82 protein-coding genes and 2 tRNA genes (2 of these 84 cut by a window edge) are annotated in these 49755 nt (G+C 71.5%); 75 read left to right on the forward strand and 9 right to left on the reverse strand.

What is annotated here, in order from left to right:
• The 15 genes from ABZ562_RS07350 to ABZ562_RS07420 form a co-directional block, all read left to right on the forward strand.
• Nucleotides 1-61 carry the final stretch of a hypothetical protein gene (locus tag ABZ562_RS07350; protein WP_361475164.1) on the forward strand. The gene continues 254 nt to the left of window position 1, outside the view, so the window shows 61 of its 315 coding nt (coding positions 255-315); its start codon lies off the left edge, out of view; it ends in the stop codon at nt 59-61.
• The gene (locus ABZ562_RS07355) at nt 51-224 is read left to right on the forward strand and encodes a hypothetical protein (protein WP_361475166.1); all 174 of its coding nucleotides are present in this window, start codon (nt 51-53) and stop codon (nt 222-224) included. Before ABZ562_RS07350 ends, ABZ562_RS07355 begins: the two co-directional genes overlap by 11 nt.
• Nucleotides 221-631, forward strand: coding sequence for a DUF6205 family protein (locus ABZ562_RS07360; RefSeq protein ID WP_361475168.1), 411 nt, complete (start codon nt 221-223; stop codon nt 629-631). The genes ABZ562_RS07355 and ABZ562_RS07360 overlap by 4 nt, the downstream gene beginning before the upstream one ends.
• Nucleotides 624-986 (forward strand): hypothetical protein, encoded by a 363-nt coding sequence (locus ABZ562_RS07365; RefSeq protein WP_361475170.1) that lies wholly within the window; start codon nt 624-626, stop codon nt 984-986. The genes ABZ562_RS07360 and ABZ562_RS07365 overlap by 8 nt, the downstream gene beginning before the upstream one ends.
• On the forward strand, nt 983-1489 hold the full coding sequence (locus tag ABZ562_RS07370) for a hypothetical protein (protein ID WP_361475172.1): 507 nt from the start codon (nt 983-985) through the stop codon (nt 1487-1489). The genes ABZ562_RS07365 and ABZ562_RS07370 overlap by 4 nt, the downstream gene beginning before the upstream one ends.
• Entirely contained in the window at nt 1486-1851 is a 366-nt protein-coding gene (locus ABZ562_RS07375; protein WP_361475174.1) for a hypothetical protein, read from the forward strand. Before ABZ562_RS07370 ends, ABZ562_RS07375 begins: the two co-directional genes overlap by 4 nt.
• Nucleotides 1848-2291 (forward strand): hypothetical protein, encoded by a 444-nt coding sequence (locus ABZ562_RS07380; protein WP_361475176.1) that lies wholly within the window; start codon nt 1848-1850, stop codon nt 2289-2291. The genes ABZ562_RS07375 and ABZ562_RS07380 overlap by 4 nt, the downstream gene beginning before the upstream one ends.
• Nucleotides 2288-2596 (forward strand): WhiB family transcriptional regulator, encoded by a 309-nt coding sequence (locus ABZ562_RS07385; protein WP_361475178.1) that lies wholly within the window; start codon nt 2288-2290, stop codon nt 2594-2596. The genes ABZ562_RS07380 and ABZ562_RS07385 overlap by 4 nt, the downstream gene beginning before the upstream one ends.
• Nucleotides 2593-2799: a hypothetical protein gene (locus tag ABZ562_RS07390; protein WP_361475180.1), complete on the forward strand. Its 207-nt coding sequence runs from the start codon at nt 2593-2595 to the stop codon at nt 2797-2799. The genes ABZ562_RS07385 and ABZ562_RS07390 overlap by 4 nt, the downstream gene beginning before the upstream one ends.
• Complete coding sequence (locus ABZ562_RS07395; RefSeq protein ID WP_361475182.1) at nt 2796-3023, forward strand: hypothetical protein; 228 nt, start codon at nt 2796-2798, stop codon at nt 3021-3023. The genes ABZ562_RS07390 and ABZ562_RS07395 overlap by 4 nt, the downstream gene beginning before the upstream one ends.
• Nucleotides 3020-3403: a hypothetical protein gene (locus ABZ562_RS07400; protein ID WP_361475184.1), complete on the forward strand. Its 384-nt coding sequence runs from the start codon at nt 3020-3022 to the stop codon at nt 3401-3403. The genes ABZ562_RS07395 and ABZ562_RS07400 overlap by 4 nt, the downstream gene beginning before the upstream one ends.
• Complete coding sequence (locus tag ABZ562_RS07405) at nt 3400-3906, forward strand: hypothetical protein (RefSeq protein WP_361475186.1); 507 nt, start codon at nt 3400-3402, stop codon at nt 3904-3906. Before ABZ562_RS07400 ends, ABZ562_RS07405 begins: the two co-directional genes overlap by 4 nt.
• Before the next feature lie 67 nt (nt 3907-3973).
• Nucleotides 3974-4552 carry a hypothetical protein gene (locus tag ABZ562_RS07410; RefSeq protein ID WP_361475188.1) on the forward strand — a complete coding sequence of 193 codons (579 nt, stop codon included), beginning with the start codon at nt 3974-3976 and terminating at the stop codon, nt 4550-4552.
• Complete coding sequence (locus ABZ562_RS07415) at nt 4549-5193, forward strand: hypothetical protein (protein WP_361475190.1); 645 nt, start codon at nt 4549-4551, stop codon at nt 5191-5193. Before ABZ562_RS07410 ends, ABZ562_RS07415 begins: the two co-directional genes overlap by 4 nt.
• Nucleotides 5190-5501, forward strand: coding sequence for a hypothetical protein (locus tag ABZ562_RS07420; RefSeq protein WP_361475192.1), 312 nt, complete (start codon nt 5190-5192; stop codon nt 5499-5501). The genes ABZ562_RS07415 and ABZ562_RS07420 overlap by 4 nt, the downstream gene beginning before the upstream one ends.
• Before the next feature lie 5 nt (nt 5502-5506).
• Here the strand turns inward: ABZ562_RS07420 and ABZ562_RS07425 are convergent, their stop codons facing one another.
• Nucleotides 5507-5770 (reverse strand): hypothetical protein, encoded by a 264-nt coding sequence (locus ABZ562_RS07425; protein WP_361475194.1) that lies wholly within the window; start codon nt 5768-5770, stop codon nt 5507-5509.
• 178 nt (nt 5771-5948) lie between these two features.
• On the opposite strand from ABZ562_RS07425, the gene ABZ562_RS07430 reads away from it, so the two are divergent.
• The 23 genes from ABZ562_RS07430 (at nt 5949) to ABZ562_RS07540 (ending at nt 16857) form a co-directional block, all read left to right on the forward strand.
• Nucleotides 5949-7016, forward strand: coding sequence for a hypothetical protein (locus ABZ562_RS07430; RefSeq protein ID WP_361475196.1), 1068 nt, complete (start codon nt 5949-5951; stop codon nt 7014-7016).
• A gap of 6 nt (nt 7017-7022) precedes the next feature.
• Complete coding sequence (locus ABZ562_RS07435; protein WP_361475198.1) at nt 7023-7757, forward strand: hypothetical protein; 735 nt, start codon at nt 7023-7025, stop codon at nt 7755-7757.
• On the forward strand, nt 7754-7945 hold the full coding sequence (locus ABZ562_RS07440) for a hypothetical protein (RefSeq protein ID WP_361475200.1): 192 nt from the start codon (nt 7754-7756) through the stop codon (nt 7943-7945). Before ABZ562_RS07435 ends, ABZ562_RS07440 begins: the two co-directional genes overlap by 4 nt.
• A complete protein-coding gene (locus ABZ562_RS07445; protein ID WP_361475202.1) occupies nt 7942-8319 on the forward strand; it encodes a hypothetical protein in 378 nt (125 codons plus the stop codon). Before ABZ562_RS07440 ends, ABZ562_RS07445 begins: the two co-directional genes overlap by 4 nt.
• A complete protein-coding gene (locus ABZ562_RS07450) occupies nt 8307-8459 on the forward strand; it encodes a hypothetical protein (protein WP_361475204.1) in 153 nt (50 codons plus the stop codon). The genes ABZ562_RS07445 and ABZ562_RS07450 overlap by 13 nt, the downstream gene beginning before the upstream one ends.
• Nucleotides 8456-8935 (forward strand): hypothetical protein, encoded by a 480-nt coding sequence (locus ABZ562_RS07455; protein WP_361475206.1) that lies wholly within the window; start codon nt 8456-8458, stop codon nt 8933-8935. The genes ABZ562_RS07450 and ABZ562_RS07455 overlap by 4 nt, the downstream gene beginning before the upstream one ends.
• Entirely contained in the window at nt 8932-9324 is a 393-nt protein-coding gene (locus ABZ562_RS07460) for a hypothetical protein (protein ID WP_361475208.1), read from the forward strand. Before ABZ562_RS07455 ends, ABZ562_RS07460 begins: the two co-directional genes overlap by 4 nt.
• On the forward strand, nt 9321-9644 hold the full coding sequence (locus tag ABZ562_RS07465; protein WP_361475210.1) for a hypothetical protein: 324 nt from the start codon (nt 9321-9323) through the stop codon (nt 9642-9644). Before ABZ562_RS07460 ends, ABZ562_RS07465 begins: the two co-directional genes overlap by 4 nt.
• Before the next feature lie 77 nt (nt 9645-9721).
• The gene (locus ABZ562_RS07470) at nt 9722-10993 is read left to right on the forward strand and encodes a hypothetical protein (RefSeq protein ID WP_361475212.1); all 1272 of its coding nucleotides are present in this window, start codon (nt 9722-9724) and stop codon (nt 10991-10993) included.
• Nucleotides 10990-11538 (forward strand): histone-like nucleoid-structuring protein Lsr2, encoded by a 549-nt coding sequence (locus tag ABZ562_RS07475; protein WP_361475214.1) that lies wholly within the window; start codon nt 10990-10992, stop codon nt 11536-11538. The genes ABZ562_RS07470 and ABZ562_RS07475 overlap by 4 nt, the downstream gene beginning before the upstream one ends.
• Nucleotides 11539-11601: 63 nt before the next feature.
• Complete coding sequence (locus ABZ562_RS07480) at nt 11602-12288, forward strand: hypothetical protein (RefSeq protein ID WP_361475216.1); 687 nt, start codon at nt 11602-11604, stop codon at nt 12286-12288.
• A complete protein-coding gene (locus ABZ562_RS07485; RefSeq protein WP_361475218.1) occupies nt 12288-12698 on the forward strand; it encodes a hypothetical protein in 411 nt (136 codons plus the stop codon). Before ABZ562_RS07480 ends, ABZ562_RS07485 begins: the two co-directional genes overlap by 1 nt.
• The gene (locus ABZ562_RS07490; protein ID WP_361475220.1) at nt 12698-12964 is read left to right on the forward strand and encodes a hypothetical protein; all 267 of its coding nucleotides are present in this window, start codon (nt 12698-12700) and stop codon (nt 12962-12964) included. The genes ABZ562_RS07485 and ABZ562_RS07490 overlap by 1 nt, the downstream gene beginning before the upstream one ends.
• On the forward strand, nt 12961-13131 hold the full coding sequence (locus ABZ562_RS07495) for a hypothetical protein (RefSeq protein WP_361475222.1): 171 nt from the start codon (nt 12961-12963) through the stop codon (nt 13129-13131). The genes ABZ562_RS07490 and ABZ562_RS07495 overlap by 4 nt, the downstream gene beginning before the upstream one ends.
• Nucleotides 13128-13406, forward strand: coding sequence for a hypothetical protein (locus tag ABZ562_RS07500; RefSeq protein WP_361475224.1), 279 nt, complete (start codon nt 13128-13130; stop codon nt 13404-13406). The genes ABZ562_RS07495 and ABZ562_RS07500 overlap by 4 nt, the downstream gene beginning before the upstream one ends.
• Nucleotides 13407-13447: 41 nt before the next feature.
• Nucleotides 13448-13529, forward strand: a tRNA-Leu gene (locus ABZ562_RS07505).
• Between the two features lie 33 nt (nt 13530-13562).
• Nucleotides 13563-13970 (forward strand): hypothetical protein, encoded by a 408-nt coding sequence (locus ABZ562_RS07510; protein WP_361475226.1) that lies wholly within the window; start codon nt 13563-13565, stop codon nt 13968-13970.
• Entirely contained in the window at nt 13970-14170 is a 201-nt protein-coding gene (locus tag ABZ562_RS07515) for a hypothetical protein (protein ID WP_361475228.1), read from the forward strand. Before ABZ562_RS07510 ends, ABZ562_RS07515 begins: the two co-directional genes overlap by 1 nt.
• Complete coding sequence (locus ABZ562_RS07520) at nt 14167-14481, forward strand: hypothetical protein (RefSeq protein ID WP_361475230.1); 315 nt, start codon at nt 14167-14169, stop codon at nt 14479-14481. Before ABZ562_RS07515 ends, ABZ562_RS07520 begins: the two co-directional genes overlap by 4 nt.
• Nucleotides 14478-14699 carry a hypothetical protein gene (locus tag ABZ562_RS07525; protein ID WP_361475232.1) on the forward strand — a complete coding sequence of 74 codons (222 nt, stop codon included), beginning with the start codon at nt 14478-14480 and terminating at the stop codon, nt 14697-14699. Before ABZ562_RS07520 ends, ABZ562_RS07525 begins: the two co-directional genes overlap by 4 nt.
• Nucleotides 14699-16330, forward strand: a complete 1632-nt coding sequence (locus ABZ562_RS07530) for a hypothetical protein (protein ID WP_361475234.1) — start codon at nt 14699-14701, stop codon at nt 16328-16330. Before ABZ562_RS07525 ends, ABZ562_RS07530 begins: the two co-directional genes overlap by 1 nt.
• A 3-nt stretch (nt 16331-16333) precedes the next feature.
• A complete protein-coding gene (locus tag ABZ562_RS07535) occupies nt 16334-16696 on the forward strand; it encodes a hypothetical protein (RefSeq protein ID WP_361475236.1) in 363 nt (120 codons plus the stop codon).
• 2 nt (nt 16697-16698) lie between these two features.
• A complete protein-coding gene (locus ABZ562_RS07540; RefSeq protein ID WP_361475238.1) occupies nt 16699-16857 on the forward strand; it encodes a hypothetical protein in 159 nt (52 codons plus the stop codon).
• Between the two features lie 49 nt (nt 16858-16906).
• Here ABZ562_RS07540 and ABZ562_RS07545 read toward each other — a convergent pair whose 3' ends face one another.
• From ABZ562_RS07545 to ABZ562_RS07555, 3 genes are read right to left on the reverse strand one after another with little or no spacing between them, the layout of a single operon-like run.
• Entirely contained in the window at nt 16907-17194 is a 288-nt protein-coding gene (locus ABZ562_RS07545) for a hypothetical protein (protein WP_361475240.1), read from the reverse strand.
• Nucleotides 17191-17364, reverse strand: a complete 174-nt coding sequence (locus ABZ562_RS07550) for a hypothetical protein (protein ID WP_361475242.1) — start codon at nt 17362-17364, stop codon at nt 17191-17193. Before ABZ562_RS07550 ends, ABZ562_RS07545 begins: the two co-directional genes overlap by 4 nt.
• Nucleotides 17361-17603 carry a hypothetical protein gene (locus ABZ562_RS07555; protein ID WP_361475244.1) on the reverse strand — a complete coding sequence of 81 codons (243 nt, stop codon included), beginning with the start codon at nt 17601-17603 and terminating at the stop codon, nt 17361-17363. Before ABZ562_RS07555 ends, ABZ562_RS07550 begins: the two co-directional genes overlap by 4 nt.
• 131 nt (nt 17604-17734) lie before the next feature.
• Between ABZ562_RS07555 and ABZ562_RS07560 the strand changes: the two genes are divergently transcribed.
• The 5 genes from ABZ562_RS07560 to ABZ562_RS07580 all read left to right on the forward strand — a co-directional run bounded on the left by ABZ562_RS07560 (nt 17735) and on the right by ABZ562_RS07580 (nt 20995).
• Nucleotides 17735-18073 carry a hypothetical protein gene (locus tag ABZ562_RS07560; protein WP_361475246.1) on the forward strand — a complete coding sequence of 113 codons (339 nt, stop codon included), beginning with the start codon at nt 17735-17737 and terminating at the stop codon, nt 18071-18073.
• A gap of 44 nt (nt 18074-18117) precedes the next feature.
• Complete coding sequence (locus ABZ562_RS07565; RefSeq protein ID WP_361475248.1) at nt 18118-18498, forward strand: hypothetical protein; 381 nt, start codon at nt 18118-18120, stop codon at nt 18496-18498.
• 103 nt (nt 18499-18601) lie between these two features.
• Nucleotides 18602-19045 (forward strand): hypothetical protein, encoded by a 444-nt coding sequence (locus ABZ562_RS07570; protein WP_361475250.1) that lies wholly within the window; start codon nt 18602-18604, stop codon nt 19043-19045.
• 45 nt (nt 19046-19090) lie between these two features.
• Nucleotides 19091-19561: a hypothetical protein gene (locus ABZ562_RS07575; RefSeq protein ID WP_361475252.1), complete on the forward strand. Its 471-nt coding sequence runs from the start codon at nt 19091-19093 to the stop codon at nt 19559-19561.
• Nucleotides 19562-19708: 147 nt separating this feature from the next.
• Nucleotides 19709-20995 carry a glycosyltransferase gene (locus ABZ562_RS07580; RefSeq protein WP_361475254.1) on the forward strand — a complete coding sequence of 429 codons (1287 nt, stop codon included), beginning with the start codon at nt 19709-19711 and terminating at the stop codon, nt 20993-20995.
• 229 nt (nt 20996-21224) lie between these two features.
• On the opposite strand, the gene ABZ562_RS07585 is transcribed toward ABZ562_RS07580, so the two are convergent.
• On the reverse strand, nt 21225-22592 hold the full coding sequence (locus ABZ562_RS07585) for a transcriptional regulator (RefSeq protein WP_361475256.1): 1368 nt from the start codon (nt 22590-22592) through the stop codon (nt 21225-21227).
• 207 nt (nt 22593-22799) lie between these two features.
• On the opposite strand from ABZ562_RS07585, the gene ABZ562_RS07590 reads away from it, so the two are divergent.
• The 4 genes from ABZ562_RS07590 (at nt 22800) to ABZ562_RS07605 (ending at nt 28246) form a co-directional block, all read left to right on the forward strand.
• Nucleotides 22800-24092 carry an aminotransferase class III-fold pyridoxal phosphate-dependent enzyme gene (locus ABZ562_RS07590; protein WP_361475258.1) on the forward strand — a complete coding sequence of 431 codons (1293 nt, stop codon included), beginning with the start codon at nt 22800-22802 and terminating at the stop codon, nt 24090-24092.
• A gap of 64 nt (nt 24093-24156) precedes the next feature.
• Nucleotides 24157-25401: a hypothetical protein gene (locus ABZ562_RS07595; RefSeq protein WP_361475260.1), complete on the forward strand. Its 1245-nt coding sequence runs from the start codon at nt 24157-24159 to the stop codon at nt 25399-25401.
• Between the two features lie 69 nt (nt 25402-25470).
• Nucleotides 25471-26793, forward strand: coding sequence for a UDP-glucose/GDP-mannose dehydrogenase family protein (locus tag ABZ562_RS07600; RefSeq protein ID WP_361475262.1), 1323 nt, complete (start codon nt 25471-25473; stop codon nt 26791-26793).
• Nucleotides 26794-27106: 313 nt separating this feature from the next.
• The gene (locus ABZ562_RS07605) at nt 27107-28246 is read left to right on the forward strand and encodes a methyltransferase domain-containing protein (protein ID WP_361475264.1); all 1140 of its coding nucleotides are present in this window, start codon (nt 27107-27109) and stop codon (nt 28244-28246) included.
• A gap of 3 nt (nt 28247-28249) precedes the next feature.
• Here ABZ562_RS07605 and ABZ562_RS07610 read toward each other — a convergent pair whose 3' ends face one another.
• On the reverse strand, nt 28250-28432 hold the full coding sequence (locus ABZ562_RS07610) for a hypothetical protein (RefSeq protein ID WP_361475265.1): 183 nt from the start codon (nt 28430-28432) through the stop codon (nt 28250-28252).
• Between the two features lie 60 nt (nt 28433-28492).
• Here ABZ562_RS07610 and ABZ562_RS07615 point away from each other — a divergent pair.
• Nucleotides 28493-28568: transfer RNA gene (locus tag ABZ562_RS07615), tRNA-Arg, on the forward strand.
• A gap of 64 nt (nt 28569-28632) precedes the next feature.
• Here ABZ562_RS07615 and ABZ562_RS07620 read toward each other — a convergent pair.
• Together ABZ562_RS07620 and ABZ562_RS07625 are read right to left on the reverse strand one after the other, a co-directional pair.
• Entirely contained in the window at nt 28633-29109 is a 477-nt protein-coding gene (locus tag ABZ562_RS07620) for a DUF6221 family protein (protein WP_361475267.1), read from the reverse strand.
• A 5-nt stretch (nt 29110-29114) separates the two neighbouring features.
• Entirely contained in the window at nt 29115-29546 is a 432-nt protein-coding gene (locus ABZ562_RS07625; protein WP_361475269.1) for a helix-turn-helix domain-containing protein, read from the reverse strand.
• Between the two features lie 177 nt (nt 29547-29723).
• Here ABZ562_RS07625 and ABZ562_RS07630 point away from each other — a divergent pair, with 177 nt between their 5' ends.
• The 14 genes from ABZ562_RS07630 to ABZ562_RS07695 all read left to right on the forward strand — a co-directional run bounded on the left by ABZ562_RS07630 (nt 29724) and on the right by ABZ562_RS07695 (nt 36005).
• Nucleotides 29724-30008, forward strand: a complete 285-nt coding sequence (locus ABZ562_RS07630) for a hypothetical protein (RefSeq protein WP_361475271.1) — start codon at nt 29724-29726, stop codon at nt 30006-30008.
• On the forward strand, nt 30005-30460 hold the full coding sequence (locus tag ABZ562_RS07635; protein WP_361475273.1) for a hypothetical protein: 456 nt from the start codon (nt 30005-30007) through the stop codon (nt 30458-30460). Before ABZ562_RS07630 ends, ABZ562_RS07635 begins: the two co-directional genes overlap by 4 nt.
• On the forward strand, nt 30457-30663 hold the full coding sequence (locus ABZ562_RS07640; RefSeq protein ID WP_361475275.1) for a hypothetical protein: 207 nt from the start codon (nt 30457-30459) through the stop codon (nt 30661-30663). The genes ABZ562_RS07635 and ABZ562_RS07640 overlap by 4 nt, the downstream gene beginning before the upstream one ends.
• Nucleotides 30664-30731: 68 nt before the next feature.
• Nucleotides 30732-30968: a hypothetical protein gene (locus ABZ562_RS07645; RefSeq protein ID WP_361475277.1), complete on the forward strand. Its 237-nt coding sequence runs from the start codon at nt 30732-30734 to the stop codon at nt 30966-30968.
• Nucleotides 30969-31015: 47 nt separating this feature from the next.
• Nucleotides 31016-32011 carry a hypothetical protein gene (locus ABZ562_RS07650; RefSeq protein ID WP_361475279.1) on the forward strand — a complete coding sequence of 332 codons (996 nt, stop codon included), beginning with the start codon at nt 31016-31018 and terminating at the stop codon, nt 32009-32011.
• Entirely contained in the window at nt 32008-32181 is a 174-nt protein-coding gene (locus ABZ562_RS07655; protein WP_361475281.1) for a hypothetical protein, read from the forward strand. The genes ABZ562_RS07650 and ABZ562_RS07655 overlap by 4 nt, the downstream gene beginning before the upstream one ends.
• Before the next feature lie 8 nt (nt 32182-32189).
• The gene (locus ABZ562_RS07660; RefSeq protein ID WP_361475283.1) at nt 32190-33014 is read left to right on the forward strand and encodes a hypothetical protein; all 825 of its coding nucleotides are present in this window, start codon (nt 32190-32192) and stop codon (nt 33012-33014) included.
• Nucleotides 33015-33028: 14 nt separating this feature from the next.
• A complete protein-coding gene (locus tag ABZ562_RS07665) occupies nt 33029-33496 on the forward strand; it encodes a hypothetical protein (RefSeq protein WP_361475285.1) in 468 nt (155 codons plus the stop codon).
• A complete protein-coding gene (locus ABZ562_RS07670) occupies nt 33496-34494 on the forward strand; it encodes a hypothetical protein (protein WP_361475287.1) in 999 nt (332 codons plus the stop codon). The genes ABZ562_RS07665 and ABZ562_RS07670 overlap by 1 nt, the downstream gene beginning before the upstream one ends.
• 118 nt (nt 34495-34612) lie before the next feature.
• Nucleotides 34613-34846 carry a hypothetical protein gene (locus ABZ562_RS07675; protein ID WP_361475289.1) on the forward strand — a complete coding sequence of 78 codons (234 nt, stop codon included), beginning with the start codon at nt 34613-34615 and terminating at the stop codon, nt 34844-34846.
• 84 nt (nt 34847-34930) lie between these two features.
• Nucleotides 34931-35125 carry a hypothetical protein gene (locus ABZ562_RS07680; protein ID WP_361475291.1) on the forward strand — a complete coding sequence of 65 codons (195 nt, stop codon included), beginning with the start codon at nt 34931-34933 and terminating at the stop codon, nt 35123-35125.
• 13 nt (nt 35126-35138) lie between these two features.
• Nucleotides 35139-35408 carry a hypothetical protein gene (locus tag ABZ562_RS07685; protein ID WP_361475293.1) on the forward strand — a complete coding sequence of 90 codons (270 nt, stop codon included), beginning with the start codon at nt 35139-35141 and terminating at the stop codon, nt 35406-35408.
• A 77-nt stretch (nt 35409-35485) separates the two neighbouring features.
• Nucleotides 35486-35677 carry a hypothetical protein gene (locus ABZ562_RS07690; protein ID WP_361475295.1) on the forward strand — a complete coding sequence of 64 codons (192 nt, stop codon included), beginning with the start codon at nt 35486-35488 and terminating at the stop codon, nt 35675-35677.
• 7 nt (nt 35678-35684) lie between these two features.
• Nucleotides 35685-36005, forward strand: a complete 321-nt coding sequence (locus ABZ562_RS07695) for a hypothetical protein (protein ID WP_361475297.1) — start codon at nt 35685-35687, stop codon at nt 36003-36005.
• Between the two features lie 237 nt (nt 36006-36242).
• On the opposite strand, the gene ABZ562_RS07700 is transcribed toward ABZ562_RS07695, so the two are convergent.
• On the reverse strand, nt 36243-36428 hold the full coding sequence (locus tag ABZ562_RS07700) for a hypothetical protein (RefSeq protein ID WP_361475298.1): 186 nt from the start codon (nt 36426-36428) through the stop codon (nt 36243-36245).
• A 90-nt stretch (nt 36429-36518) separates the two neighbouring features.
• Here ABZ562_RS07700 and ABZ562_RS07705 point away from each other — a divergent pair, with 90 nt between their 5' ends.
• The 13 genes from ABZ562_RS07705 to ABZ562_RS07765 all read left to right on the forward strand — a co-directional run.
• A complete protein-coding gene (locus tag ABZ562_RS07705; RefSeq protein ID WP_361475300.1) occupies nt 36519-37013 on the forward strand; it encodes a hypothetical protein in 495 nt (164 codons plus the stop codon).
• 162 nt (nt 37014-37175) lie between these two features.
• On the forward strand, nt 37176-37415 hold the full coding sequence (locus ABZ562_RS07710; protein ID WP_361475302.1) for a hypothetical protein: 240 nt from the start codon (nt 37176-37178) through the stop codon (nt 37413-37415).
• A gap of 63 nt (nt 37416-37478) precedes the next feature.
• Nucleotides 37479-38192, forward strand: a complete 714-nt coding sequence (locus ABZ562_RS07715) for a hypothetical protein (protein ID WP_361475304.1) — start codon at nt 37479-37481, stop codon at nt 38190-38192.
• Nucleotides 38193-38287: 95 nt separating this feature from the next.
• Nucleotides 38288-38506, forward strand: a complete 219-nt coding sequence (locus tag ABZ562_RS07720; protein WP_361475306.1) for a MerR family transcriptional regulator — start codon at nt 38288-38290, stop codon at nt 38504-38506.
• A gap of 365 nt (nt 38507-38871) precedes the next feature.
• On the forward strand, nt 38872-39090 hold the full coding sequence (locus ABZ562_RS07725; RefSeq protein WP_361475308.1) for a hypothetical protein: 219 nt from the start codon (nt 38872-38874) through the stop codon (nt 39088-39090).
• On the forward strand, nt 39091-39729 hold the full coding sequence (locus ABZ562_RS07730; RefSeq protein ID WP_361475310.1) for a hypothetical protein: 639 nt from the start codon (nt 39091-39093) through the stop codon (nt 39727-39729).
• Nucleotides 39730-39773: 44 nt separating this feature from the next.
• Nucleotides 39774-42254, forward strand: coding sequence for a hypothetical protein (locus tag ABZ562_RS07735; RefSeq protein ID WP_361475312.1), 2481 nt, complete (start codon nt 39774-39776; stop codon nt 42252-42254).
• A complete protein-coding gene (locus tag ABZ562_RS07740) occupies nt 42251-42574 on the forward strand; it encodes a hypothetical protein (RefSeq protein ID WP_361475314.1) in 324 nt (107 codons plus the stop codon). The genes ABZ562_RS07735 and ABZ562_RS07740 overlap by 4 nt, the downstream gene beginning before the upstream one ends.
• 11 nt (nt 42575-42585) lie before the next feature.
• Nucleotides 42586-43020, forward strand: a complete 435-nt coding sequence (locus ABZ562_RS07745; RefSeq protein WP_361475316.1) for a hypothetical protein — start codon at nt 42586-42588, stop codon at nt 43018-43020.
• 25 nt (nt 43021-43045) lie between these two features.
• Nucleotides 43046-43765, forward strand: coding sequence for a hypothetical protein (locus tag ABZ562_RS07750; RefSeq protein ID WP_361475318.1), 720 nt, complete (start codon nt 43046-43048; stop codon nt 43763-43765).
• A gap of 18 nt (nt 43766-43783) precedes the next feature.
• Nucleotides 43784-45259 (forward strand): hypothetical protein, encoded by a 1476-nt coding sequence (locus tag ABZ562_RS07755; RefSeq protein WP_361475320.1) that lies wholly within the window; start codon nt 43784-43786, stop codon nt 45257-45259.
• Nucleotides 45260-45276: 17 nt separating this feature from the next.
• Entirely contained in the window at nt 45277-48021 is a 2745-nt protein-coding gene (locus ABZ562_RS07760; protein ID WP_361475322.1) for a phage portal protein, read from the forward strand.
• Nucleotides 48022-48045: 24 nt separating this feature from the next.
• Nucleotides 48046-49755, forward strand: the 5' portion of a protein-coding gene (locus ABZ562_RS07765; protein ID WP_361475324.1) for a hypothetical protein. It continues 45 nt past the right edge of the window; the window shows 1710 of its 1755 coding nt (coding positions 1-1710); its start codon is at nt 48046-48048; its stop codon lies beyond the right edge, outside the window.

The raw sequence follows: 49755 nt of genomic DNA on the forward strand, positions 1-49755 counted from the left end.
CCGCCGCTGCTGGACGTGCGGATGCGAGACGCCCGCTGAGGAGGCCGCTGATGGCCGCTAAGGGATTCGGGGCGCTGTGCACGGCCCGCGAGATCACTGCCGAGGAGCACGCGGACGCCGTCGCGATGGTGCAGCGCCGCGCCGTCTCGCCCGAGGACGAGCAGCAGCTGCTCGACGCCCTCGGCCTCACCACCACCGACACCACCCTGGGGGACCCGGCATGAGCTACACCACCCGCGTCACCGGCGAGTTCACCATTGCGCCACCGCTGACCTGGAACGAAATCAAGAACAGCCCGTTCGAGCCGATCGGCCGTGGGACGTACGGCGCCGTCGACATCGACCTGACGTTGCGCATCGATGAGTCCTCCGTCGACACCGATGAGGGAACCCTCGTCCGCCGCACCGGCACCGCGCTAGTCATGCGACAGATCGACGAATACCGCGCCCGAGGTCTCGTCGAACAGGTACAGCGCTGCCTCGACCTGTTCCCCGGCCACACCTTCACCGGCCGCCTGGAGTGCGAGGGCGAGGAGAACACGGACCTGTGGCGCGTCGTGATCCGCGACGGGCGCGCCGTCCGCGTCGAGCCCCGCATCGTCTGGCCGGACGAGGAGGGCCACGATGCCTGAACTGACCGAGGCCCAGCTTGACCAGCTCATCGAGGACATCGGCCTCAAGGCCCCGCGCCGTACTCGGCCCCTCGCCCCCTGCGGAACGCTGGCCGCCTACCAGCGGCACATGCGCAAGCACGAGCCCATCGACGACGCCTGCCGCCAGGCCAACACCAACGCCAAGCGGACGCAGTCCGGAGCCGGGAAGACGCTGGCGCCGATCACCAATCACGGCACGACCGGCGGCTACAAGCGGCACCTGTACCGCGGTGAGGCGGCCTGCGCGGACTGCCTGCGTGCTGAGCGCGAGTACTCGCAGCGCGCGAACAAGATCCGGCGGTCGCGGGCACGGCGGAACGGCGGCGCATCGTGACCGCCCCGACCCTGCCCGGCTTCACGCCCGCGCGTCCCGTCCCGGCTCCGGCCGGGGCGGGCCCCGCCCCTCGCACCTACACCGTCACCCTCAAGACCGGGCTCAAGCTCCTCAACGCCAACCAGCGCCCGCACTACCGGCAGCGAGCCGAACGCACAGCCGCCATCCGCGCCGCAGCCATGGAAGCCGTCAGCGAGTCCTCGACCCTGATGGACGCCCTCGCCGAGGCCAAGCCGGACGCGCTGTTCCAGCGGGCTCACGTCCTCGGCGTGCTCCACCCGCCCACGAATGGCCGCCGCGACCCCGCCAACTGGTACCCCTCCTTCAAGGCCGCCGTGGACGGGCTCGTGGACGCCGGGTTGCTGGAGGACGACGACCACACCCGGCTCCTCGGCCCCGACATGCGTCTCGGCCACGTCGTCAAGGGCGGCCAGCTCGTGCTGCACATCCGGGAACTGGCGCCCGGCGAGCAGTGGCCCGACCTCGGGGCGGTGACCCGATGAGCATCCCCGAGAGCACAGGCCGCGCCATGGCAGGCCGCGGTTGCCGCTGGTGCGGGCCCAGCGTCGAGACCGTCATCTGCGAAGTCCGCGACCCCGAGACCGGCAGCCACGGCGACGAAGTCATGTGCTGCACCTGCGGCAAGCAGCAGTGGCGGTGGCTGGTCGCCGCGGAGTACTGGGAGGGCAAGGAGAAGTGGCTCCGCGAGTTCCATCAGGAGGTCATGCGGCACGTTGCGGTCACCGCGTGGATCGCCGCACGCCTCATCCAGCTTGCGGAAGAGAGGGCACCGAAGCCCCAACCCGCTCCACACGGTGAGGACGGCGCTCAGCTCGACCTCTTCGGCCAGGCGGTGGCCCCATGAAGATCCGCGCCGACATCGCCGCACTCCTCCACCAGGACCTGCCCGACCACGCCATCGTCCAGCAGCTCCACGTCAGCAGCCGCACCGTCGCCCGTACGCGCGCCGCCCTCCGCCTGCCCAAGGCCAAGCCCGGCACGAAGGCTGCCGCCACCCTGGAGGCCGCCTTCCGCGCCCGCACCGAACCGGTCGCCGGCGGGCACCTCCGCTGGACCGGCCACTGGACGAAGAACAACGTCCCCGGACTCCGCTACGGCGGGCACTTCCACACGGCCCACCGCGTCGCGTTCCGCATCCGCACCGGCCGCGACGCCGAGGGCAACGCCCGGCCGGAGTGCGACTACGAGGGCTGCGTCGACCCGGCACACGTCCAGGACGCCCGCGAGAGGGAGCAGGCGCGCGCCACGTACACCGCCATCTTCGGCAAGGAGACGAACGCATGACCACCCTATGGATCACCGGACTCCACACCGAGGACAACGACCGCTGGCAGATCCACGGGGCCTGCGCGGATGAGGAGGACCCCGAGCTGTTCTTCCCCATCGGCAACACCGGCCCGGCGCTCCTGCAGATCGAGGAGGCCAAGGCCGTGTGTCGCCGCTGCCCGGTCCTGGAGATCTGCGGGCAATGGGCCATTGAGCAGCGGATCGATCACGGTGTGTGGGGCGGCTGGAGCGAGGACGAGCGCCGCGAAATCCTCCGCCGTCGCGGCCGGGGCACCGGCCCCGGCCGGAAGAAGACGGCATGACCGGCTCGGCGCCGCTCCTCAACTGGCGGTCCTCGGCTCACTGGGCGGCCAGGCCCAAGCCGTGCCGCTACTGCGGCGCCGACACCAACCTCCGCGACTCGAAGCGATCCCCGGCGCACAAGGTCTGCGCCGAGCAGGCCATCGCCATCCAGGCCGCTGAGGCGGCCGACGCCTACGACCAGAACGGACACCTCACCACATGAGCCCTCAGCCCGACAACGCCGAGGCCACCATGACCGCGATCGACGGCCGCGACGCCCTCGCCTTCGTCATCATCCGCCCCGGCCAGACCGAAGGCGGCGTCTCCATCGAGGCCGCCGCGAGCGGCCTGAGCAAGCAGGCCGCGGCCTACGTGCTGCGACACGTCGCCCAGCAGTGGGAGGACGAGGCCGCAGGCGCCTCCGCCAGGAAGGACACCACCGCGTGAACTCCTGGCACCACGCCCAATCCTCCGCCCGCAAATGGGGCGGCGAGGCCGAGCTGTACCTCCCGATCCACGAGTTCATCGACAGCTCCAAGCGCATCATCGGCGACGTCCGGCACCGCTCCCTCTACCACCACACCGAGGGCATCTGGCTGTGCCAGCGCATCTTCGGCGTCACCCTCGACGTCCCGAAGGCGCGCACGACTGTCAAGGTCCCGGTCCGGCTCATCGCCGAGCAGCACGTCCTCGAAGACCTCGGCTGGCTGCCGTCCCCGACGGACTACATCGGCGGCATGCCCATCAAGCCGTGGATGTCCGGCAGCCAGCGCAAGACCGTACCGCTCTCTCACCTGCTCATGACCACGCCCGGAGGCGACCAGTGACCACTACCCGCTCTTTCCTCGGTATCCCTGTCGAGGGCGAGATCACTCAAGGCGAGGACCGCAAGAAGCAGCGCCCGCTCGAAGAGCTTCAGCCGATCCTTCAGGCCGTCCTCGACGACCCGACCATTCTCGAATTCGGCTGGCGCCAGTACACCCCGTACTTCAACGACGGCGACCCCTGCACCTTCAACGTGCACGGCGTGTGGATCCGCACGGACGCTGACCGCGATGTCGAGGACACGTACGAGCTGGAGCCGTTCACGCATCCCAGCATCGGCAAGGTGACGGGCGGCGAGTGGGTGGAGGACGCCGACGGCCCCCGCAAGAGGGTCGGCGCACGGTACGAGGGCCCGGACCAGGCCCGTTTCGAGCGCTGCAAGGCCCTCGAAGCGGCCGTCGAGGGTGGCGAGTTCTACGACGTGCTCCTCGACGCGTTCGGCGACCACGCCCGCGTGACCGTCCGCCGCGACGGCATCGAGATCGAGTTCTACGACCACGACTGACCCCGCCGACCGGCCCGGGGTGGGCCACCCACGCCACCGCCCCGGGCCCCAGCACCAGGAGCTCCGGATGCCCGTCGCCCTCCTACCACCCATCACCGGCAGCCACGGCCCCACCGACGCCGAACCCCTCACCGAGGGCCCCCGGTTCGTCCGCACCCGCGCCATGACCCGCTGGCACCGCGTCCGCTCCGGCATCCGCTACACCAACGGCCGCCTCGTCTACAACCTGTGGTGCACCGGCCACGTGCAGGGCGCCACCTTCCTCTCCTGCGACACCCCGCCCGCCAGTGAGCCCGTATGCGGCCTGTGCGACGGCAAGGCCGTAGGCGCCGGCCAAGAACCAGACGGGCCGCCCGGGCGCCAGCTCCTGTTCAGCCCCCGCCACATCAACCCGCCGAAGAACTGCCCCGGGTCCCGCACCGACATGACCGAAGAACTGCCCGGCGGCAGGGCCGGCCGCTGCCTCGCCTGCTCCGACACCCTCCCCCTGCGCGCCATGGGCGGCCCCTACAACCCGCGCTGGGCCATCGTCCAGCACCCGCCCGGCCCCGGCCTCGTCCCGCCGTGCCCCTTCCACCGCTGGCGGCAACTCACCGCCCGCGCGGGGACCGTCGTGTGCTCATGCGGGAGGGACCTCACCTCATGACCCGCGCCCTCCCCACCCCGCCGCCGCGCATCGCCCGCCTGCCCCGGAACCGGTCCGGCTATCCGGTGCCCTGGTTCGTCGCATGGATCGACGGCACCCCCGACTTCCGAGTCATCGGCACCGGCAAGCTCGACGACGCCGTGCGCTTCCGGCTGTGCTGGCTCTGCGGCGGCCACCTCGGCGCCAACGCCGCGTTCGTCATCGGCCCCATGTGTGCGGTCAACCGCGTCTCCCCGGAACCGCCCTCGCACCGCGACTGCGCCACGTACGCCGTCCGGGCCTGCCCGTTCCTCACGACGCCGGGCATGCGGCGCCGCGACAGCCACCTCCCGGAGGGGACCACCGACCCCGACGGCATCATGATCTGCCGCAACCCCGGTGTCGCCCTGGTCTGGGTCAGCCGCACCTGGCGCATGCAGCCCCACCTTCGGCTCTTCGACGTCGGCGATCCCACTGAGACCCTCTGGTACGCCGAGAGTCGCCCGGCCGCCCGGGACGAGGCCCTGGCTGGGATCGACTCCGGCATGCCGCTGCTGCGCGCCGAGGCGGAGAAGGACCCGCGGCCGCGGGCGGCCCTGGTCGAACTGGAGTTGCAGTACGAGCGGGCGCTGACGCTGCTGCCGGACGCGGGGGCCCGGTGAGCAGGGCGGCCGCCACGGGAGCGGAGCACCGGCGGTGTGACCGGTGCTCGGCCGCCGTGCTGCGCCAGACGGCTGGCCTGCCCTACACGGTGATCGCGGACGCTCTGCGGCTCACCGCGGCGAAGGCGGCCGCGCTCACGACGCCGAACCGGCTCGCCTGGTGCTTGCGGGAGACGGCGGCCGGGGTGCGGCTGGTGGAGGTGCTGCCGTCCGTCCACGGTTCTGGGTGCCCGACGCCGCACGTGATCGAGCACGTCTGCCAGCCGGAAGCGCCACGGGGGCGCCGGCCGGAAGGGGGCTCGCGATGACGCGATCAGGACTCGCGGGGCTCGGCCGCCTGGTCCGTCGACTTGCTGCGGACGATGCGGATCTTCCGCGTCTTGGCAGGATCGGGGGCGATCTTCGCCACCCACTCACGCGTGAACCCGGTCAACTTCGCCATGTGCGACGGGCCCTTGCCCACAGCTCGGGCCTCGACCAGCAGCTCACGCAGGTCCGCGTCCGCCCTGTTGAAGGCGGCTTCGGCCCGCGAGCGCTTCTTCGCCGCGGCCACGATCCGCGCGTCGAGGTCATCCATGAACAACAGGATGGCATGCGCGAACGGCGTACGCATACCTCGTGTCGCATCTCTTCGCGATCGGCCATCGCGAATATCGACCGCGAACGCTATTCTCATTACAGGGTTGATCGAAAGCCGCCTTGAACTGGGGGTTTCTTCCGCATGCCCTGATCCCCGCTCCACGAAAGAAGTCTCGGTGTCCTGGTTCAAGATCGATGATGGGTTCCACTGCCACCCCAAGGTGTTCGCAGCCGGGACCCCAGCGGTCGGCCTCTACGTCCGATGCGGGTCGTGGGCTGCGCAGCAGGTGACCGACGGCGTGATCCCCAAGCACGTCGCCAAGATGTATGGCACCCCCCGGATGATCAAGGCGCTCGTCGACGCTGGACTGTGGCACCAGCGTGGCCACAACTGCCCCTCGTGTGCCGAAGTCGACGCCAACTCGTACGTGATCCACCAGTACCTGGAGAAGAACCCGAGTCGGGCCGAGACGGACGCCGCGCGCAAGGCCAAGTCCGAGCGTCAGCAGCGGTGGCGCGAAGGCAAGCGCGGTGCATCCGCAGGCGGCGAGGGCGAGAAGTCCGACACCGAATCGGAGCCGAACTCGCATCGAGTTGACGCGAAATCTGAAGGCAACTGGCATCGAGTTGATGACAAGTTCGCATCGAGTTCGGGTGCTGACCACGAACGCGGCGGAGATCTTGGAAGCGAATCCGGGCAGGCCAGAGGCAGTGGCCCAGGAAATGTAGACGTAGATGTAGACGCGTCTACCGGGCGTCACGGTGACGCTGACCCCGTCCCGTCCCGTCCCGTCCCCTCTCCTCCTCTTGCAGAGGAGGAGAGGAACAAGCCAGCTAGCTCAGACGGTGGGCTCCCGCGCATCGGCGACCGCCCCCGAATCCCCGACACCTGCCGCCCACTCGTCGACGCCCTCACCACCGCCCGCCTCATCGTCGGATGGGACCTCAAGCCCGCCGAGTGGTTCGTCATCGAAGCGCTTATCCAGCGCTGCGGCATCCCCGCCCTCGTCACCTCCGCCCGAGCCAGCTGGCAGGGGGCCCGGACCCAGCCGCGCTCCGGCAGCTACTTCCTTCCAGCCTGGCGCGCCCTGACCGACGCGCCCGCCAACCCCGCCCCCCAGCAGGAGTTCGGACTACCCACCGCAGTCGGCGCCGACGTCGTCCCGTTCCAGCCCACGCAACCCCTCACCGGCACCGACGCCCGAGTCGCCGGATGGCTCGCCCTACCCACCGAGGAGACCTGACCCGCCATGACACCGGACGAAGCCAAGCAGCTCCTCGCCCACGCCGCCGCGTTCGACAACCGCCAGCCCAGCATCGTCGCCACCAAAGCCTGGGCCGCCGCCCTCCGCGACATCCCCCTCGACCAAGACACCCTCGACGCCGTCGCCGCCTTCTACGGCAGCACCACCCTCGACGGCGCCGCCCGATTCGACCCCACCAAGCGCCGCTGGCTCGAACCCCACCACGTCCGTCACCACCGGCAGCAGATCCGCAACGCCCGCCTGGCTGACGCCAACGTCATGTACGAAGGCCGCCCCAACGAGTCCGGCGCCGAGTCGATCCGCAACCGCCGCGCCCTCCTCGCCGCTGCCGCCAGCGGCCAGCTCCCGCCGCGGACGCCCACCGCCGCCATCACCAGCGGCCCGGCCGTCGACGCCGAAGGCCGCGGCCGGGCGATCCTCAACGCCGTCGGCCGCGAAACCCTCAGCCGCCGCCCCGAGTTCGCCGCCCCCTGCCCCCACTGCGCCGCTGGCGCCGGGCGGCCCTGCGTCAACGGCCGCGGCCAACGCCGCCGCGACGCCCACCCCACCCGCATCGACGCCAGCCGCCTCACCAACTCCGGCGAAAACCCCGCCGACCGCGCCGAGACCGAACGAGAGATACAGCGACGCCTCGCCGCCTCCCGGGCCGCCCTCGCCGCCCTCCCGCCCGGCACCGTCCCCCAGCCGGACGACGGCTTCGAGGAGACCGCCGCCTCATGACCGACCAGACCACCCACCCCGAGCACGGCATCCGCTGCCCCTGGTGCCACGCCCCCGCCTGGCAGCGCTGCACTAGCCCCCGCGGCCGACGGATCGCCATCCCCAGCCACGACGCCCGCCTCCAAGCCTGGGCCGCGCAGCAGCAGGCCGCCGCTGACCCCACCTACCGCACCGAGGAGACCGCATGAAGCAGCCCATCCCCGCCGCCGCCTTCGCCGCCATGCGAGCCGCCGTCGAGGAATACCAGCTCATCACCCCCTCCTCCCAGGCCACCTCCGCCGGCATCGCCTCCCGTGTTGCCCAAGAGCTGATCGCCAGCGGCTTCGAAGTCCGCACCGCCACACGGTCCGTGAAGCGACGTCGGCCACGGCCGCGGTCACGGTCACCGCGCGGTGTGTGCCGCACCTGCGAGCGCGACTACGCGATCACCCGCGATGGCCGTATCCGCGAGCACAACGCCCCCGGCCAGAGCACCGGCTGCCGCGGGTCCCGCAAGACGCCCGTGCCCGGCTCGATCACCTCTGCCGTCGTGGACAGGAGTCGCTCGTCGTGCTCGACGTGATCGCCTTCATGGTCCTCGTGATCACCATCGCCGGTCTGCCGCTCGGCACCTGGCAGTACATGCGATGGCCTCGCCGCCGCCGTGGCGACCGGCAGCTCCTTGCCCTCATCCGCACCTCAACCCGAAAGACCGGTCAATGACCACCTTCACCACCAGCCCGCCGACGCTCACCCCCACGAACGACCCCGCGCCCGTGGAGCACGCCGTCGTCGACGGCATCCTCGACGATCACGACCCCGAGACCTTCTTGTGGATCGTCTTCCGCCGCCCCGACGGTGGCGCCCGCGTCAAGTACGCCTGGACTGACGGCGGCCCCGACCTTGGCGACCGCGTCGACCGCCTGGCGCTCGCTGCCGGGCTGGACTTCGCCGACTGGCTCCACATCGGCGGCCGGCACTGCCAGGAGTCCACCCGCGGCCGCATCGTCGTCCAGGCGCACCCGCTCCGCCCCGTTCTCGCCGATGTGCAAAGCGGTGTGCGTGCGCCGGGTGACCGGCGGGACGGGCTGCTCCGGGTGATCGCCTGTGCGGCGGCTGATACCGGGCAGACGCCGCGGCCGGGTTTGCCGCGCTGGTTCGGCATGGGGCCGGCGCGGTTGATGGGGGAGGCCCGGTGAGCGGCCCGTCCCGTCGTCGCACTCTGACGCGCGTCTGCACCCATGCGGGCTGTGCCGAGCGCGGTTTCGTGGAGTACACGAGCCGCCGCGACCTGGAGCACATCAGCCGCGACTGGAAGTGCTTGAGGCACTCCAAGCCGAACGAGGTGCTGTCCGCCGGCAACCCGGAGACCACCGCCGTCCTGACCCTCCACCCCAGCTACATCGACGGCTACCGGCACGGGGACCCGCCCAGGCTGCTCGGCTTCTTCTGGGGCCCGGAGGGCGCCGAGAAGGGCAGCAGCGGCGTCGAGAGCGGGCCCGGTTTCCGTGCCATCGCCGCGGACTTCCCGCCCGGCACCCGCCTGATCATCACCGCCCGGATCGAACTCCCCGAGGAGCAGCAGTGACCACCCCGTCCGATCACACCGACCGAAGGCCCCCGATGACCGACCAGCCCGCATCCATCAGCCCCGAGGCCCTGTCTGCGATCCTCCGCGACCCGGACGACCCGCGCTACCCGTCCCAGATCACCGTGTTCTGCGACCACTGCGGCCACGAGGACACCCGGGACTACCTCGTCAGCGAGGACATGACCCGCCAGGAGCGGCTGGCCGTCGCCCGGCAGTACCTGGTGGCCAACGAGGGCTGGGAGTGCGACCCGGACGGCGACGACTTTTGCCCGGTCCACGCCTCGACCGACGGGCTGGAGCAGCGCCCCACCGCATGACCACCGTCCGCAGGACGGCCGCCCCTGCGCGAATCAGGGGCGGCCGCAACCCACACCCCACCACATCGAGGAGCACGATGACCGACACCACCAGCCCCGCCCCGCTGTGCGACGTCCATTCGCCGACCGGCGCGCAGTGCATCAAGACAGCTGGCCACCGGCAGAACAACGAGCCCCACGTCTTCCCGGTCCCGCTGACGCCGGATCGCGAAGCCGATATCCGTGCTCGCGTGGCCGCCGGACTGCCCGGCCACAGCGCGACCCGTACCGTCCTCGCCGAACTGGACCGCGTCCGGGCCGAGCGGGACAAGTGGGCCGCCCATCTGAACGCCACGGCGCAGGGCGCTGGACGTCTCCAGAACCAGGTCGAGCAGCTCCGGGCCGAGCGCGCCGACCGGGCCACCGTGCTCCGCCAGGCCGCCGACGCGCTCGACGAGTCCGAGCGGCTGCGCGACCTCACGGACGACCACATGCGCGACGTGCACGCCGCCGCGCACGAGCTGCGCCGCATGGCCGACGAGGCACAGTCCGCCGCCGCGCCCGCCAAGGAACTCCCCGGCTCGTCGGCCACCCTGGCCGCTGGCATGCCACTCGTTCAGGGCCGCTGCCCGGCATGCGGCACAGCGGGCCTGTTCCTGGGCAGCGGCGGGTACGTGACGTGCTCATCGCCCGACTGCCAAGAGCCGGACGCGGCCAGCACGGTCCTCGAACGCCAGCCCGTGCCGGTGGCCGACGCCGAGCGGCGCGCCCGGTACGAGGCGGCGTTCGGGCCGAACATGCGCCTCGGCCTCCAGGACGCCGAGCTGTTTGACGAGCCGGGCGCGCAGCGGATCAACGAATGGATCACGTGGATCACTGACGCGGTGATGGCCGTGGCGGACGCCGAACTGGGCCAGGTCCGCGCCGAGCTGAACCAGGCCCAGGACGACCGCACCGGCGCGTGCCTCGCCCGCTGGGAGGAAGAGCAGGAGAACGCCCGACTGCGGCTGGCCCTGGCCTCAGCCCGGCGCGGACGCCGGGAAGCCCGCGCCCGCGCCGCCGAGTTGGACCGCGCCTTGGACGAGACCATCGGCGAGCGCGACTACCTGCACGACGTCGCCGACAAGCTCGCCTACGCCATCGCCCCGGTCGAGGTCATCGGCGAGCACTCGTCCGCGAACGATCCGTGGGCGAACGCGCTGGAGCACGTCGCCCCGGCCGCCCGGCCACGAGTCACCAGCCACACGTACGAGGACGACGGCGGCCCCTGCCGCGCCGAGGCGTACGGCGAGATCTGCGGCGCACCCCGGGCGGACCACCAGCTCGTGGAGGAGCCCGCCGCCCTGGTCGAGGAGAGCAGCGGCCCATGACCATCGCCGCCCTCCGTCGCCTCCTCGATGAGGCACAGCCCGACGTCCCCCGCCACCCCGCCCCGCAACTTCCGCACCAGAACTTCCCCGCCAAGGAGGAACCCGCCGTGCAGACGACGAACGATCACCAGCCCGAGCCCCCCGCCCCGCAGACCGAGGAGCAGCCACTGCCCGTCAGCCAGCTGCTCGCCTGGGCCGACGGACACCCCGACCCGGACGTCCAGGACCAGGGCGCCCGCGCCCGCGCCGCCCTCACCGGCCTCCGCGCCCGCCACGCCGCCGACACCGAGCTGGCGCACATCACCGAAGAGGCCGAGCAGCTGGAGCAGCGCCTGGCTGAGCTTCGCGCCCGGGAGGACGAGCTGCGCCCGACCGCGCGTAAGAAGCCCCGCAAGGCCGTCGAGCGGGATTACGAACCTGCGGTCGTGCGCGCCTGGGCCAAGCAGCAGGGCATCGAGTGCTCTCCGATCGGCCGTGTGCCGGGGGAGATCGTCGATCGGTGGCGGGCGGCTGGCAGGCCGCAGCCGTTGCAGATCGCGAGCTGACCACCCGCCTGGCCCGGCCGCCAGCGGGCGGCCGGGCCCTCAACCACCGGAGGCCACACCCCGATGACCGAACCCACCACCCCCGCAACGCAGTGCGCCGAGTTCGTGCCCGACGCGCCGCGCGCACCGGGCCTCTGCGCCACGTGTGGAGACGCTCGCAGCTGGCACCAGCACGCCCTCGCCCAGTGGTCGCCGGAGCGCGAGGCCGGAATCCGCCAGCGCGAGAACGCGGCGACCAGCGGACCGTGGCACGTCGAGACACACGCCCCGACCCTGAGCCGCCTGGTCGTCAGCGAGGACAACACACTCGTCATCGACTTCGGCTACGTCGGCAACCGCACCCAGGACGACGCCGAGTTCGTCGCTCACGCCCCGGAGGACATCTCCGCGCTGCTGGCCGAGCTGGACAAGGCCCGGACCGAGCGCGATGAACTGCGCGCCGCGCTCGACCGCGCCCGTACCGCCCGCCGCCGAGTCTCCTCCGCGCTCGTAGCCGTCGCCCCACTGCTGGACCAGCCCTACCCGGACGACCCGCGCTGGACCCCGTGGACCCGATTCGTCAGGCCCGCCATGGCGGAACTCCGCGAGGCCCTGACGCCCGTCCCGCTCTGCGGCCGTACGCAGGGCGTGAGCGGCAAGACGTACCCGCCGTGCGCCCGCCCGGCCGGACACCGCGAGGCGTACTGCCGCAGCGGCGACGGGGGCGCGCTGTTCCTCGCCGCCGCCCAGGCCGAAGAGGACGCCAGCTGATGGCCGCCGACCCCGCCGAGGCGCTCCGGCCTCTCGCCGCCGTCATCGAGCAGACCCTTCGCGCCACGCCCGTACAGCTCGGCACCCCCGAGGGCATCACCGACCTCACCGCCGCGCTCACCGCAGCCGTCGCGATCTACACCGCCCGCCACGTCCTCCCGCCCGGCGCTCTGGACCAGGCGCAGCCGATCGCGACCGCCTGGCACGTGGAGATCCAACGCCCCACCGGTGCGTGGATTACCGACTGTCCGGAGTTCGCGGACCGCGCGGAGGCGCTGGGACGCCACGCCGCGGCCGAGGCCGGCCTGTTGGGCTGGCCGGCGCGCGTGGTCCGGACGACCACCGTACGGACCATCGAGAAGCCGCCCACCCCGCACGACACCGCCCCGGCCGAGGGGAGCGACCACTGATGGCCCGCTCCATCGGCATGGCCAAGGGCACCACCGTCTACCGCGCCGTCATCACCAAGCAGCTGCGCGACGGCAAGACCGTCACCGAGTACGAGGGCCCGTACGGCGGCATCGGCGCAGCGCGGGCCCGCGTCTCCTTCTGGACCAACTACATGGCCGACCGGGACGAGGAGACCGGGGAGCGCACCGGCACCAGCCGCGCATCCGGCCACGTCGAGCGCGGCACCGTCAGCTGGGGGCGCGTCGAGGACGGCGACGCCCGATGACTACGCGCCGCGGGCCCGGCCCCGGGCAGCTCAGTCTCTTCGCCGAGGCGCAGCCCCGAGCCCGGCGCCTGCGGCGCGCCCCGACCCGCCAGCCCGACCGCCTCCGCGGCCGGCGCATCCACGACCTGCCCGACATCGACACCTACCAGCCCCAGGAGACGCAATGACTGCCCGCCCCCTCGCCATCGGCGACGAGATCCATGGTTTCGCCTACGGCGCCTTCGGCCGCGACCACTACGACTGCGTTCGCATCGAAGCTGTCGGGCCCGACTGGATCGTCGCCCGCGACCCGGCCGCCGAATGGGACGGACTGAGCTTCGCCGCAGGACGCCAACCGCTGGAACTCATCCAGCAGGCCCGCGACGAACCGTGCCCCCGAGACACCCCTTGCCCGCTCGCCGAGCAGACGCCGCCGCTCACCGACTGGCGGCCTCAGCGCTGACCCGCCCTGGCCCGGCCGTCGTCCACGCGGCCGGGCCCCGAGCCCGGGTGGCGGAAAGGCAGACGCTGCCGCCTTAAAAGCGGCCGCCCACGGGGCGTGCGGGTTCGAATCCCGCCCCGGGCACCCCACCCCCAACCACCATCGGAGACCACCCACATGATCCGCGAAGACCGATTCCTCATCTCCCGCCGCCCCTACGCCATCGACCTGACCAGCCTTCAAGTTGGCGAACCCACCGAGTCCGGCCGCTACTGGGCCATGGCCAACGCCGTCTGGTTCCGTCGCCACAGCAAGGGCCATGGTGAAGGCCGCCGGGTCATCACCGTCGCCTGCATCGGCACTCTGCGGGACCTTCAGGACAGCAAGCCCGCCGACACCCGCGCCTTCCTCACCGCGTACACCGACGGCCGGTACGGCGGCGACTGCCAGGGCCGCTGGGACGGCGAGCGTTACTGGGGCGCGCAGAAGCCCGAGACGATCGAGGAGCACCTGGAGCTGCTGCGCCCGATGCTCGCCAACTTCCCGGACCTCCCTGGCGGCTACGACGGCTGGTGGCGGTTCTGATGCTCACGACCCCGTGCCCGTCCTGCCGCCGCCCCAAGGGCCGTGGCAAGTACCTCTGCGGCCCGTGCTGGTTCACGCTCCCGCAGTCCGCCCGCAGCGCCCTCAACCTGCGCGACACCCACGCCCACGCCCGGCTCCGCGAGCTGCACAGTCAGCTCACCGGAGGCGTCCCGCTCCACGAGATCCAGGTGACTCGATGACGCTCACGCTCCCGGCAGCTCTCGCCGTGGCCGCCGTGCTGTTCACCGCCGGGTACGCCCTCGGCCGCTGGCGCCCCGCCCGCCGCGCCTCCGACTGGGCCAACTGGAAGAAGTACCACCTGGCCGCGCGCCGCCAAGGGCCCGTCTGGTGGACCGTCTGGCTCGTCCTCTCCGCCGAGAACATCACGTGGCTCGTCGCCCACCCGACCCAGGGGGCGCACGCCTGGCGGCACCGCAACGACCCGCCCCCGCCCCGCAGCGCGCCCCTCCGCTTCCGCAGCCTCACCGACCAGGAGACCAACGACCGATGACCGACACCGAGATGGTCGGCGAGATCCGCCAGGCCGCCGAGAAGCTCCGCGACAGCGACGTGCCCCACGACGCCGCGCTCACCTGGTGGCTCGTCGACACCCTGCTGCTCCACGGCCCCGTCGGCTACCGCAAGTGCGAGCGGGACGGCGACGAGATGCCCTGTGCCGACATCCGCGCGGCCCACAAGGTCGCCGAACTGATCCTCACGGAGTCCTGATGACCGACCCCAGCGCCGCGCCGCTACGCCGGACCGCCGCCCTCCTCCGTCTCCTCTCGGGCGCCGCCAAGCCGCACTGGAAGGCCGGACTCGTCGAGTGCCGCGACTGGTACGCCGACGAAGTCCGGACCCGTCTCGGTGGGCCGGTCGGCGAACTGGCTGCCGCCATGAACCCCACTGCAGTCCGGGCGCTGGCTGACTGGCTCGACAACGCGGTCGAGGACGCCGAGCAGATCGGCCCCGACCCGCGCGCCGTCGCGGTCGCCTGCGCGGTCCTCGGCCAGGAGGCCCCCGAAAGCACCGCGACTCCGGAACGGCCCGCGCGGAGCCGTACAACGCCCCCGCCGTGGACCGACAGCGACCCGCTCATGGAAGCCATAGCCGACGCCATCTGGCAGCACTGCCGCACCGAGAGCACCAGTCTGATCGTCGACGACCCGCGCAACATCGCCGCCGTCGCCGCCCACACGATCCGGACCACCGGGCACGCAGCCCGCGTCTTCTGGCTCCAGCGTGACCACGACGTCACGGGCGTATCCGGTACCGGCGTCGTGGCCGACGGCGTGCTCTGGCTCGACGGCACCGTCACGATCCGCTGGCGCGGCCCTCGCCCCTCCACCGTCAACTGGGGCCACCTCGACGACGCCATGGCCATCCACGGGCACGGTGGCCACACGCGCGTCGTTTGGGCGGACGCGCCGGACGCCCGGCCCTGCGCGTCGGGCTGCTCCGAGGGACACACGTACGACGCCCAGTGCGAGGCGCGGCCGGACACCGGGGTGGACAGTCGGACGGACAGCCAGGACAGCAGGGTGGACACCGAGACGGACAGCCCCGCGACCAGGGCGGACAGTGCCCGGACAGGGCAGGACAGCGGATTGGACGACGCGCTGCGCGAACAGTACGCGGCGGCGATCAAGCAGGCGCTATCCGCATGGGACGCCGACGTGCCGGGTGTCGAGGGGCATCTCCACGACCACCTCGCAACCGCCGCCCTGGGCGTCCGCGACCGTCGCATGGAGCAGCTCGCCGCCGAGGTGAAGACCGCCGACCGGATCCGCGCCGAGGTACAGCGCGACCGCGACCAACATGCCGCCGTACTCACCGAGGTGCTCGCCACCTTCGTGCACAAAGTTCATGGGCGCCGTCTCCCGTGCCTACAGTCCGGCCCCGTCGATGTGGTGACGCTGGACAAGTGGCGCAGCGTGGGGGCGCCGACCGTCGAGACGCCGTGGTGGCAGCAGCTCGCCGAGCAACGGGAGCGCGCCAAGCGGGCCGAGGCCGAGCGTGACCAGGCGTACCGCGAGCGCGCCCACCTCCTCGCCTGGCTCGCCGCGCTCCACCCCGCCAACGCCGTCATCACCACCGCGGCCGACGTCGACGAACCAGGCTGGCAGCTGCTGTACCTCCTCGTCGGCGGCTACCAGATGAGCTGGCACATCCACCCGCGCGACGCCGAACTCTTCGCCCACGTCCAGCTCGTTCCCGCCGACGACCCGCGGGCGCAGTGGGACGGACACAGCACGCCCGAGAAGTACGAGCGCATCCAAGGGCACACGCATCGGCTCGCAGTGCACCGGCCCGCGAATCGCGGCGGTTGCTGCGCCTGCCCCCACGAGATGGAGGTATGACCCATGACCTACGCCATCGACTTCGACGGCGTCATCCACGCCTACAGCCGCGGTTGGGCCGACGGCACCATCTACGACCCGCCCATCCCCGGCGCCCTCGACGGCCTCCGCGCCCTCATGAAGCAGAACGCTGTGTTCATCCTCACCACCCGCGACCCCGGCCAGGTCGCCGAATGGCTGACCAGCCACGGCTTCACCTGCCGCACCGCCCACGACGGCCCGTTCTGGGACGTCCGCGGCGTGCTGCTGATCACCGACCGCAAGTTGGCCGCGACCCACTACCTCGACGACCGAGCCGTCCCCTTCGAGAACTGGGACCAGGCACTCGCCGACCTCGGCCAGACCCACACCACCAAGGAGCACTGACCATGTCCGACCCCACCGACCCCATCACCGCCCTCGCCCAAGCCTCAGCCCAGCTCCACGAGCTATTCGAGTCGTACGTCACCGCAGGGTTCACCGAGCACCAGGCCCTTGAGTTGCTGAAGGCGCTCCTCACCGCCGGAATAGGCGGAAGCCAGGGCTGAGCATGACGGAGGGGCGCACCCCGTGTCGGGGTGCGCCCCTCCGCACACGTCACGTCGGTGGCGGCTCCTCCTCGGTGCGGTGCGCGATCAGCTGCACCTCCAAGCTGTCCGCCTGCTGGCTCAAGATCCGGGCCATGGTGCGCAGCGTCGCCGGGTCCAGCTCCACCTCCTCGCCCTCCGGCGATCGCCAGCCGGCACCCTCGATGGCGTGCTCGGTCCACGCACGGGCGATGCCGCGGAGGAGGGCGGTGACGTCCTCGGCGGGCATGTAGTACCGGCCGTCAGGTCCTTGGCCGATGCTGGTGAACCGGATGATGCCGGGTTCGTCGTCGCTCACGTGCTGCTCCCCGGCTCCGGCTGCTCCTCGCCGAAGCCGGGCTCTCGGAGGTCGGGGTGCGTGTCGAACATCAGCGCCGCCTGGACGTCGCGGACGGCGTTGGTGAGACCGCGGGTATCTGCGGTGATCCCCACCTTGCGGGGTCGGCTGGTGTCGGGCTCGTGGCTCATGTGCTGCTCCTCGGGTCGGCCGGCTCCCCGGCGGCCGCGCGCTCGGCGCTGGTGCGGGAGTCGCCGTTGACCTTGATGCAGATCTTTCGTGCGCGTTCGTGATTCATGCTCGCCCACGAGCCGATCTCGCGGAACGAGTGGCCGGCCAGACGCGCGGCGGCGATGTGCTGGCGGCGGGTCTCTTCCCGTTGCTCGATGGCTTTGGTGTCCCGGCGTAGCTGCGCTTCCCAGTCGGTCATGGGGGTCATGATCCCATGCGGTCTGTCTATTTCATAGCCACTAATAATGTCTACAGAGTGGACAAGGGTGGGTTCGCCGTGACATGGTCTCAGTGTCTAGAAAATAGACACTCGAAGTCGAGGGGGAGACCATGAACGCCCGAGCCCGCGCCGCCCGCCGCACCATCCGCCAGCGAGCCACCGCCAACCGCGCCCACGCCCGCATCGCCCGCCGCGGCAACGCCTCCCTCACCACCCACGCCATCGCCGCCGGCCTCCCCACCCGCGCCGCCCGATCGGTCGCCAGCACCCTCCGCAAGACCGCCACCGAGCTCGGCGTCACCGGCACCCAGCACCGCGTCCACGCCGGACGCCGCATGCGCACCACCACCCGCTACACCCCCGCCCAGGTCGCCGTCCTCGCCGCCGCCTACCAGCCCCGCAAGCCCGCGTACAAGGTCGCCGCCGCCCGCCTCGCCCTCGCCGCCTGACCCTCACCTCGCCACCCACCAGCCGCACCGAGCAAGGAGCCACCGTGCAGACCCTCACCGCCGCCATGACCGTCAACGCCATCCTCTACGCCAACCCCGCCGACGCCCCGGCCCCGTACTCCTGGGAGCCCGCCCACCCCGCACTCGCCACCCTCGCGTGGGAGGACGAGCGCACCGACGTCCACGCCATCGCTGGCGGACAGCACGGCGTCAGCCCTGACGGCCTCGGCCGCTACGCCTTCACCTGCGTCTGTGGCTTCGAGACCGCTGAATGCGCCAGCCCCCTCGACGCTTCGGCCGCGATCATCTCCCACGCACTGAACACCTGCGCCGACTGCGGCGGGCCGAAGCCGTCGGTCATCGCGTTCGGCCCGGCGGCCGGACAGATGGACACCTTCCCGCGCTGCTCCGGCTGCGCTATCTGACCTCACCCCACCGCCGTCTGAGTACCGCCCGGGTGCGCGCCCCCACCGCGCACCCCACGAGGCACTCAGCCGAACCGTCCAGCCCGATCCCCGAAGGAGCACCGTGGACTTCCATCAGGCCCTGGCCGTGACCCTCGCCGAGCTGACCCCGCAGCCCTGGGACTACACCGACGGCTCGGGGAGCACCCTCACCGTCATCCCGGCCGGGCTGCGCGAGGAGCCTGGCCACGCCGAGGTGATGATCCGCATCACCGAGAGCCACACCCAGGCCGCCGAGGTCGGCGTTACCACGGTCGACATGCCGGGCCTGCTCGACGCCCTCACCGCGCGCAGCAGCTGGCGGCACGCCACCAGCACCGCCGACGAACTGGCCGTCACCCCGAACGATGACGGGAGCGTGATCCTCGCCGCCGTCGAGGTGCACTACGGCCCGAACGCCCGGGACGGAGAGAGCGCCGCGGAAGTGCGGATCCCGGCCGGGCAGCGCATGCCGCTGGTGTCCGCGCTGGGCCGCGCCCTCGACGTCGCCCGCGGCTGGGAGCACTGACCCAGCCACGCCCACTGGCCAACCCGCTACCTGAAAGGAACAGCCATGCTCGAACCGGCGACATGGCTTCGCCCCGAGTACCAGGGCCGCGAAGACGAACTCATCCACCTATCGGCAGCGGCCGACATGGTCGGCGTCACCCGCTCCGCCGTCTCCAACTGGGCCGCACGGCACGGCAACTTCCCCAAGATCGTGCTCCTCACCGGCGCCCCGCGCCGACGCACCAAGTGGGTCGTCCGCGAAGAGTTCCTCGCCTTCGCCCGAAAGCAGTTGAACAAGAAGCCCGGCAGCCCCGCTGGCAGCCCGAAGCCCCGCCGCCCGCGCACGGTCATCGAAACCGAACGCATCGCCCACTGGGAGGCACAGGTGCAGCGGCTCACCGGGCTGGAGGCCAAGCAGGCCGCGACGTTGAAGCGGACCCGCGAGGCGCTGCGCCGGGCCGAGCGGGACCTGGAGGCCGCCCGGGCCGGGCTGGCCGCCGAGATCCAGGCCGTACAGCAGATCACCAACCCGTAACGCAGGCCAGGGCTCAGCGCCCTGGCCGATCGGCCTGACTCGCTGCGCTGATGGGCCCGCTCCGGAGGGTGGTCGGAGCGGACCCCACAACCCGCCTACCCGATCACCACCCAACCCACCGACCAACACCCAACGGGAGACCCACGCATGCACCACATCAGCTGGTACGGCGCCGCCGTCGCCGCCCTCCTCGGCATCAAACTCTTACTCTCCATCAAGCCCCGGCGCAGACCCCGCCGCCGCACCGCCGTCCACACCCCGCACACCATCCACGCCGTCATCACCGTCTACAACGAGACCCCCGCCGCGCTCCGCCGCTGCCTCCAGTCCGTCCTCGACCAGACCCGGCATCCCGACAGCCTCACCGTCATCGACGACTGCTCCCGCGACCACACCGCCCAGACCGTCGTCGACCAGCTCCGCCCCGCCTACCAGGCCGCCGGCATACGCCTCGACTTCATCCGCTTCCCCGTCAACCGCGGCAAACGCGAAGGACTCGCTGCCGGATTCGCAGCCGCATGGGAAGCCGACATCTACCTGTGCATCGACTCCGACACCGTCCTCGACGAGCACGCCGTCGCCGAAGCCGCCGCCCCGTTCGCCCGCCGTCGCGTCCACGCCGTGACCGGCCTCGTTCTCGCCGCCAACCGGCGCCGGAACCTGCTCACCCGGCTCATCGACATGCGCTACCAGAACGCGTTCCTCGGCGAGCGCGTCGCCTACTCCCGCCTCGGCTCGGTGCTGTGCGCCTGCGGCTCTCTCGCCCTCTACCGCGGGGCGACCGTCCGTAAGCACCTCGACGACTTCCTCCAGCAGCGGTTCCTCGGACGGCCGTGCACCTTCGGCGATGACCGGCGCCTGACCTACTACTGCCTGCTGGAAGGCCAGTCTCTGATCGTGCCGACCGCGGTTGCCTGGACGGACGTGCCGGAGTCGATGCGGCACTTCCTGAAGCAGCAGACCCGCTGGACGAAGTCGTTCATACGCGAAGGCGTCCTGCTGGCGTTCAAGTTCCGGGTCACCCGGGCGTACTGGTGGCTCAACCTCGTCGAACTCGCCACCTGGATCGCGTTCACCTCCGCGCTCCTCGTCGCCCTGGCGGTCATGGCCGTCAACCCGCACGCCTGGACCGTCCTCGCCTGGTACGGCGTGTACGTCGCCGGGGCGGCGTGGCTGCGGTCGGTGCACTACCTCCGCGGCGCCGGGGCGGTGCCGCTCTGGGACCGGGCCGCGACGTTCCTCGTGGCGCCGGTGTACGCGCTGATGAACCTCACCCTCCTCATCCCGCTGCGCCTGTGGGCACTGGTGACGCTGCGGGATACCCGGTGGGGCACGCGGCAGAACGGCGCCGAGGTCCGCCACGACGAGCCGCCGACGATCACCGTGCCGAAGCCGCGACTGGACGAGGACACGCTGGAGATCCCGCGGCCGTAGACGACGACCACCCAGCCCCGACCGCGTTCATGCGGCCGGGGCTGGGTGGTCGTCGGTTTCCGCCACTGCCAGGCTCCGGTCATGTCCGCGGACACGTCGAACGCTCGGGGCAGCATCGTCCGGGCACTGCCCGTACACGTCCAGACGACGGCGCCGCGGACAGCGTCCGGACGATGGAGCTGCGTCGTGTACGCGTCGAGTGGGATGCCCAGCCATTCACCGCACCCGCTCAGACGGTGCGGTCGAGGAATTCGCGGACTGCCGGGAGCTGCTGGTGGGCTCGGAGCTTGGTCCGCAGATCGGTGAGGACGGTCGTGCCTCGCGCGGAGGTGACACCGCCCATGACCTGTACGGCCTGGTCGGCCGTGTGCACCGCCGCGTCCACGTCGCGGAGCGAGAGGTGGGCTTCCGCTTCGCGACTCAGGCGCAGCGCGCGCGAACGGGGGTAGGCGTCACCGTCGTACGTCTCATCCTGGCGAGGGGTGGCGACGGCGGCGTACTGAGTCAGTGCCCGGCGGGGGTCTTTGAGATCGGACGCGTTGCTCGCGGCCCAGCTGTGCAGCTCCGCGTGGCTGACCCAGTACACGCAGGCCGGTTCGTCGCCCGGGTGGCCAGCGCGGTCGTAGGCGGCGAACGCGGCGTCCTCGGCGCGACGGCTGGCGCGCAGGTCACCGGACTTGGCATGGGCCCGGGCCGCGCGGGCGTGGACCATGGCGGTCATCCGGGGGGAGCCGGTGCGTCGCGCGTTCTGCAGAGCTTCATCGACGTAGGCCAGGGCGCCGGAGGTGTCGCCGTCGCTGTAGCGGGCCATGGCCCAGAAGGCGAACAGGTTGGCCGTCACGACCGGGTCCTGGGCACTGGCCGCGGCCCGCGCGGCTCCCAAGTAGTGGCGCTCCGCCACAGCCGTGTCCCCGGAGTCGAACGCGCACCAGCCGCAGATCCGGGACGCCTCGGCGGCGGCGGAGAACAACCGGCGGCCTGTGGCTTCGCTGTAGGAGCGGGTGCGCAGCACCGTGGTGATCGAGCCGCGTTCCGCACGGGCCAGCGCGTACGTCTCAGCGGACCCGATCTCGTCATCGAGTTGGCGCAGCGCCGCGAGTCGCGTCTCGATCAGTACCGCGCTGCGGTCGGTGACGCGTGGCCGGCCGGAGACGAGCACGGCCGTGGCCGGTGAGGCTGCTGCCCAGCTCGCGAGAGTGGTGGCGGCCAGGGCGCCGCCGGTGAAAAGTGCTGCTCGTCGATCCATGGTGTCCGGCCTTCCTAGGTGGTCCAGTGCTGCGAGCGCACCGGCCGCAGTCCACGGGGCGGTCAGCAGCACCTGGTCGGCGTCCAGAGCCGCGCGCAGCCAATGCGGCCAGCCCATCGCGCGGACCTGCTCGGCCGGGACGCCGAGCATGGCGGCCATGGCCATCTCGGCGTAGCGGTCGGGGCGCACCCCCCGCTTCCACCGGCAGACCTTCTCCGGCCTGGTCGCCATACTCCCGAAGCCCATGGACTCGTGCCATCCCGCCAACCGCCGCAGGAACGCGGCGTGATTGGGGCACCCGAGGAGATCAAGTACGCGCTGGATCAGGTCTTCCTCTGCGGCTACGGCCATGTCGCTCCCTGCGTCCCCGCACTGCTCGCCCCGACCCGATAGGGCCAGTGTCCGGCATATCGGGGCAGGCAGGTCAAGAGGCGCGTGCCGGGAGGCATAGGGAGGCATAGCGAAGCAGCGCGAGGCAGCCCCAATGTGCTTCTGCGGCCTATGACGGCGCGTCAGAATCCCATCTGCCCGGTGCATACGCCCATGAAGGGATTTCATATGGCTGATCAGTACTTGTCATCCCGCCGCCGACTGTTGACCTCCAGCAGACCCCTGCCGGACTTCGACGTCGTGGCTGCGAGCGGGCCCTGGCTCCACTGTTCTGACGGCCGCCAGGTCTTCGACGGATCGAGCGGGCTCATCTGCGTGAACGTCGGCCAAGGCAGCACCGCGGTCTTCTCCCGCATCGAAAAGCAGTTCTCCCGCGCCACGTTCGGCGGCGCAGCCGTCGTCCAGCCCCACGTCCAGATGGAACTGATGGACCGCCTCTGCCACGCCGTGGGGCGCCCCAACGACTCCGTCGCGCTGGTCACCTGCGGGACGCTCGCTGTGGAGGTCGCCATCGGACTGGCCCGGAACATCGCGCGCGTCCGCGGGGGAACTCAGCGCGGGGACATCCTGACGTCCAACCTGAGCTATCACGGGATGAGCGCGCTCACCCTCGCGCTCGCCGGTAACCACGCCCGGCGCCCGCGCCTGGAGGACGCGCTCGGACTCGGCCCGGCCTTCCCGGCCCCCTACCCGCCAGCCCACGACCACGCAGACCGCGCGTGCGATGCCTCATGCGCCGACGAGGTGGCGAAGGCGATCGACAGCAGGGGCGCGGACAACGTAGCCGCCGTCCTGCTGGAACCCGTCAGCGGCACCACCGGCGGCGCCCACGTGCCGCCTGACGGGTACCTCCGGCGCGTGTCGGAAATCTGCCGGGAACGGGGAGTCCTCGTCCTCCACGACGAGGTGCTCACTGGGCTGTGGCGCACCGGCACGCCCCTGGCCAGCAACCACTGGGACGGCGCCGAGCCTGACCTGTGCATCCTCTCCAAGGGCCTGGGCGCCGGGTACACGGCAGTGGGGGCCGTGCTGGTCTCGCCCGACATCGCACCGCTGATCAGACACCAGGACGCTGACCCGCTCCCCGCGATGGGCACCATGGCCACCCACCCGCTCCAAGCGGCGGCCTGCCTCGGCGTCCTGGACGAGCTGGAATCCATGGACCGCGACGCCTTCACGGCCCGGGGCGAACGGCTTGGGGAGTTCCTGCGGGGCCTGGTCGGCCTGGGGCCGGTGCGGGACGTCCGAGGTCTCGGGCACCTGTATGGGCTCGAAGTCTGGCCCGGCCTGCTCTGGCCCCTGATGAAAGAGGCGGAGCGGCGCGGCGTCTTCTTCTACCCGTTCACCGGGGCCGGCCCGCGCAGCGAGGGCCTGGTCGTCGCCCCTCCGCTGACCTCGACGGACGAGGACATCGACTTTCTGACCACGGCGCTCTCCGACGCGGTGACCGCCCTCAGCTAGCCCACCCGCCGCTCCCCGTCCAAGGGGGGGCGGACCGTCTCGAACCAGAGATCGAGGACACGACATGAAGTTTCCCGTCACGGTCATCGACCAGCTCGATGAGGCCCAGCTCAGCAAATGGCACGACTTCTACGGGGTGAACGCGGACCGGCCCCGCTACACGGAGGAGGGCATTTGGCGGCGCACCCAGCAGAAGGAGACCGCTTCCAACTCCGGCTGGACGGGCGAGGGTGACGCGCGCCGCCGCATCGTCCACTACTGGCACCAGTACGGGCTGGTGGACACCACCGCGGCGCCGTCGCTGGCCATGCAAGAGATGTACCTGTACCACTCGGTAGCAGCGCCGCGGGCCGAGATCGAGGAGGCGTGGGAACGGAACCACGCCATGCTGACCGAGGGCGGTTGGAAGGAGACGGGGCCGGGCCAATTCGAACTGGGTGACCTGCGCGTCCACATGATCCGCGTCGAGGAGCACCCGGAGGACCTGCGGGCAGGCCGCCAGCTTCCGGAGGACTACGAGGTCATCGACACCACGTTCACCTCCGCCAACACCTTCCCGCCGAGGGCGATCCGGCGCCGGCCGTGGGAGGTTCTCACCCACGGGGTCCGGGTCAAGGACACCCCCGGGCAGCCGGTCTACGCCGACGACCTCGCGCAGCTCACGGACTTCCTGCCGTTCCAGGTTGAGGCCGGCTGTGGTCTCTCCTACGAGGCCGGGATCCCGCCACTGCACCGACTCCACGAGATGTACCACGTCAACGAGATCGAGGACGAACTGCTCGGCAAGGGCTTCACGTTCGTTCTGGCCCCGGGCCGGGACCCGCTGCTCGCGGAGATGTTCCTCGACGCCGAGAACAAGGTCAGCGAGCTGTCGGACATGTACCGGGCGTGCTTCAACGCCGAGGTCACCCCGGCCCTGCACGCGCTCAAGCGCATGGAGGAGGCCGGGCACATGGTCGGCCCGTTCATCACCAACAACTTCGACGCGCTCGGCGCCCGCGCCGGATTCGACGAGGAGTTCATGCGCCGCTACGACCAGCGGATCCCTCCCGTCACCTTCCACCCCGACGCCAAGGCCCTGGTCGTGATCGGGCTGCACGCCGACCGGCGGTGGGTGGCCAAGCGGGCCCGTGAGGCCGGTCTCAAGGTGTTCCACGTCGACCCGGAGGGCTTCCCGCGCCCCGACGGATCTTGGTTCGAATACCCGCTGGAGGCGCCGCAGACCGGCGACGTCGTCGTACGGAAGACGGCCGCCGAAGCGATCGGTGGCCTGGAGCAGCTGCTGAACCTCGGCGCGGACAACAGTTGACCTGTGGGGCCGGGGAACGGCGCTAGCCTCTGAGGCTGTTCCCCGGCCCCCTCCCAGAGAGAGTCAAGGATGCGCATTTCAGTAATCGGCTGCGGCCACCTCGGCATCCCGCACGCGGCGGCGATGGCCGAACTGGGGCACGAAGTCATCGGCGTGGACGTCGACCAGGCCAAGGTCGACCGGCTCAACCGCGGCGAATGCCCCATCTACGAGATCGGGCTGCCGGAACTGCTTGCCCGTCACACCGCGAACGGCCGCCTACGGTTCACCACCAGCATCCCGGAGGCCGCCGACATCGCCGAGCTGCACTTCATCGGCGTCGGCACTCCCATCGACGCTGACGGCCGCTCCTATGACACCGGACAGGTCTACGGCGCCATCCGGCAGCTCGCCCCCCACCTCGACCGGCCGTGCACGATCGTCGGGAAGAGCACAGTCACCGTAGGCACCACCCGCCAGGTCACCGCCCTCGCCCAGCGTCTGGCCCCTGCCGGCGACCGCGTCGACGTCGTGTGGAACCCGGAGTTCCTGCGCGAGGGCCACGCCGTGGAGGACACCCTCCGCCCGGACCGCCTCATCGCCGGTCTCACCACCGCCGAGGCCGAGAAGGCGATCCGCACCGTCTACGCCCCCATCCTGGCGGACGGCGTCCCCCTGTTCGTCACCGACCCGCAGACCGCCGAACTCGCCAAGGGCGCCGCAAACACCTACCTCGGCCTCAAGATCAGCTACATCAACGCCGTCGCCGATATGTGCGAGGCCGCCGGCGGCGACATCTCCCAGATCGTGGACATCCTCGGCATCGACCCCCGCATCGGCAGCGGCGGCATGAGGCCCGGCATCGGCTACGGCGGCGGCTGCCTGCCCAAGGACGTCCGCGCCTTCACCGCCTCCGCCCGGCAGCTCGGCGCGGACCAGGCCGCGACCCTCTTGCGCGCCGCCGAGGAGATCAACGAGTCCCGAACCGATGTCGCCCTGGGCCTCATCACCCGCGCCCTGGGGGACCGCCCCGTCAAGGGCACCCGGATCACCGTGTGGGGTGCCGCGTTCAAGCCTGGCACCAACGACGTCCGCGAGTCCCCGGCGCTCTCGCTCGCCCAGGCCCTCCAGCAGGCCGGCGGAACCATCACTATTCACGACCCGCAGGCCGTGCCCACAGCGATGGTCCGCAACCCGCAGTTCGACTACACCGACGACCTGCCCGCCTCCCTCGACGGCGCTGACCTCGTCGTCCTGGCCACCGAATGGCCCGAGTACCAGCAGGCCGACCCCCAGGTGCTCGTGGACCGCCCCGCCGCCCCTCTGCTCATCGACTGCCGCACCACCCTGGACCCCGAGCCCTGGCGAACGTCGGGCTGGACCGTCCACCAGCTCGGACGTCCCGAGAAGTAACAGCTTCGGACCGGGTGGGTGGGACACCTGCCGGATGCCCCACCCACGCGCCGACGCGACACAGTTCGACAACCGGCCTCTATCCGCGCCGCCCCGCGCGTGCAGTCCGAGACGCCCCCCTGCGGCCCTCGTGCGCCCTACCCTGCACCCCGAGTCCACGGCACCATAGGGGCCTTCAATCGGCCGACGAAGGGACTCTCGTGGGGAAGCACAGCGGCAAGCCGGACGTCTCCGAAAGCGACGGGCACAAGCCCGACCGGCCCATCCCTCCAGCCACGCCGACCCCGCCCAACCCTCAGCCCTCAGTAGAACCATGCTGACCACGAGCGGCCCGGCCGCACTCACTCAGCAGCTCACCGACGACGGACACCTCCCGGCCGACTGGCGCGACGAGTTCCTACGCGTCGACCGCGCCCAGTTCATCCCCGACCACATCTGGATCCGCGGCGACGACGGCTACGAACCCGTCGACCGAGCAGCCGACCCCGACCGGTGGAAACGACTCGCCTACAGCGACCAGGCGATCGTCACCCAGGTCGAGGACCCGCCCGACGCCACTGCCGCGCGCACGCCGTCCAGCTCGGCGAGCATGCCGCGCATCGTCGCCCGCATGCTCCACGCCCTTCAAGTCGAGGACGGTCACCGCGTGCTGGAGATCGGCGCGGGCACCGGCTACAACGCGGCGTTGCTGGCCGAGCGGGCAGGCCACGATCGGGTGACCACCCTTGAGATCGATCCGGCCGTCGCCGCGGGCGCCCGGGCAGCGCTCCACGACGCTGGACACCACGACGTGACGGTGCAGCTGGCGGACGGCGAGCAGGGCTGGCCGGACGACGCGCCGTATGACCGGATCATCGCGACCTGCTCCGTACACGACGTGCCCCGGGCATGGATCGAACAGACCGCGCCCGGCGGGATCATCGTCTTGCCCTGGGGCACCGCGCTGCGCAACGGTGCCCTGCTCCAGCTCACCGTCCAGCCCGGCCCCGGCGGGCCCGTGGCTTCCGGCCCCATCGTGGACGACGCGGCGTTCATGTGGCTGCGGGCGCAGGCCCCGTCCCGGGGAGCCATGGCCGTAGCCCAGGCCGGGGGCGAGACCCACGACAGCCGTACCAGCCTCGACCCGAGCTTTCTCAGCGACGACGATGCCTGGTTCGCGGCCGGGGTGCTCGCCCCGGGCTGCCAGGGGGCCACAGGCCAAGGGCCTGACGGCGAATGGACTCTCTGGCTCGCGGACGCCGCCAGTGGCTCGTGGGCGTCAGTCGACTATGAGCCCGGCGCTACCGAGTACGACGTGCAGCAGCACGGGCCGCGGCGACTGTGGGGCGAACTCGAGGCGGCGCACGCCTGGTGGACAGACGCCGGGCGGCCGGCGCGTACACGGTTCGGGCTCACCATCACCCCGGTCGGTCAGCAGGTGTGGTTGGACGACCCGGGCAACGTGATCCGGTAGCGGCTACTCGGCGGAGAGGCGGCGGCCGATCCTGGCCGCCAGCTCGTCTGCGGCGGCGGCCAGTTCGCCGCCGTGCTCGCCGAGCAGCTGCATCAGCGCCACGGCGGCACGTGCCTCGCCTCGGGTGACCAGGGGCTCGCGCTCGCCCGGCTCCTCCATCAGCGCCCACAGGCGCGCCTCGTCCATGCGCTGTCAACCGCCGTACGGCCGCCGGGGTCACGGCCATACTGGGCAGCGCGTGCCCGTCGCGGGGTAGCTCAGCCAGCTCAGAGCAGCCGGGCTCCGGTCCGGTGGTCGCGGGTTCGAATCTCCGCCCCCGCACGGGCGCGCGTACGACAGAACCCCCGCCTCAACTCCCATGAGGCGGAGGCTTTCGCGCTGTACGGCTACGGCCGCCACGACTCCTTGTAGCCGGGCCGGTCCGCGTAGGGCAGAGCGAGCAGACGGAGCGTGGGGCAAGGCCACGACAGCTCGGGGAACTGGTGGTCCGGTTCGCAGGACCGGCACACAGTCGCCGTGGCGAAGTACTGTGCGCCTCCTCCCGCTCGCAGGACCGCTCGCCCGTGCAGCTTCACGAGCTGCCGCTTGGCGTCGATCTCGCGCAGCACCCGAGCCGGATCCCACTCCGCGATGTGCTGCGCCACCGCCTGGTCGTCCGCCGCCTGCGGGCGGGAGTCCATGACCCCCTCGTCTGCTCGGTCGATGACCACCCAGCGTGCTTCACGAAACCCATCACGAGGACCACGGTCGTAGGAGTACCAGCCGCCGCTACCGAGGGCGCCGTCGTCGTCCCACAGTGTCGCGCGCGCGATCCGCTCGTCCTCGGCGAGCTGCTCGGCGAGCCACCGCACCAGGTCATCCATGCCGCTCACTCCTCAGCCCACTCGGTGTGCTGAACCCGGGTCCGCCGAACCAGCGGCCTGACCTCCCATTCGGCACGCTCGAACTCGGCTCGCCGCGCGTCACGCTCCTGGCGGGTGTCAAAGGTGAGCAGCGTCCCGTCCCGGAGACGTAGCCCGTACTGCGTGCTCTCGACGGCGGGCAGCCATGCCTCCTCGGTCACGCTGGCGGTTGTCGTTGTCAAGGGCTCTCCTTGGTCGGATCGGAGGGCGGCGGCCGCGCGCTTCTTGCCCGGCTGCTTCGGGTTCGCCTCGAAGAAGGCGTCCACCTCGTCCGCACGGAACTTCGGCCGCGTGCTGCCCTCGCCCTCAACAGGCTGGGGGAAGGCACCGCTGCGCCGATACGTGTGGATCGTCTGGCGGCTGACCCCGTGCTCCTCCGCGATCTGGGTCACGGTCATCAATCGCGGCCTCCCCTCCTGCTCAGGGTTCTTGGGCACGGCTTCATCCTCCCCGAACCTCTTGACGTTGTAAAGAGGCTCTGACACTCTTGCACTGCACCAACAACACGGCCCCAGCCGAGCTCTCACCTCCGGCTGGGGCCACCGTCCCGCCTGAGCTACCAGGAGGAACAGCCCGTGGATCGTATCGACCACAGCCCCGCCCCGGGAGCCCGCCGCACCAGAGCGGTCGGCCACACCCACACCATCAAGCTCGCGCCCGCCGTGCTGGGCCTGCGCACCGCCGCCCGCGCCGCCGGATACGACCCGGACCGGGCCGACGACCTCGCCGCGCTCGCCCGCGCCGTGGGCGTCGACGCCGACCAGCTCGCCGCCGCGCTCACCGGGCGCGCCCAGATCACCGCCGCCGACGAAACCCGGCTCGCCCGGGCTTTCGGTGTCGCCGCGGCGGTGACCGGATGAACGACCGCAAGCTCACCGAGACCGTACGGCTCAGCCAGGCCAAGCAGCTCGTCACCGACCTCCGCGGCATCGACTGGACACAGACCCCCGACCTCGAGATGGCCCGCGTGATCGGCCGTGTCGAGATCATCGTCAGCGGGCTGATCGAGGTCATCGAGAGCGGCAACAGCGGCCCGGACACCGCCCCGATCCCCGAGCCGATCGTCAACCTTCTCCGCGCCGTCAACGAGGCCCTCGACATCCCCGAGCCCGCCGAGCCGGACGACGCCCTGGTGCGCAACGCGATCCTCGCCGATCGCGCCGCCGACGCGACCGTCGCCATCCAGGGCGTCCTCGGCGACGAGACCGGCCTCAGCATCCCGTGGAACGCCGACTACCTCCGCAAGAGGCTCGCCGCGACGCCCACCGACTACCGCGCCGCCAACGACACCGGAAGCGAGGCGGGCCGATGAGCGAGACCCGACCCGCCCTCGCCTTCCCGCCGGGCGACGGCCACGACGAGGCGATCCCCGCACAGGTCGCGCACCTGTACGTCGACCTCGCGGCCAAGCACGCCGAGCCCGCCGACCCCGGCGCCTGCCGCGGCGACTACGCGGCCGGCGCGGACGAGCGCGCCGCGTTCGACGCCCACGCCCGAGCCGACATCGTGCGCTGACCCCGCCAGACCGGCCGGGCTCGTGACCCCCGCACGGGCCCGGCCCCCTCTCCGCCCAGGAGCACCCGATGTTGAAGCAGTTCCTCGCTCAGCGCCGCACCGCCCTCCGCGCCGCACGCCGTCACCGCATCGCCATGGACGCCGCCCGCGCAGCCATCCTCCACGGCCCCGACGAGCCCACCCCCGGCGACGTCGCCAACTTCGCTTACGGCAGCACCGGCGTCACCCTCACCGACGACGAAGCCCGCGCCGCTCTCGCCGCGGAGCTCGCCCGGTACGGCCGCCGACTCCCCGACGGCATCTGACACCACCAGTCCGGCCGGGCCCGGCCCCATCGTTCCAGGAGCACATCGTGAAGACCCGCAGTGAGACGCGCACCCGCCAGGTCGTCCACGCCGTCGACGGCGACCCCGAGACGATTGAGGAGCAGTACAACGTCGACATCCCCGTCCTGCCCCGCGACTGGGACCACATCGTCCACAACGGCGTCACCGCCGTCACCATCGCCCTCACCGCCGTCTCCGTCGCCTGGTCCACCGTCTCTGCCGGCGCTCTCCTCGACCGCGCCGCACCGGCTGCTGCGGCCTACCCCGCGGCCCTGGCGTTCGACGCCGCATGGATCACCTGCATGGGCTTGGAGTGGCTGGCCCGCCACGACCCCGAGCGCGCCGAGGCGCCCCGCAAGGCCGGATACTTCGCCCTCGCCGTGGCCATGGCTGCGATCGCCGCTGAGGGCCATCTGACGGGCGGCACTGCTACGGCCGCGGCGGGTGCGGCCATCTCGGCGATCGCCAAGGGTCTTTGGCACCTCGTCCTCAACCACACCGCGCTGCCGCTCCCGGAGCGCGACCGCGCGTGGTTGAAGGCCCGTCGCGGGAAGCTTGGCGCGCGGATGGCGCTCGCGGCGTCGCAGCGGCAGTTGCTGCGGATGCAGAGGCAGTACAACGCGCTGGCCGCCGCGTGCGGACCGGCCGAGCAGGACAGCCCGGACAAGGACCAGGACAAGGGCAACGGACAGCAGGACAGCCTGTCCGGACCGGCCCGAAAGATGATCCTCGCTCGCGCCGCCTCGTTCCCCAGCTCCACCGAGGAGGAGATCGTTGAGCACTTGGCCGGACACGACATCATCGTGACCCCGGAGACTGTCCGGGCGGTGTTGGACAGCAGGTCAGACGACACTGTCCGCCCTCTGCACCCGACCATCACGGACACGGTCAACAAGGCAGTCCGGGACGGGCTGGACAGGGCCGAGACCTTGTCCGCTGTCCGGGCTGTCCACGGACAGCATGTCCCCCGGGAGACCGTGGTCCGGCTCATCAACCGCGAGCTGAAGCGGATCGCGTCGTGATGGAGGCCGCCGCCAACGTGCTCGTGGCCGTCGCGATGCTCGCCGCATTCGCTGTCGCTGTCTGGCCCCGCGATGTGCGGCCGAGGTGGGGCTTCACCGTGCTCACCGCCCTCATCGGTACATCCCTCGCCGTCACCATCGCCGTCATTGCGACGGCCGCACTCCATTAGGACCAGCCGTGACCGAGCGCCCTCTCATCCCGCCGCCGCCCGACTACGCGCCCACCGTCGGTATGTCCGCCGCCACGCCGGACGAGCCCGAGCCCGACAGGCCGACGCCTGCCAGCACGGATCGCCTGCCGCCCTGGTGGAAGCGAAAGCCCCTGCTGGGCGCGCCGAGCGAGCCGGACCCGGACGAGGACGAGTCGGACGAGGACTCGGAGGAGGAGCCGGACGAGGGCGACCAGGGTCAGTCAGAGGAAGACGAGACCGAAGACGACGAGGCGGACGACGAGTCCGGCCCGGCCCGCAAGGGCAAGGCCGCCAAGAAGCCCGGGAAGAAGCGCCGCGCGGCCGATGACCGCAGCCTCCGCGTGATCGCGTTCAACGGCGTCGCGGCCGGAGTCGGCTGGGGCCTCGGTCTGGTGCCGGTCTTCGGGCAGTGGCTCCCCGTTGCTGAGCAGGCCGCGACCGGCATGCTCGGCCTCGCCCTGGCGGTCGGCGGTGCCGTCGGCGCATGGACGCTGACCGGCCACCCCGCAGTCCGCCCGCTTCTCCCGTACGCGCCCATCGCCCGCACCTTGGCCACCCTTGGCGCGGCCGAGATCGGCCGCCGCTGGGCGCCGGTCCCGGTCGCCTGGCTCAACGAGCAAGGCACCGAATGGGGCCTCGGTGCCAGCGCCGTCTCCCTGCTGCTCACCGCAGGCGGCATGTGCGGCGGCCTGTGGTGGGCGGTCGACCGCCGGGCCCGCGCCTGGCACTGGACCGCCCGCCTCGTCGTCCGCATCCCGCTCGCCTCCGCGCTCCTCGCCACCGCCCTGTACGCCCCGGGCCCCATCACCTGAAAGGCATCAACACCGTGATTGATTTCGCCGCTCCCGCCGCCGTACAGGGCATCACTGACGGCCACGTCCTGGGCGCCATGACCCTCTCGGGGCTCGCCCTGGGGGCTGCGATTGCCCTAGTCCTGGGCGTCCGCGGCTCCGACTTCATCAAGATCGACAACAAGAAGAAAGCCGCATGGTGGGGCATCATCACCGGCACCCTGTTCGAGGCCGCAGGCGGCACGTGGGCCGATGTCGCGCAGGGCATCAGCGACGTCCCCAAGTCTGCGCTCGGCGAGGGCTCCGGCTTCGGTGACCCCGGTCTCGGCGGCACCGCCCTGGCCATCACGCTCATGGCGTTCGGCCCGAGCTGGAAGAAGAAGATCTGGCCCGCCCTCTTCGGCATCGCAGGTGCGGTCGTCTTCGGGCAGGCCGGGGGCGTGTGGGGCATCCTCGTCAGCATCGTCCGCATGGCCGCCGCCAAGATCGTGGGGGGTGCGTGATGCCCCTGCGGGACGAGGTGCTGGTGCCCTTCCGGGGGCTGCGCTGGCGTACCCCGTTCATCGGGTCGGCGGTGCTGCTGCGCCTGCTCGGGCGCCTCGTAGCGTGGGCCTACCGAGCCGCGCGCCGGACAGAGGAGAAGCCGGAGGAGAGCAAAGGCCGGCCGTCCGCGAAGGGGCAGAAGCAAGCTCCCAAACAGGCGAAGGCGAACCCGAAGCAGGCGAAGGCGAAGAGGAGCGCCGAGCCGGAGGTAGAGCAGACCGAGGACACGGAGAAGGGCAAGAAGGACTCGTCTCCGAAGGCCCCTGCCGCGAAGGCGAAGTCCGGGGCCGACCGGCTGGAGCGCGCCGGCATCGCCGCCCTGATGCTCCTCATCGCCTGGGCGGCGCTTGGGCCGCTCGCCGCGTGGGCGGCTGGCGTGGTCGCCCCGTACGTCCCCGTCGCCGGCGGCCTGTTGATCGCCGCGTGGGTGCTCGCGGCTGTGGTGGTCGCTCCCCCGGAGGAGACCGCCACCGAAAACGATCAAGAAAAGTTCGCGGGGGAGCGGAACGCCGAAACGGCGGACCCGGTCGAGAACCATCGCGGCACAGAGCGATGGCTCGTGCGCCTGGTGCTCGTCGGCGTACGTGACGCCGTCGCCGACGGGCGCAAGGGCGTACACCTCGCGACGCTGTTGGAATCGGCCGACACCGACTGGGACGTGGCCACGCTGCGCCAGCACTGCGAGCACTTCGGGATCCCCACCAAGAAGATCAACATTAGGGGGCAGGGATCCGCCACCTGGGGCGTCCACGTGGACCAGCTTGAGGAGGTCCTCGGCGGGTCCGTCGAGGCCGCCCTCGCCGCCCTCGACGCCACCCCCACCGGGGGTCCCGTCGAGGGGGGCGAGGAGAGCCCCGCCCAGGCCGAGGAGGAGACCCCCGTCGAGGCCGCCGCACGGCCCACCCTCGCCAGGCTCCTCGGGACCGCCGGCGGCCCCTCCCCTGGAACTACGGCGTGACCCCACCCCACCCCTGGTTGCTGACCGGCAATCACCGCCCTGACCTGCGCATCTATCACCCCGTCAACCACCCATCAACCAGCCCGTCAACCACCTATCAACCGCCGGAGACGACACCGTGCCCCACCACTACCGCTGCCCCGTCTGTGCCACCAGGTCCCGCCCCTACTGGACCCGGGCCGGGGCCGAAGAGCACGGGCGCGCCCACCGCCGCCGGTACCACGGAGGTGACCACCCCTTCGGCGAGCGCATCGTGCATGCGCCCTACCGGCGCCCCCGGCGGGCCGAGGTCATCGCCGCGTTGATCGCACTGGTCTTCCTCGCCGTCTCGCTCGGCCGACTCCTCGTCTGACGGCTGCCTCCTCCGCCCGGGCCCGCACCGGGCGGAGCGCGGGGAGCCGGACAGCCCGGACCACATCCGAAAGGGACCCCATTCATGCCCCGCTACACCGTCAAAGTCGAGATCACCCGCCCTCTGGGGCTGCCGAACAAGACCGTCGACATCGAGGTCAACGTCGACACCGCCGACCCCCTGGACCGCCGGATCATCCGGGCTGCCCAGAAGAAGGCCACTGCCAAGTACGGCTGCGCCCGGCTCGTCTCGATGACCGGGCCCAGCGTCCGCTGCTGACGGCTGCCATCTGATGAGCAAGCGTGATCACGCCAAGTGGCTCGGCATCTACGACAGCAGCCCCGTCGCCGACGTAGACACGAAGGCGAACTACCGCAAGCAGAGCAGCTACGACATCGGCGACACGTGGGAGCCCCCGCGCCAGTCCACCGGCCAACACCTGCGGCTCGACATGACCGAGGCCCTGTACGCCGGATGCGCCGTTGAGGTCCGCGACGGCGTCGTGACGATCCAGAGCCCCTACCCCATGGGCGGGCTGATCCGCTACACCCCCGCCAACTGACCCCGGGGCGGCCGTCCGCCTGCCAGCACCAGGCCGCCCCGGGCCCCATCCCGAACACCGAGACGAGAGGCCCCATCATGGCATTCGGCCGACGAAGCACCCCCGGCCCGGCGACAGAGGAACTCCGCGCGCACGTCCGCTCCAGCGGTCCTGCGTCCACCTGGACGCCGTCCCAGCGCGCCGAGCACGACCGTCTGTCCAACGAGGCGATGCGTGAGCAGGCCGGAGTCGACAACGACCCGGCGCCCGGCACCCCGCAGCAAGGATGATGACCCCATGCCCACACGTACCTTCACCCCCGCTGCCCTGGCCGCGCTCGGTGTCCCGCCCGACGAGCCGGACGACATCCAGTACAGCGACGTGCTGCTCGCCGACGAGCCGGTCACCACGCTGAAGTACACGGCGCAGCGGCGCTGCGTCTTCCGCGCCGACGACGGCAAGACGTACGCCGTCGAGTACGAGGGCCGCCTCGACACCGGCGACTATGAGGTCGGCGACTACACACCAGACGACCACGGCTGGTACGGAGGCACCGTCGAAGCGGTCGAGGTCGAGAAGCGTCCGGTGACCGTCACGAAGTGGCTCCCCGTCGACTGACGACCGAGTAACGTCCGGACTGAGGCCCCGCCGCGCACCCCCGTCGCGGCGGGGCCGCCTCGTGCAAGACCCGTGACACGCGCGCCCATACGCACCTACCGTGAAAACCGTGCCGCTTCGAGTGGCGGAGCACCATCTCCCCAAGGTGTAGCCCTGCCGCGTTCGGCATCGAGCGCCCCCGAGGGGTCACCCCGGGGGCGCTGCCGTACCCGGGGTGTCCCACACCCGATGCAGGGGCTACTCCTGCCCAGCGGTCGCGGGCTCGGGCGCGGAGGCCGGACGGGCCCGGGCCATCCACCGCGGCCGCCCCGGCAACTCCGCCGGACGACCCAACGGCTCCGCACCCAACGCCGCACACAGACGCTCCAGCTCGACCCGGGTCTCACCCTCCGAGTCGCCCTGCACCGTGTACGTCACGCCCATGAGGCCAGTGTGGCCCGTCTGCTGACAGGACGCTGGAAAACTGGACAACACGTCAAATAGCCGGTCTTCGAAGTGGGAGTATCTCGGATCATGAAGCGCACTCTCGCCCTCACCGCCCTCATCGTGCTGGCCACTGCCGGCTGCTCCAGCAGCAACTCGGCCGCTGACCCCAAGCCCGCCCGCGCCACCCCGCGGGTCGATGCCGCCTCCGCGCTGAAAGCCATCTCCGCCACGGTGAGTACCGCCAAGCAGAACAGCACCATCACCGCAGCCAGCGACCCGAACCACCTCCTCGGCAGACCAGGCCAGTACACGTCGAAGGTCACGTTCGCCGACTCGCGGGTGTCCAAGGCGGACGCCGCCGGGTTCAAAGCGGGCGACGTCGAGCTCGGCGGCGCCATCGAAGCGTTCGCCAACTCGGCCGACGCGGCCGCCCGCGCCGAATACATCCGGTCCGTCACCAAGAGCAGCAGCGCCCTCGCCGAGTACGACTACGTGCACGGCGCCGTCGTCGTACGTGTCTCTCGCTTCCTCACCCCCACTCAAGCCGGGCAGTACAAGACTGCGGCCGCCAAGCTGTCGTAGCGTCAAGGCCGGGAGTTGCCCTTGCGGGCACCCGATGAACGACGATTTCAGGTGCATCGAGGGCGTGGTCTACGGGCCGTGCCCTCACGAGAATTGCACCGGGGTCTGCGAGAGCGTCCGCGAATGCAACGCGGACGACTGCCGATGCCGAGGGGAGACACAGTGAGGAATTGGTTCCGGCGCCGCCGCCCCCGTCCCCGGGCGGACCACGTTCGGATCGCCGAGCTGGAGCACGAGCTCTTCGGCATCGAGCCGGAACCGGGGACGGCAGCCGCGTTCATCATCGGTCTCCGGCGACTCAACCCCCGAGCGGCTGGCGAGCAGCAAAGCCAGCCCCAGCCGGACTTCGTCGACATCTACGCCAACCCCGCTCTGGTGGGCACCGAGAAGCGGTGGCTCTGACCGGCGTTCTCGCGCTGTGCAGGCACAATAGGGTCACGACCCGCACGCACACCGGGAGGCCCAGTGCCCGCCGCTTGCCCCGGAGCCCACAACAACGCCTGGCGCCGCGCCGAAGCCGAGTTGAAGACGATCGGCACCCCGCACGACCTCAAGCCCACCTGGGGCCAGCCCGTCCACTGCAACCGCTGCACCGACCGTGCCCGCGCCCAGCTCGCCGAGCTCCCCGAACTCGTCGCCGCCATATGGCTGGAGGCCACCCACGGCAGCCGCGGCCCCAAGGTGGGCACCATCGGCCGCTCAGCCCACCGCCCCCCGTGGCCCGGTGAGGCGTCCCGCATGCTCACCGACCTCATCGTCGGCGGCCTCACCGAACTCGAAGACGACATCCGCGACCAGCGGCGGCTCAACCACCGCCCCTCCCGGGCAGGAGAGGGCGGCACCGCCACCGGCGCCGTACGGTTCCTCACCACCCACCTCGACTGGGCTCTCACCGAACACCCGCTTGCCGCCGAGTCCCACGAACGGCTCTCCGGCAACCCGGCATCCCTGATCGACCAGTGGCACCGCGCGGCCATGCGGTTCACCGCCCGGGACGCGCGGCTGGAGCACCGGCGCGTGCCATGCCCGCGCTGCGAACTCCTCACCCTGTTCCGGGCAGAAGGCGACGACTACATCGCCTGCCGGAACGTGGCCTGCGAACTGCTGCTCACCCCCACCGAGCTGGAGGACCACGTCCGGTTCCTCGCACAGCAGCACGCCGTCAAGGCCGTCGCTTGACATCTCAACGATCGGTGTCAGAATTCTGACCGGATCACTATGCGTACAGAAAGGCCCCGCCACGTGCGGGGCCTTCTGCATGTCGGGAGGTACCCATGGTCACCCTCGATGGGGATCTCAGCCGCACCACCTGGACCACACCCCAAGCCGCAGAAGCCGCCGGGGTCACGCCGGACGTGATCTACCAGTGGAAGCGGCGCGGCAAGCTCGTCCCCGTCAACCGCAAGGGCTGGCCCCGCTACCGAGCGATGGACGTCCTCCAGGTGGAGGCGTCGACGCGGCAGCGCGCCGGCCGGACTCACGTCACCGCTTGAAACTCCTCGCGGGCTGGCTGGGGCTTCGTGGGTAGCTCCAGCCAGCCCGCGAGGGACTTGTAGCTGCTGCCGAGGCAGGCCGGGGCGCGTCGGCGTCATGCCGTCCGGTCCACGCGCCCCGCTCCGCCCGGCCGCCACGCTGCGGCCGGGCGGACCAAACACCCCCGCTGCCCGAGGGACCGCGGCCGGGCAGCGGGCTCAACAATCCAGGAGGTCACGCATGTCTGAGACGTGGCCCAGCTTTCTCGCCGCCTTCGCCCTCGCCGGTGCTGGCCTGCTCATCCTGTGGGCACTGGACTCCTTGAGGGCACGGGCCACGCGCCGCCGCCATCGCCAGGATGACCCGCGCCACCACAGGAGGGGCCGTGGCTGACGCCCGCGCAAACGCCCACCGTGCGATCGACCACCACCTCGTCATCACCCGCGCCGACGGCACCACCCTCGACCTCGGCCGCGTCGACTACTGGCACCGCAACCCCCTACGCCGCGCCTGGTGGCGCCTGTGGGGCCTGCCCCGATCCCGCCGCCGCATCCGCGCGGCCAACCAGCAAGCGGCCCGGGCCGCACGCAACGAGGAGGCGTAGATGCCCACTACGGTCGCATTCACCAGCAAGGGCCGCGAGATCGTCACCGGCCGCATGATCGGCACCAGCCCGACCCAGGCTGAGCCGAAGAACCTCGGCTGGGGTACTGGGGCCGGGACCGCCGCGGCCACCGACGTCGCTCCGTTCACGGAGGCTGCTGAGGCCCGAGTCGCTGGCACCAGCTCGCTGGTCACCACCACGAGCACCAACGACACCTACCAGGTCGTCGGTACCATCACGAGCGCGTCCAGCCAGACGATCACCGAGACGTTTCTCAGCGACTCGGCGTCCAAGCCCGCTTCGACCACGGCCAACGGGGCGATCGCCTCGACGTCTTCCACGTCGATCACCGTCACTTCGGCGTCCGGCTTCCCCGGCTCGGGGAACTACAACATTCAGATCGACTCCGAGGTCATGACCGTGACCGGCGGCCAGGGCACCACCACCTGGACGGTCACCCGCGGCGCCAACGGCTCCACGGCCGCCACCCACTCCAACGGCGCGGTCATCACCGGCGGTAACACGAGCGGTTCCAGCGCGGTCACGAACGGCAGCCTGCTGATCCACGCGTCGTTCACCGGACTCGCGCTGAACTCCGGGGACAGTCTCACCGCCACGACGAAGCTGTCCTTCTCCTGACCCGGTAGCCGTCCGCCGCCCTCCCGCGCGGCAAGGAGGGGACCGTGACGATCAGCGCCGTCGGCACCCTCCAGGCAAACCGAGGCTCCGGCGTCACCACGCTCACGGTCGCCAGCCCCACCGTGGGGAACTGCTGGGTCCTCGTAGTCCGCGTCGCCAGCGCCGCCATCACCGTCTCCTCCATTTCCGGCGGCGGCCCCACCACATGGACGCGTATCGCGTCCGTGTCGCAGGCCGTTGTCGATGGGACGCTGGAGATCTGGCTCGGCACCATCACCGGGACCGGCAGCACAACCGTCACGGCCACGTTCAGCAGCTCGGTCTCCGGCATCTCCACCGAGCTGTGCGCGGAACAGTTCTCGACCACGCTCGCCAACCCGACCTGGGCAGCCGACGGCACCGGCGGCAACACGAGCGGCTCGGCCACCACCGCGATCTCCTGGGCCAGCCTCACCCCGACCGCCGGGTCCCGCCTCTACATGGGGTACGCGTACGTCACCAACACCGCCGTCGCCGGATCCACCCCCGGCTACACGTACACGGTCACCGGGGCGGGCAACGCCGTCATCTGGAACCCGGCCGTCACCGCCGCCTCTGCCCCCACCTGCACCCAGACCCCGGCCGGGAACGTCGCCACCCTCGGTGTCCTCGTCCGGGATGGCACGACCATCACCCTGCCCGGAGCAACGACCTCGGCCTCCAGCGTCCAGCGAGGCGCCGGCATCGTCCGACCGACGGCGGCCGCAGGCGCGGTTGCCCTGGTACGTCGCGCGAGCACCGTCCGGTCCGTCGCGGCCACGGGCGCGGGGGCCCTCAATCGGACCGTGGTCCGGTCTCTCGCCGCGGCGGCAATAGGCGCCCGGTCGCTGGCCGTCCAGACGACACAGGCGTTGATGTTGGTTGCCGCTGTGCTGGGCGTGGCGCAGCTCGTCCGGGGCGTGGGGCGCCGTCCGGCTGCCGCGAGCGCCGGGGGCACGGCCCTGGCGCGGGGCGTCGGGCGGCCCGTCCCTGCGGGCGGCGCAGTGGCCGGGGTGCTGCGGCGCACCGTGTCCAGGTCGCTCGCCGCGTCCGCCGCAGGGAACGGAGCGTTGCGCCGGGTACTGGCTCGGGCGCTGGCCAGCGTCACGTCCGGCGCCGCGACTTCGGCCCGCAACGTCGGGCGGCCCTTCCCAGCCGCTTCTCTGGGTACGGTCGGGCTGGCACGCCGTGTCGGTCGGCCGTTCGCCGTTTCGGCGTCGGCTGTCGGCGCGGTGGCTGTGGGGCGCGCGGTTCTCCTCACCGTGGCGGGGGCTGCGGCGGGAACGGCGGGGCTCGTACGGGCAGTCGGACAGAGGCTCGCGGTTTCGGCGACCGTTGCAGCTGCTGCAACACCCGCGCGCGTCCTGGTCTGCTCCTTCACGGCGGCCGTATCTGGCGCCGGATCCCTGGCCCGGCGGATCGGCCGCGCGACGACCGTGGGCGCTGCGGCCGCCGCCCAGACCGCCACCGCAGCGGCCCGATACCGGACGCTCGCGGGTACTGCGGCCGCGAACACCGCGCTCGTCATCGGCCGCGCCGTGCTCCTCACCCTCACCAGGACGGCCACGGCAGCCAGCAGCCTGACCCGGTCCTGTGCGCAGGTCCTCGGCGCGGTGGCCGCCAGTACTGCCAGCACAGCGCGGGCCCCCAGGAAGGCCCTTGCCGCTGTGGTGACCGCGACCGGAACTCTCCGCCAGGGAGCGGCCCGGCGCTTGGCAGCAGCTGCTTCGGGCACCGCCGCCGCTGCGGCCGCGTCCGCCCGCTCCGTGGTACTGGCCGCCACCGTGGCCGGAGCCAGCTTCCTTGCGCTCGGCCAGTCCACGCTGCGCACCCTGGCGGCAGCCGCTACGACCACGGGGACTCTGGCCCGGCGGATCTCGAAGCCGATGGCTGCGGCCGGCGCGGGAACCGGGGCCCTCGCCCGGAGTCTCGCCAAGACCACCGCTGCGCAGGCTGCCACGGCGGCGGCCCTCGTCCGGACCGTTGCCGCTGGCATCAGGCGTACGGCCAGTGGAGCAGCGTCCATGACCCGCGGCGTCGCCCGCAGTCTGCCGAGGACGAGTTCGGTGAGTGCGGGAATCGGCTGGGCCGCGGTCCTCATCCTCCGGTTCGGGGCAGCGGGTTCGACCGGACTGGTACGCCGGGTCGGAGCCATCCGGACAGCGAGCGCGGCCGCAGCAGGAGCAATGGGCCGGGGCCTCGCGGCCGCGGCGAAGGCCGCGGCGCTGGTGGGCAGCACGCTGCGGCGCGGCGCCTCCCGGGCGCTGGCCGCTGCGGCCTCGGCGAGTGCCGTGAGCGCGGTGAGCCGGGACTTCGCCGTACGGCTCCAGGCCGCGGCCTCCACCGTGGTCGCCGCGAGCGTCGCCGTCACCCGGGCTCTGCGGGACGTGACGTTCCGGGTGACCGGGCCATTCGTCCGCTGGGCCGTCCAGCAGACCGCCGGCCGCTGGAACAGCCGACCCGGCCCGGGCCGGTGGCAGGCGAGAGAAGGGGGCGACGACGAGTGATCACCCAGTCCGCCCTCAGTCTCCAGTACGTGCAGACCGCCGTGACCGCCACCGTCGCGGGCGCCCCGTACAACCCGACCGTCTCCAGCGTCGAGTTCGCCTTCACCCGCGTCCCGGCCGCGCCCGGCCCCTCGGACTGGGTGACCGGGTCATGGGACGGCACCACGCCACGTCTGCCCGGCAGCACATACGTGGCGCAGTGCCTCGTCGGTCCAGGCGGCGCAATCACGCTGGTCGCGGGGACGTACACGATGTGGATCCGGATCACCGACACGCCCGAAGTGCCCGTCATCAACGTCGGAATCGTCAAAATCATCTGAGGAGCCGCCCCGTGGGCACCCCCACCGCACCGGACCCGATGCCCGCACCGCCAGAGGCGCTCACCCTCCAGTGCACGCTCGGCGACGCCCCCGCCGCCGTCCAGTGGCAGCGGCGCCTCACCGACGCCGAGTTCCAGCCCATCCTCGACGCCGAGCAGGCGCGCCGAGACGAGATCCTCCTCCTCGCCGACCCCACACAGCCGCCGCCCGTCTTCGGCCCGATGCCCGACCCATCCGACTACACCATCGCGGTATACGCCTGCGCCGCGCACGGCATCAGCCTCGACCTGGCCGCCCGCATCCACCAGGCGACGTGCACGGCACCGGCCGTGGCAGACCTGCCCGGCTGCAACTGCAGCCCCGAGCCGACGCCGGAACCCACCCCGGAGGCGGATCGGGCATTCTCAGCGGCGCGCCCCCTTCCAGACCACTGGGTCACCGGCTGACCCCTCGCCTCCCCGGGAGGCCCCAATGAGCGGCGGTCCCGTCGGCCGGCCGCCGGACGAGCGGCGCTGCACCGCCACCAACCGGCCGCACACCGGCAAGCCGGAGCGGTGCACGAAGTGGGCCCGGCCCGGCCAGGACACCTGCAACAGCCACGCCCCAGACCGGCCCGTGGTCGGCGCGCCCCCGTACGAGCGGCGCTGTACCGCGACCGTCAAGAACGGGCCCCGAGCGGGGCGACAGTGCCCGAACTGGGCCATGAAAGGCCAGAAAGTGTGCCGCCGCCATGGCGGCGGGAGCCCTCAAGCCGCCCGCGCCGCATCACGCCGGATCCAGGAGGCCGAATTGACCGAGAGCGCGAACCGCCTGCTCGTCCAGCTCGGCGCGGACCCCGTCGAGAACCCGCTCACCGCGCTCGCCGAACTGGCCGGTGAAGTCCTGGCAACGAAGCGCGCCTTCGCCAACCGGGTCAACGAGCTCGCGGAGATCCGATACACGGACGACAAGGGCGGTGAGCAGCTCCGCTCCGAGGTCGCCCTGTACGAGCGGGCCGTCGGCCAGGCCGCCAACCTGCTCACGGCGATCGCCAAGCTGAACATCGACGAGCGCCTGGCCAGGATCACCGAGCAGCAGGCGGAGAAGGTCATGGCCGCCATCGACGCCGCGCTCGCCAACGCCGGCGTCACCGGCCCCGCCGCCGTGAACGCCAAGCGGGCCGCGGCCCGGCACCTGCGCTCTGTGAGCTGACCGGGGGCGAGGTGGGCCATGGACGCTCTCCTCCTCGCCGCGGACCGTCTGGAAGCCTCCGGCGAGCAGGAGCGCGTGGCCGCCAACTACGCCAGCGACCCGGCCCTGTGGGCGCGGGACAAGCTCGGGGAGCACCTGTGGTCCAAGCAGGTCGCGATCGCCGAGTCCGTACGAGACCACAGGCTCACCGCCGTCCAGTCCTGCCACGGCGTCGGCAAGTCCTGGACCGCGTCACGGCTCACCGCGTGGTGGCTGGACACCCACCCGCCCGGCGAGGCCCGCGTCGTCACCACCGCCCCGACCGGCGACCAGGTCAAGGCCATCCTGTGGTCCGAGATCAACGCCGCGTTCTCCAAGGCCGAAGCCCGCGAGAACCCACTCCTCGGTCGCATCAACGAGACCGAGTGGAAGCTCGGCAAGCGGCTCATCGCGTTCGGCCGCAAGCCCTCCGACTACAACCCGCACGCCTTCCAGGGCATCCACGCCAAGTACGTCCTGGTGATCCTCGACGAAGCGTGCGGCGTCAACAAGCAGTTCTGGACGGCGGCCAGCGCGATCGCCACCGGCGAGCACTGCCGCATCCTGGCCATCGGCAACCCGGACGACCCGGGATCGCACTTCGCCCGGGCCTGCGCCAACACCGACCGGTGGAACGTCATCCGCATCTCGGCGTTCGACACCCCCAACTTCACCAGCGAGCCCGTACCCGACGAGCTGCGCCCCATGCTGGTCAGCCAGGACTACGTCGACGACATGGCGTCGGAGTACGGGGAAGAGTCCCCGACCTACGTCTCCAAGGTCCTCGGGGACTTCCCGAGCGACTCCGAGGACGGCGTGGTGCGGCTCTCCACGCTCCGGGCCTGCGCCGCGCCCCGCGACATGCCGACCCCGGACGATCGTCTGCTGCCGGTCGAGCTGGGCGTCGACATGGGCGCCGGCGGCGACGAGACGTCGATCCGCGAGCGGCGCGGCATGCTGGTCGGCCGCGAGTGGAGGTTCCGGGAGAAGGACCCGGTCAAGGCGGCCGCGCGGATCGTGGAGGCCATCCGGGAGTCGGGGGCCACCACGGTCAAGGTCGACTCGATCGGTATCGGCTGGGGCATCGTGGGCAGCCTTCGCGAGAAGCGCGAGCAGGGCCGGCACAATGCCGACGTCATCGGCGTCAACGTGTCGGAGGCGTCCACGGAGCCGCACCGGTTCCCCCGGCTGCGGTCGCAGATCTGGTGGGAGATCGGCCGCAAGCTCTCGGAGGACAAGGGCTGGGACCTCTCTCAGCTCGAAGAGGACGACCGTGAGCGTCTGGTCTCGCAGCTCACCGCCCCGAAGTACAGCGTCGATTCGGCTGGCCGCATCGTCGTCGAGCAGAAGAAGGAAACCATCAAACGCCTCGGCCGCTCCCCGGACAACGCCGATGCGCTCCTGCTGGCCTTCTACGCGGCGCCGGGTGGCTTCGACGCGGCGATGGACTATCTCAACGCCATGCAAGCGGCGTGACCTGACTGGGAGGTGCTGTGGCCCGCTGGAACCCGCTCCGTCGCCTCCGCCGCCAGGAGACGCAGGCGCCCGACACCACCAAGGCCCTCGGCGCGCCCGCCTCGGCGCCGCAGACGTTCACCCCGGCCCAGGTCGGCACGCTCGTCGCCGCCACCGCCCAGGCCGCCCGGGACGACGGCACGTTCCAGCCCCTGCCGCGCAGCGAGCCGCAGGTGCCGTTCGGCCCGGGCGTGCCGCTCGCCCCGGCCGCGATCGACCCGCTCCAGCCGTCCGGCCGGACCGAGCCGCGGTTCAACGAATACCCGGTCACGAGCAATCTCCCCGGGGTCGGCGACCGGCTGGTGCCGTGGAAGGTGCTGCGGGACGCGGCAGACGCGGGGGGACTGCCGCGCCGCTGCATCGAGATCCGCAAGGCCGAGGTGACCACGCTCGACTGGGCGATCACCATCACCAAGGAGGCAGTGGAGGCCGCGCAGGCCGCCTCGCCGGACCGTCCGCGCGCCGAGGTCGAGCAGGAGCTCCGCCAGTCCCTCAGCGCGGAGATGGTGCGCTGCGCCCGCTTCTGGCAGAAGCCCGACCCGGGCCAGGACGAGAACTTCTCCGAGTGGGTCGGCAAGCTGCTGGAGGAGCACTTCGTCCTGGACGCCATCGCGATCTACCCGCGGCGTACATACGGCGGCGACCTGTACGCGCTGGAAGTCCTCGACGGTTCCACGATCAAGCCGCTGCGGGACCACCGCGGCGGCCGCCCGCTCCCGCCGAACCCGGCGTTCCAGCAGATCCTGTGGGGCTTCCCGCGCGGCGAGTTCGTGGCCGACGTGGACGACGACGGCCAGGTCATCGGCGGCTACCAGACCGACCAGCTCGTGTACAAGCGCCGCAACGTGCGCGCGCACACGCCGTACGGCTACTCGGCCGTCGAGCAGGCGTTGGAAGACGTCGATGTGTGGCTGCGGCGCCGGAAGTGGATCCGCGACGAGTACACCGAGGGCACCGTCCCGGCCGGGTTCCTGAAGAACAGCGGCCAGACGTCGTGGACACCGAGCCAGATCGCCGAGTACGAGACGTCCCTCAACGACGTCTACAACGGCTCCACCGCAGCGCGTCACCGGATGCGGGTCCTGCCCCCGGGGTTCGACATCGACACCCCGCAGGATTTCGGGGAGAAGTACAAGCCCGAATACGACCTGTTCCTGATCAAACAGATCGCCGCGCACTTCGACGTGACGATCGCCGAGTTGGGCTTCACCGAGACCGGCGGCCTCGGCTCGACGGGCTGGCACGAGGGCCAGGCCGACGTCCAGCAGCGCAAGGCCACGCTGCCGACGTCGCGGTGGCTGCAGCAGCTGCTCACGGCGATCTCCCGCTCCCACCTGCGTATGCCGCCCGAGCTGGAGTTCCGGTTCCTCGGCCTGGAGGAGGAAGACGAGGCAGCAGCCGACGAGGTGGCCCGGCAGCGGGTCATGTGGGGCCGCATGACGATCAACGAGGACCGGGACCGGCTGGGGATGGCCCGCTTCGACTTCCCCGAGGCCGACATGCCGATGGTGATGACCAGCCGCGGTGTCGTCGTGATCGAGGGCGCGTCCCAGCGCGGGGCGCCCGGCACGACGGTGACCGTACCGAAGGGCGGCTCCGACGCCCGCGGGGAGGGGAGCGCGGAAGACGACGAGGAACCACTGGACGAGCCCGACGACGAGGCGGAGGTGCCCGACGACGACCAGGAGCGGCAGGCCGCAGTGAAGGCCGAACTGGCCGCGTTCGGACGGTGGGCGCGCCGCAACCCTCGAGCCGGACGCCGCTTCGAATTCAGCGTCGTCACCAAGGCCGACGCCCCAGACCTCGTCGGCGACGGCCGCGTCACCTTCGCCGTGGCGGGGGCTGATGCGGGCCCAAAAGTCCCGGACGCGGACAGCGTCCGTGACTGGCCCGGCTGGCAGGTCGACCTCAAGGCCGTCGCCTACTGGAAGCCCCGCATCCGCAAGGCCATGCGGGACGCGGTCGACACCCGGCGCCTGGCCGAGCAGTGGATCGCCCAGCGCGCCATCACTGGGAAGTCCGACGACGCCGACCTGTCCGGCGTGCAGCGGGCCGGGGGCGACAGCATCGTCATCCACACCGACCAGGACGCCACATCCTGGCTGACCGCCCACGGCGTCGACCTCGCTGTCGCGCTCGGCATCATCCGCCAGCTGCGCGCCGAGGGCTATCTCATCGGGGAGCGGTCCGCCAGCGCGGTGCTGGCCGGGCACAGCACGGTGGACTGGTCGGCGTGGAAGCCGGGCGACCCGAAGGCGGCGTCGCTGGTGCTGCGGCCGGACGGCAGTAACGGGCTGACCGCGCTGCTGGAACAGGCGGGGACGACGATCCGGTCCGTGGCGGCGAATCGCATGGACAAGCTCGCTGCTGCCCTTTCCAGGGCGCTGGAGCGGGGCGACTCGGCCGACTCCCTCGCCGCCGACCTGCGCGGCATCCTGGACGATCCGGCGTGGGCCGAGCGGGTGGCCGTCACGGAGATCTCCCGGGCCATGTCGGCCGCGGCGCTCACCACGTACCAGGCCAACGGCGTGAGCGCGAAGTCCTGGCTCACCGCGGTGGACGACCGGGTCTGCGCAATCTGCCTCAACAACGAAGGCGTCGGCCCCGTGACGCTGACCGCGTCGTTCCCGAGCGGCGCCCAGTACCCGCCGGCGCACCCCTCGTGCCGCTGCACGATCTACCCCGAGACCGGCGCGGCCGGACTCGTCACCTACACCCGCTGACCGCCAGCGCGGAAGGAGCCACCGATGCCGCACCCGGACGTCGCCTACGCGTGGGCGCCGATCACCAAGATGGAAGAGGAGGACGACGGCACCCTCCTCGTATACGGGCCCGCCGCGTCCTCCGACCTCGACCGAGACCAGCAGCGCCTCAACGGCGACTGGCTCGATCAGGCGATGCCCCGCTGGTTCTCCGAGGGCGCGAACGTCCGCGAGCAGCACGACGGGAAGCGCGCGGTCGGCGTCGGAGTCGGCCTGACGAAGGGCGACGACGAGAGCGGCACACACATGCTGGCCGCGCGCATCGTCGACCCGGTCGCGGTCGCCAAGTGCCGGCACGGGGTTCTGAAGGGCTTCTCGGTCGGCATCAAGGGGCCGAAGGTCACGATGGCGAAGGGCGACGCTCCAGGCGGGGAGATCGTCGGCGGCGACATCATCGAAGTGTCGGTGGTGGACCGGCCGTGCAATCCGACGACCCTGTTCGAGATCGCCAAGGCCGATACGCCGGGCGGGGACTTGGAGGTCGTGGACGGCGCTGAGGTCACCGAGAAGAGCGACGCTGAGGCGTTCGGCCTGCCGCAGGAGCTGTACGACCGGCTCGCGGCCCCGGTGAAGGAGGCGCTGGCCGGACTCGCGGCGGGCGGCGCCGAGGTGAGTGGCGAGACGGTGAAGACGGACGACGCGCCGCCGCAGCTCGTGGTGAACGTGGCCGTCACCGCCGCCGATGCGATGAAGGCCGACCTGTCCGCGGCGGGCCGTCGGGAGGCCGCTGCCGCGGGCGCGGCGATGCCGGACGGCTCGTACTCGATCAAGACGAAGGCGGACCTGCGGAAGGCCATCAAGGCCGTGGGTCGCGGGGGCGCCGATCACGACAAGATCCGTAAGCACGTCATCAAGCGGGCCAAGGCCCTCGGACTGGAGGCCATGGTGCCGAAGAACTGGAACGCTGACGGCTCGCTCAAGGGCGCGACCAAGGCGGACAACGACGAGCTGACGGCGAAGGCCGAGCAGGTACTGCGCGACGTGCGCGCCCTCGCCCCGTCCCTGGCGAAGGCCGACGACGACACCGCGGCCGACGAGGGCGGCGCGACGGCGGGTGACGGCGGCGAGCACGACGAGGACGCGGACATCACTGGCGCGGACGAGGCGATCGCCTGCATCGCGCGGCTCATCATCGCCGAGGCCGAGTCCCTCGCCGAGGGCAACCTCAACGAGACGTGCGACATCGACCTGCTGCTCTCCGCCGTCCGCTCGCTGAAGTGGTTCAAGGAGAACGAGGCGTACGAGCAGCAGCAGATGGCCGCCGCCTCCAAGTCCGACACCACCGAGCCCGCCGCGGGCGGAGACGAGACTTCTGCGACGTCCGACGAGGCGCCGCAGACCACCGACGGCGAAGAGCCGGAGGACGACACCGAGGAGGGCGAGCCCGCCGACGGCGAGCAGCTCACCGACACAGCAGTGACGAAGGCCGATGTGGCCGAACTCGTCAAGGCCGCAGTCGCAGAGGCCACCACCGCTTCAGAGGAGCGCACCAAGGCGCTCGAAGCGGAGCTGGCGAAGGCGCAGCGGGCCATCGAGGAGTTCCGGGCCATGCCCACCGCGGGCGGACCCGCGCTCACTCGCACCGCAGCACAGCAGGCACAGGCCAAGGGCTCCGACGCCGACCGGATGCGCCAGGAAGCCAAGGACCTGATGACCAAGGCCGATGCCGTGTCCGACCGGGACCTCCGGGACGGC

This window comes from Streptomyces sp. NPDC019937, assembly GCF_040631655.1.
Lineage (GTDB): Bacteria > Actinomycetota > Actinomycetes > Streptomycetales > Streptomycetaceae > Streptomyces.

Excerpts from the sequence above, each read along its gene's own strand:
- ABZ562_RS07355 (WP_361475166.1), top strand. The coding sequence starts at position 51 with ATGGCCGCTAAGGGATTCGGGGCGCTGTGCACGGCCCGCGAGATCACT.
- ABZ562_RS07360 (WP_361475168.1), top strand. The coding sequence starts at position 221 with ATGAGCTACACCACCCGCGTCACCGGCGAGTTCACCATTGCGCCACCG.
- ABZ562_RS07365 (WP_361475170.1), top strand. The coding sequence starts at position 624 with ATGCCTGAACTGACCGAGGCCCAGCTTGACCAGCTCATCGAGGACATC.
- ABZ562_RS07375 (WP_361475174.1), top strand. The coding sequence starts at position 1,486 with ATGAGCATCCCCGAGAGCACAGGCCGCGCCATGGCAGGCCGCGGTTGC.
- ABZ562_RS07380 (WP_361475176.1), top strand. The coding sequence starts at position 1,848 with ATGAAGATCCGCGCCGACATCGCCGCACTCCTCCACCAGGACCTGCCC.
- ABZ562_RS07385 (WP_361475178.1), top strand. The coding sequence starts at position 2,288 with ATGACCACCCTATGGATCACCGGACTCCACACCGAGGACAACGACCGC.
- ABZ562_RS07390 (WP_361475180.1), top strand. The coding sequence starts at position 2,593 with ATGACCGGCTCGGCGCCGCTCCTCAACTGGCGGTCCTCGGCTCACTGG.
- ABZ562_RS07395 (WP_361475182.1), top strand. The coding sequence starts at position 2,796 with ATGAGCCCTCAGCCCGACAACGCCGAGGCCACCATGACCGCGATCGAC.
- ABZ562_RS07410 (WP_361475188.1), top strand. The coding sequence starts at position 3,974 with ATGCCCGTCGCCCTCCTACCACCCATCACCGGCAGCCACGGCCCCACC.
- ABZ562_RS07415 (WP_361475190.1), top strand. The coding sequence starts at position 4,549 with ATGACCCGCGCCCTCCCCACCCCGCCGCCGCGCATCGCCCGCCTGCCC.
- ABZ562_RS07425 (WP_361475194.1), bottom strand. The coding sequence starts at position 5,770 with ATGGATGACCTCGACGCGCGGATCGTGGCCGCGGCGAAGAAGCGCTCG.
- ABZ562_RS07435 (WP_361475198.1), top strand. The coding sequence starts at position 7,023 with ATGACACCGGACGAAGCCAAGCAGCTCCTCGCCCACGCCGCCGCGTTC.
- ABZ562_RS07440 (WP_361475200.1), top strand. The coding sequence starts at position 7,754 with ATGACCGACCAGACCACCCACCCCGAGCACGGCATCCGCTGCCCCTGG.
- ABZ562_RS07445 (WP_361475202.1), top strand. The coding sequence starts at position 7,942 with ATGAAGCAGCCCATCCCCGCCGCCGCCTTCGCCGCCATGCGAGCCGCC.
- ABZ562_RS07455 (WP_361475206.1), top strand. The coding sequence starts at position 8,456 with ATGACCACCTTCACCACCAGCCCGCCGACGCTCACCCCCACGAACGAC.
- ABZ562_RS07470 (WP_361475212.1), top strand. The coding sequence starts at position 9,722 with ATGACCGACACCACCAGCCCCGCCCCGCTGTGCGACGTCCATTCGCCG.
- ABZ562_RS07475 (WP_361475214.1), top strand. The coding sequence starts at position 10,990 with ATGACCATCGCCGCCCTCCGTCGCCTCCTCGATGAGGCACAGCCCGAC.
- ABZ562_RS07480 (WP_361475216.1), top strand. The coding sequence starts at position 11,602 with ATGACCGAACCCACCACCCCCGCAACGCAGTGCGCCGAGTTCGTGCCC.
- ABZ562_RS07485 (WP_361475218.1), top strand. The coding sequence starts at position 12,288 with ATGGCCGCCGACCCCGCCGAGGCGCTCCGGCCTCTCGCCGCCGTCATC.
- ABZ562_RS07490 (WP_361475220.1), top strand. The coding sequence starts at position 12,698 with ATGGCCCGCTCCATCGGCATGGCCAAGGGCACCACCGTCTACCGCGCC.
- ABZ562_RS07495 (WP_361475222.1), top strand. The coding sequence starts at position 12,961 with ATGACTACGCGCCGCGGGCCCGGCCCCGGGCAGCTCAGTCTCTTCGCC.
- ABZ562_RS07500 (WP_361475224.1), top strand. The coding sequence starts at position 13,128 with ATGACTGCCCGCCCCCTCGCCATCGGCGACGAGATCCATGGTTTCGCC.
- ABZ562_RS07510 (WP_361475226.1), top strand. The coding sequence starts at position 13,563 with ATGATCCGCGAAGACCGATTCCTCATCTCCCGCCGCCCCTACGCCATC.
- ABZ562_RS07515 (WP_361475228.1), top strand. The coding sequence starts at position 13,970 with ATGCTCACGACCCCGTGCCCGTCCTGCCGCCGCCCCAAGGGCCGTGGC.
- ABZ562_RS07520 (WP_361475230.1), top strand. The coding sequence starts at position 14,167 with ATGACGCTCACGCTCCCGGCAGCTCTCGCCGTGGCCGCCGTGCTGTTC.
- ABZ562_RS07525 (WP_361475232.1), top strand. The coding sequence starts at position 14,478 with ATGACCGACACCGAGATGGTCGGCGAGATCCGCCAGGCCGCCGAGAAG.
- ABZ562_RS07530 (WP_361475234.1), top strand. The coding sequence starts at position 14,699 with ATGACCGACCCCAGCGCCGCGCCGCTACGCCGGACCGCCGCCCTCCTC.
- ABZ562_RS07535 (WP_361475236.1), top strand. The coding sequence starts at position 16,334 with ATGACCTACGCCATCGACTTCGACGGCGTCATCCACGCCTACAGCCGC.
- ABZ562_RS07540 (WP_361475238.1), top strand. The coding sequence starts at position 16,699 with ATGTCCGACCCCACCGACCCCATCACCGCCCTCGCCCAAGCCTCAGCC.
- ABZ562_RS07550 (WP_361475242.1), bottom strand. The coding sequence starts at position 17,364 with ATGAGCCACGAGCCCGACACCAGCCGACCCCGCAAGGTGGGGATCACC.
- ABZ562_RS07555 (WP_361475244.1), bottom strand. The coding sequence starts at position 17,603 with ATGACCGACTGGGAAGCGCAGCTACGCCGGGACACCAAAGCCATCGAG.
- ABZ562_RS07560 (WP_361475246.1), top strand. The coding sequence starts at position 17,735 with ATGAACGCCCGAGCCCGCGCCGCCCGCCGCACCATCCGCCAGCGAGCC.
- ABZ562_RS07575 (WP_361475252.1), top strand. The coding sequence starts at position 19,091 with ATGCTCGAACCGGCGACATGGCTTCGCCCCGAGTACCAGGGCCGCGAA.
- ABZ562_RS07580 (WP_361475254.1), top strand. The coding sequence starts at position 19,709 with ATGCACCACATCAGCTGGTACGGCGCCGCCGTCGCCGCCCTCCTCGGC.
- ABZ562_RS07585 (WP_361475256.1), bottom strand. The coding sequence starts at position 22,592 with ATGGCCGTAGCCGCAGAGGAAGACCTGATCCAGCGCGTACTTGATCTC.
- ABZ562_RS07590 (WP_361475258.1), top strand. The coding sequence starts at position 22,800 with ATGGCTGATCAGTACTTGTCATCCCGCCGCCGACTGTTGACCTCCAGC.
- ABZ562_RS07595 (WP_361475260.1), top strand. The coding sequence starts at position 24,157 with ATGAAGTTTCCCGTCACGGTCATCGACCAGCTCGATGAGGCCCAGCTC.
- ABZ562_RS07600 (WP_361475262.1), top strand. The coding sequence starts at position 25,471 with ATGCGCATTTCAGTAATCGGCTGCGGCCACCTCGGCATCCCGCACGCG.
- ABZ562_RS07605 (WP_361475264.1), top strand. The coding sequence starts at position 27,107 with ATGCTGACCACGAGCGGCCCGGCCGCACTCACTCAGCAGCTCACCGAC.
- ABZ562_RS07610 (WP_361475265.1), bottom strand. The coding sequence starts at position 28,432 with ATGGACGAGGCGCGCCTGTGGGCGCTGATGGAGGAGCCGGGCGAGCGC.
- ABZ562_RS07620 (WP_361475267.1), bottom strand. The coding sequence starts at position 29,109 with ATGGATGACCTGGTGCGGTGGCTCGCCGAGCAGCTCGCCGAGGACGAG.
- ABZ562_RS07625 (WP_361475269.1), bottom strand. The coding sequence starts at position 29,546 with ATGACCGTGACCCAGATCGCGGAGGAGCACGGGGTCAGCCGCCAGACG.
- ABZ562_RS07635 (WP_361475273.1), top strand. The coding sequence starts at position 30,005 with ATGAACGACCGCAAGCTCACCGAGACCGTACGGCTCAGCCAGGCCAAG.
- ABZ562_RS07640 (WP_361475275.1), top strand. The coding sequence starts at position 30,457 with ATGAGCGAGACCCGACCCGCCCTCGCCTTCCCGCCGGGCGACGGCCAC.
- ABZ562_RS07645 (WP_361475277.1), top strand. The coding sequence starts at position 30,732 with ATGTTGAAGCAGTTCCTCGCTCAGCGCCGCACCGCCCTCCGCGCCGCA.
- ABZ562_RS07670 (WP_361475287.1), top strand. The coding sequence starts at position 33,496 with ATGCCCCTGCGGGACGAGGTGCTGGTGCCCTTCCGGGGGCTGCGCTGG.
- ABZ562_RS07680 (WP_361475291.1), top strand. The coding sequence starts at position 34,931 with ATGCCCCGCTACACCGTCAAAGTCGAGATCACCCGCCCTCTGGGGCTG.
- ABZ562_RS07685 (WP_361475293.1), top strand. The coding sequence starts at position 35,139 with ATGAGCAAGCGTGATCACGCCAAGTGGCTCGGCATCTACGACAGCAGC.
- ABZ562_RS07690 (WP_361475295.1), top strand. The coding sequence starts at position 35,486 with ATGGCATTCGGCCGACGAAGCACCCCCGGCCCGGCGACAGAGGAACTC.
- ABZ562_RS07695 (WP_361475297.1), top strand. The coding sequence starts at position 35,685 with ATGCCCACACGTACCTTCACCCCCGCTGCCCTGGCCGCGCTCGGTGTC.
- ABZ562_RS07700 (WP_361475298.1), bottom strand. The coding sequence starts at position 36,428 with ATGGGCGTGACGTACACGGTGCAGGGCGACTCGGAGGGTGAGACCCGG.
- ABZ562_RS07705 (WP_361475300.1), top strand. The coding sequence starts at position 36,519 with ATGAAGCGCACTCTCGCCCTCACCGCCCTCATCGTGCTGGCCACTGCC.
- ABZ562_RS07720 (WP_361475306.1), top strand. The coding sequence starts at position 38,288 with ATGGTCACCCTCGATGGGGATCTCAGCCGCACCACCTGGACCACACCC.
- ABZ562_RS07730 (WP_361475310.1), top strand. The coding sequence starts at position 39,091 with ATGCCCACTACGGTCGCATTCACCAGCAAGGGCCGCGAGATCGTCACC.
- ABZ562_RS07750 (WP_361475318.1), top strand. The coding sequence starts at position 43,046 with ATGAGCGGCGGTCCCGTCGGCCGGCCGCCGGACGAGCGGCGCTGCACC.
- ABZ562_RS07755 (WP_361475320.1), top strand. The coding sequence starts at position 43,784 with ATGGACGCTCTCCTCCTCGCCGCGGACCGTCTGGAAGCCTCCGGCGAG.